Origin of the sequence: Flavobacterium anhuiense, from assembly GCF_004151235.1 — a bacterium.
GTDB lineage: Bacteria > Bacteroidota > Bacteroidia > Flavobacteriales > Flavobacteriaceae > Flavobacterium > Flavobacterium anhuiense_A.
In genome coordinates this window covers 57,672-115,342 of sequence record NZ_JUIV01000016.1, presented here as the reverse complement: position 1 = coordinate 115,342, position 57,671 = coordinate 57,672, and the positions used below count along the sequence as shown (strand labels likewise).

At 35.6% G+C, this 57,671-nt stretch carries 28 protein-coding genes (2 of these 28 cut by a window edge); 10 read left to right on the top strand and 18 right to left on the bottom strand.

Going from position 1 to position 57,671, the window contains the following annotated elements; all coding sequences use genetic code 11:
- The 4 genes from NU08_RS17280 to NU08_RS17265 all read right to left on the bottom strand — a co-directional run.
- A protein-coding gene (locus NU08_RS17280; protein ID WP_129748360.1) for a SusC/RagA family TonB-linked outer membrane protein crosses the window boundary here: on the bottom strand, window positions 1-2,574 show its 5' portion. The gene continues 516 nt to the left of window position 1, outside the view; the window shows 2,574 of its 3,090 coding nt (coding positions 1-2,574); the start codon lies at window positions 2,572-2,574; its stop codon lies off the left edge, out of view.
- A gap of 695 nt (window positions 2,575-3,269) precedes the next feature.
- On the bottom strand, window positions 3,270-3,980 hold the full coding sequence (locus NU08_RS17275) for an NUDIX hydrolase (protein WP_129748359.1): 711 nt from the start codon (window positions 3,978-3,980) through the stop codon (window positions 3,270-3,272).
- 24 nt (window positions 3,981-4,004) lie between these two features.
- A complete protein-coding gene (locus tag NU08_RS17270) occupies window positions 4,005-5,039 on the bottom strand; it encodes a glycoside hydrolase family 43 protein (RefSeq protein WP_129748358.1) in 1,035 nt (344 codons plus the stop codon).
- 479 nt (window positions 5,040-5,518) lie between these two features.
- A complete protein-coding gene (locus NU08_RS17265) occupies window positions 5,519-6,550 on the bottom strand; it encodes a LacI family DNA-binding transcriptional regulator (protein WP_129748357.1) in 1,032 nt (343 codons plus the stop codon).
- A 280-nt stretch (window positions 6,551-6,830) separates the two neighbouring features.
- On the opposite strand from NU08_RS17265, the gene NU08_RS17260 reads away from it, so the two are divergent.
- The 3 genes from NU08_RS17260 to NU08_RS17250 all read left to right on the top strand — a co-directional run bounded on the left by NU08_RS17260 (window position 6,831) and on the right by NU08_RS17250 (window position 14,297).
- Entirely contained in the window at window positions 6,831-9,458 is a 2,628-nt protein-coding gene (locus NU08_RS17260) for a glycoside hydrolase family 3 C-terminal domain-containing protein (protein ID WP_129748356.1), read from the top strand.
- A 13-nt stretch (window positions 9,459-9,471) separates the two neighbouring features.
- Window positions 9,472-11,502 (top strand): transketolase family protein, encoded by a 2,031-nt coding sequence (locus NU08_RS17255; protein ID WP_129748355.1) that lies wholly within the window; start codon window positions 9,472-9,474, stop codon window positions 11,500-11,502.
- 275 nt (window positions 11,503-11,777) lie between these two features.
- Window positions 11,778-14,297: a cation-translocating P-type ATPase gene (locus NU08_RS17250; protein WP_129748354.1), complete on the top strand. Its 2,520-nt coding sequence runs from the start codon at window positions 11,778-11,780 to the stop codon at window positions 14,295-14,297.
- A gap of 318 nt (window positions 14,298-14,615) precedes the next feature.
- On the opposite strand, the gene NU08_RS17245 is transcribed toward NU08_RS17250, so the two are convergent.
- Together NU08_RS17245 and NU08_RS22385 are read right to left on the bottom strand one after the other, a co-directional pair.
- The gene (locus NU08_RS17245; RefSeq protein WP_242502585.1) at window positions 14,616-14,951 is read right to left on the bottom strand and encodes a hypothetical protein; all 336 of its coding nucleotides are present in this window, start codon (window positions 14,949-14,951) and stop codon (window positions 14,616-14,618) included.
- A 159-nt stretch (window positions 14,952-15,110) separates the two neighbouring features.
- Entirely contained in the window at window positions 15,111-15,278 is a 168-nt protein-coding gene (locus tag NU08_RS22385; RefSeq protein ID WP_165352476.1) for a hypothetical protein, read from the bottom strand.
- A 433-nt stretch (window positions 15,279-15,711) separates the two neighbouring features.
- Between NU08_RS22385 and NU08_RS17240 the strand changes: the two genes are divergently transcribed.
- The 4 genes from NU08_RS17240 (at window position 15,712) to NU08_RS17225 (ending at window position 26,665) form a co-directional block, all read left to right on the top strand.
- Entirely contained in the window at window positions 15,712-16,998 is a 1,287-nt protein-coding gene (locus NU08_RS17240) for a hypothetical protein (protein ID WP_129748353.1), read from the top strand.
- Window positions 16,999-17,589: 591 nt separating this feature from the next.
- On the top strand, window positions 17,590-22,173 hold the full coding sequence (locus NU08_RS17235; protein WP_129748352.1) for a molybdopterin cofactor-binding domain-containing protein: 4,584 nt from the start codon (window positions 17,590-17,592) through the stop codon (window positions 22,171-22,173).
- 23 nt (window positions 22,174-22,196) lie between these two features.
- A complete protein-coding gene (locus NU08_RS17230; RefSeq protein ID WP_129748351.1) occupies window positions 22,197-23,627 on the top strand; it encodes a hypothetical protein in 1,431 nt (476 codons plus the stop codon).
- A 158-nt stretch (window positions 23,628-23,785) separates the two neighbouring features.
- Entirely contained in the window at window positions 23,786-26,665 is a 2,880-nt protein-coding gene (locus tag NU08_RS17225) for a hypothetical protein (RefSeq protein WP_129748350.1), read from the top strand.
- A gap of 235 nt (window positions 26,666-26,900) precedes the next feature.
- Here NU08_RS17225 and NU08_RS17220 read toward each other — a convergent pair whose 3' ends face one another.
- Window positions 26,901-28,832 (bottom strand): glycoside hydrolase family 97 protein, encoded by a 1,932-nt coding sequence (locus NU08_RS17220; RefSeq protein WP_129748349.1) that lies wholly within the window; start codon window positions 28,830-28,832, stop codon window positions 26,901-26,903.
- 33 nt (window positions 28,833-28,865) lie between these two features.
- Window positions 28,866-29,888, bottom strand: coding sequence for an aldose epimerase family protein (locus NU08_RS17215; RefSeq protein ID WP_129748348.1), 1,023 nt, complete (start codon window positions 29,886-29,888; stop codon window positions 28,866-28,868).
- Between the two features lie 137 nt (window positions 29,889-30,025).
- Between NU08_RS17215 and NU08_RS17210 the strand changes: the two genes are divergently transcribed.
- The 3 genes from NU08_RS17210 to NU08_RS17200 all read left to right on the top strand — a co-directional run bounded on the left by NU08_RS17210 (window position 30,026) and on the right by NU08_RS17200 (window position 35,802).
- Window positions 30,026-30,934, top strand: a complete 909-nt coding sequence (locus NU08_RS17210; RefSeq protein WP_129748347.1) for an AraC family transcriptional regulator — start codon at window positions 30,026-30,028, stop codon at window positions 30,932-30,934.
- Between the two features lie 128 nt (window positions 30,935-31,062).
- Complete coding sequence (locus NU08_RS17205; RefSeq protein WP_129748346.1) at window positions 31,063-32,469, top strand: sugar porter family MFS transporter; 1,407 nt, start codon at window positions 31,063-31,065, stop codon at window positions 32,467-32,469.
- 18 nt (window positions 32,470-32,487) lie between these two features.
- On the top strand, window positions 32,488-35,802 hold the full coding sequence (locus NU08_RS17200; RefSeq protein ID WP_129748345.1) for a DUF5107 domain-containing protein: 3,315 nt from the start codon (window positions 32,488-32,490) through the stop codon (window positions 35,800-35,802).
- Between the two features lie 381 nt (window positions 35,803-36,183).
- Here the strand turns inward: NU08_RS17200 and NU08_RS17195 are convergent, their stop codons facing one another.
- The 10 genes from NU08_RS17195 to NU08_RS17150 all read right to left on the bottom strand — a co-directional run.
- Entirely contained in the window at window positions 36,184-38,451 is a 2,268-nt protein-coding gene (locus NU08_RS17195; RefSeq protein ID WP_129748344.1) for a GH92 family glycosyl hydrolase, read from the bottom strand.
- Window positions 38,452-38,739: 288 nt separating this feature from the next.
- Entirely contained in the window at window positions 38,740-41,079 is a 2,340-nt protein-coding gene (locus NU08_RS17190) for a glycosyl hydrolase family 95 catalytic domain-containing protein (RefSeq protein ID WP_129748343.1), read from the bottom strand.
- Between the two features lie 137 nt (window positions 41,080-41,216).
- Window positions 41,217-44,162 carry a discoidin domain-containing protein gene (locus tag NU08_RS17185; protein ID WP_129748342.1) on the bottom strand — a complete coding sequence of 982 codons (2,946 nt, stop codon included), beginning with the start codon at window positions 44,160-44,162 and terminating at the stop codon, window positions 41,217-41,219.
- Between the two features lie 195 nt (window positions 44,163-44,357).
- Entirely contained in the window at window positions 44,358-45,890 is a 1,533-nt protein-coding gene (locus NU08_RS17180) for a RagB/SusD family nutrient uptake outer membrane protein (RefSeq protein WP_129748341.1), read from the bottom strand.
- A gap of 26 nt (window positions 45,891-45,916) precedes the next feature.
- On the bottom strand, window positions 45,917-48,943 hold the full coding sequence (locus tag NU08_RS17175) for a SusC/RagA family TonB-linked outer membrane protein (RefSeq protein WP_129748340.1): 3,027 nt from the start codon (window positions 48,941-48,943) through the stop codon (window positions 45,917-45,919).
- A gap of 541 nt (window positions 48,944-49,484) precedes the next feature.
- On the bottom strand, window positions 49,485-51,077 hold the full coding sequence (locus NU08_RS17170; RefSeq protein WP_129748339.1) for a solute:sodium symporter family transporter: 1,593 nt from the start codon (window positions 51,075-51,077) through the stop codon (window positions 49,485-49,487).
- Between the two features lie 3 nt (window positions 51,078-51,080).
- On the bottom strand, window positions 51,081-52,097 hold the full coding sequence (locus NU08_RS17165; RefSeq protein ID WP_008469304.1) for a GntR family transcriptional regulator: 1,017 nt from the start codon (window positions 52,095-52,097) through the stop codon (window positions 51,081-51,083).
- A 70-nt stretch (window positions 52,098-52,167) separates the two neighbouring features.
- Window positions 52,168-54,372, bottom strand: a complete 2,205-nt coding sequence (locus tag NU08_RS17160; RefSeq protein ID WP_129748338.1) for an alpha-galactosidase — start codon at window positions 54,370-54,372, stop codon at window positions 52,168-52,170.
- A 19-nt stretch (window positions 54,373-54,391) separates the two neighbouring features.
- Entirely contained in the window at window positions 54,392-56,362 is a 1,971-nt protein-coding gene (locus tag NU08_RS17155; protein ID WP_129748337.1) for a sialate O-acetylesterase, read from the bottom strand.
- Window positions 56,363-56,373: 11 nt separating this feature from the next.
- Window positions 56,374-57,671, bottom strand: the 3' portion of a protein-coding gene (locus tag NU08_RS17150) for an alpha-galactosidase (protein ID WP_242502583.1). Its footprint extends 658 nt past the window's final position; only the last 1,298 of its 1,956 coding nucleotides appear in the window; the start codon falls outside the window, past its right edge; the stop codon is at window positions 56,374-56,376.

Sequence of the window (57,671 nt, the reverse complement as noted above, 5' to 3'; positions counted from 1 at the left end):
ATTAAAACCTCCCTGAAAATCTGGATCTGTTTCAATAATCTGGCGATCGCTTGGATTAATAGCACGGGCTGGTGAACCATCTGGCTTATAATCTCCTGTGTATTTGACTTTAATAGATCCTACAACTGTTCCTTGATCATTAATTCCAGTTGGCCCTGGCTCATAAATTGACATATACGGATCGCCTTCCTGCCAAATTCCTACCTTTTGGTAATCATATATAGAATTGATATTATATCCAACAAACCAGTTATTGGTTTCATCGCGGCTAGCTCCAGATGCGAGAGATACCAGCTTGTTTTCATTTCTGTAGAAGTTAACCCCAACAGTCCAAGTCACACCTTTAGGATTATCTAAAATAACTCCGTTCAATGAGATTTCATAACCTTTATTCTGCGTTTCTCCCACATTAGCTACATAGCTATCTACGCCGGATGTTGATGGAAGTCTCACACGTTGCAATAGATTTTTTGTATTGGTTTTATAATATTCAATTGTACCTGATAAGCGATTGTTGAAGAATCCGAAATCTAACCCATAATTCCATGTCGTCGAAAACTCCCATCCTAAATTAGGATTTGGCAACTCTGTTACATACACACCAGTTGAATTAGTGCTTCCAAAATTATAAGGTCTTGTGCTTAAAGCTCCTAGAGTTTTATACGGATCCACTGATTGGTTAGACGTTTCCCCATATCCCGCTCTCAGTTTTAATAAATTAATATAATTTACATTTTTAAGGAAAGACTCATTTGAAAGCGTCCATCCTACTGAAACTGCTGGATAAGTGACCCATTTGTGACCAGGAGCAAGTCTTGATGAACCATCAGAACGCACTGTTCCCGAAATGAAATAACGATTATCGTAAGAATACATTAACCTAGCCATGTAAGAAGTTAATCCCCACTGTGTATAATCCTGTTCGTCAGGTCTAATTACCGCTTCTTCCTCGCTCTGTCCCAAATTATAAAATTGGAATGCATCAGAAGTAATACCATTTCTAATTACTCTTGAACTCTGTCCTGTATATTGTTCATTTGAATACAATCCAACAAAATTTATAGTGTGTTTTTGTGCAAAAGTTTTATCGTACGTTAATAAATTTTCTAAAAGCCATTGCGTAGACCAACCGTTTGTGATTGCTGCATTCGAAATTGTTCCCGGATTTACATCAAAAACTCCCTGCCCTTCATAATATCCTGTGTTAGAGGTACGGAAATTCAAACCTGTATTCAGTCTGTACTTTAAACCATCAACACCCGGAATTTTCACTTCCGCAAAAATATTATTATAAGAACTGAAACCTCTATTCAGATTAACATAAGCATCTCCTAAATTTTTAATGGATTGTCTAGTATAGACCCATTGATCATCTGCAGCCATCCTAACTGTTCTTTTTAAAGAACCATCTGCATTGTATGGATTAGCAAGCGGAGAAGTCGCTAGAACAGTTCCTGGTCCAATATTATCACCATTTGTGATCGTGTAATTGCTATTGGTATTAAATCCCATGCGTATAGATCTATTAATCTGCTGATCTAAACCTGCTCTTAGACTAAAACGCTCATAGCTTTGACCAGGAAGAACTGACTCTTCTTTGTAATATCCTAAACCTGCATTGTAAGCTCCTGTTTCGGTTCCTCCAAAAACGCCAACATCATGACTTATCATTTCTCCAGAACCGTACAATGAGTCCTGCCAATCTGTATTTACATTTCTTTTCTCATCAACACCATCCTCATATAAATCTGAATAATCACGTAGAGCAGCAAATTTAACAGCATCCATCATAGGATACTTTGAGAAAACCTGTTTAATTCCACTAAAACCATTATAAGTAAATGTAGCTTTCTGATTTTTCTTTCCTTTTAAAGTAGTCACTAAGATTACACCATTGGCTCCTCGAGAACCATAAATAGCTGTAGCAGAAGCATCTTTCAGGATGTCCACAGATTTAATATCGGCCGGATTAATATCTCCTATAGAGCCCGCAAATGGAACTCCATCCAATACCACCAAAGGATCGTTACCTCCTGTCAATGATCTAGTCCCGCGAATCCTTATCTGCATCGCGGCACCAGGTTTAGAAGAAGTTTGCGTCATCTCAACACCTGGAAGCCTTCCTTGTAAAGCTTGAGTAATATTAGCGGCCGGAACTTCATTTAATTCTTTTCCTCCTAATGATGCAACCGATCCTGTAACAGCTTCTTTAACCTGTGTACCGTAGCCGATTACCACAACTTCTTTTAAGTCATTGGCGTCTTCTTCAAGCGTTACATTAATATTTTTCTGCCCGTTTACAGCTACTTCTTTGCTTTTTAATCCAATAAAACTAAAAATAAGTACTCCGTTTGCCGGCACATTTATAGAATAAGTACCATCAAAACCAGTGCTCACACCGTTTTTGGTTCCTTTTAAATTAACATTAGCCCCCGGAATCGGTCCGCTAGCATCAGTTACCGTTCCCGTAACTGTTGTCTGTGCTTTAGATTGAAATGAAAACGCAAACATCAGCATAAAAAAACATAAACATTTTAAATGTCTGTGTTTACTTGCAGTAAAGTGGTTAGTCATAAAAAATTGATTTAATTATTAATTGGTTAGTTAGTTATTTTTTTTGCACTATAAAAGTTAAAATTAATAAGTGTATTTATTACAAATATAGAAAAATATCTCGCAAACACAATCGGTTGTGTAATTTTTTATTGATAAGTACAAAAAAAACATGCCTTAAAAAAATAGTTACTTCATATTTAAGCCCAAAAATATAAGAATATGACAAAACAAACTATAACGTTGTAGCTATCTTTAATGAAAATTATGTGTTCTTGGGATATTCTTAAAGAAAACATAAAAATGAAAAATTCTGCTTTCTTGTCTAAAAAAAATAAAATTATTGAGATTGAAGGGCGATAAACCAACAAAAAATACCAGTAAAATCGTACATTACACAGTAATAATCTGATCTACCAATCATTAAAATTCTAAAAAACCATCTTTAAAACAATCGATTGTTTGTTTTCATAAAAAAACCTTTCATTTTCATGAAAGGTTTTTAAAACAAATTCTAAGAAATAAACTTTTTGTCTTCTAAACAATCGCTACTAAAGTATTTCTATAAAAATGCACGATATAGTAACGCCAATCTTCGTAAGCTATTTACATCTATTATACATTTTAATAATAACACACTTATAACGTTCTTTGGCTATCACATAACTCAAATTAGAATTAATGATTTTAATCTTAACAAATCAAAATAAATTCCTTTAAAAATTAAAATTGAATTTTGCATTCCAAAATATTTCATGTTTTGGCACATTCAAACTATAAAATTCAGCAGCCCTGTTTGATACGCCCTCTTCTTTTTCAGCAAGACCGCGAACTAATCTTCTCTGCAAAATCTTTCTTCTAAAATTAGTCTTATTGATTTTAATACCTAATATTATTTCATATAAATGAATTACTTGAAGCAAAGTAAATTTTTCAGGCAAAAGATTGAAGCCTACTGCGCTACAGCAAATATTCTTTCGCAATTCCTTAATGCTGAAATCAATTACTGCCATATATTTTTCCTCAAAATCAGCTATATTGTGTACGTCAACCCAGATCACATTAGATTGCAATTCGTCATCATCTATTTTTTTTTCTTTGCTCACCATTGCATAATATCCGATTGAGATATTTTCGCGAAATGATGCTGATGAGTCATAGCCGAATGCCCGTAATTGTTCCAAAAAGAAGTCATCTTCTGAAATATACTTTTTCAAAATCTTTTGTGCCGTTTTTAATATAGTCTGCCCCTCTTCCAAACTGGCACTAGGCAATCTCCAGTTACCATTCGTTGCATCATTTTCATTTTTGACAAGCAAAACTTTTAGGCTTCTGTCTTCAAAACAGAATATTACACAGTCAATTTCTATCTTATTTTCTTGACTTAAATTAAAACCTACTCTCTCTTCTGAGTCTTCTTTTTTCATAGAAAATAAAATTAAAACCCTCTTCTAATCAAATAATCTTCTTATTCCGTAGGGATCAATCGTTACGATCGAACCATCTTCCAGATAGTCTATTTTGGTAACCTTCATGCTTCTCAAATGCGTCACCCCTTTTGAAAGGCTTGAATCGTGATAGAACAGATACCACTCGCCTTCCACTTCGCAGATCGAATGGTGCGATGTCCACCCGATTACTGGATTCAGAATTCTTCCCTGATACGTAAATGGTCCGTACGGACTGTCTCCGATAGCATAGCAGATGAAATGCGTGTCTCCCGTCGAATAGGAGAAATAATATTTTCCGTTGTATTTGTGCACCCACGAAGCTTCAAAAAAACGACGCCCATTATCCCCTGCCAGAAGCCCATTTCCGTTTTCGTCCAAAATCTGGATTTCTCTCGGCTCTTCAGCGAACTCGAGCATATCGTCTCTTAACAAAGCCACAATCGGCCCCAAGGCTTTTTCACCCGCAAGAGGCTCTTCATTGTTTTCATGATATTTATTCTTGCGGTATTTCTGAAGCTGTCCGCCCCAGATTCCTCCAAAATAGATGTAATGTTTCCCATCTTCATCTTCAAAAACCGCAGGATCGATGCTGTAGCTGCCTTTTATGGCATCTCTTTCAGGAACAAAAGGCCCTACGGGAGAATCTGAAACAGCAACGCCAATCTGGAAAATTCCGCTGGCGCGTTTGGCTGGAAAATACAAATAATACTTTCCGTCCTTATACGCGGCATCGGGCGCCCACATCTGCTTTTCGGCCCAAGCAACGTCATCCACGTGGAGCGCAACCCCATTGTCGACAGCTTCCGATGAGATGTCTTCCATCGAAAAAACATGATAGTCTTCCATTCCGAAATGGTCACCGTTATCGTTAAACGAAATTCCAGCATCAATATCATGCGAAGGATAAATATAAATCTTCCCGTTGAATACATGCGCCGAAGGATCGGCAGTGTAGATATGGGATACTAAAGGCTTCGAAATAGCCTGATTATTGATTTCTTCAAAATTAATGTGTTCAATGCTGTCTTCAGGCATAGGGATATTTTTCTTTATAATAATTAACTTCTTCTTTCTTTAAGCTCAGTTTCGATCTGCACTAGATGGTGATAGCTGTTTAATATCCAGGTCTTGTAAATATCACGAAATCAAATTCTCTGAGCTAAATTTATTCTTTGTTCGTAATGCAATTTGCTTCTCTTAATATTGTTGCAAGTGATGTCATTTTTTAGAATGGCAAAAATAATATTGGATTCAATAAAAAAACAATCGGTTGTGTAAAATTATATAAAAAAAACATATAATACAAATTTACTTTGCTTTAATTAGGTAATTTTCATTCAGCAACCGATTGCTAATTATTCTAAAAAAAACTCTTTTATTTTGGTTTTACCTAGTCTTTCTGTGCTTTTCAAATGGAAAAAGTCTAAGCAGCTATTCCATTAAAATTTAATCTGATACAACAAAAGAAACCGATTACATAAAATGCAATAGCGGTTTTTTAAAGGACAAAAATTTTAAATTTTCTTTGAAGATTCTCGGATCAGTACTTCAGTATTTAGAAATGTAATTTCTTTTGCTTCTTCTTCTTTATGAGATTCTATCGTATCAATGACAATATTGGCTGCCGCTTTTCCCATTTTTTCTGCGGGATGCGTGATAGTTGTGATATTCGGTTCGATTATTTCAGAAATGGGATCATTATTAAAACCAATTACAGCAAAATCCTGCGGAACTCTTATTCCTTTCTTTTTTGCAGTTTGCACGGCACTTACCGCAAGAATATCTCCTGGTGCAAAAAGACCGTCCGGCAGTGTCTTTAGTCCAAACAGCTTATTGCAGGCTTTAACACCAGCATCATAAGTCATGGCTTTCAAATTTATAATCAATTCATCTTTTAATGGAAGTCCATGATCTGTCAGTGCATCTATATAGCCTCTTTTTCTTTCATTATAAAGATTACCAAATTCTGCACCTGCAGTCATATGTGCAATTCTTTTACAACCTTGGTCAATAAGGTGTTTTGTTGCTTTATATCCAGCAGTGTAATTATCAATCACCACCCTAAATGTATTAAAGTCCTTAGGCACACGATCAACAAATACAAGAGGAATATTATTATTTGAAAATTGCTGAAAGTGAGAAGTGTCTTTTGTCTCCATCGCCAGTGAACAAACAACACCGCTAACTCTACTGCTATAAAGAGATTTGGTCATATTAACCTCTTCTTCATAAGAATCGTGTGATTGCATAATAATAACGGAGTAGCCAGATTTTCTGGCAGTGATTTCAATACCACTAATTAAAGATGATAAAAAGGGCTGTGTGATAGTTGGAATTAAAACGCCAATAGTTTTAGATTTGTTGCCTCTTAGCCCCGCTGCCAAAGTATTGGGAACAAATCCCATTTCTTCGGCTGTCTTTTTAACTTTCTTAATAGTCTTATCGCTTATGGTATGATGGTCTTTTAAAGCTCTTGAAATTGTCGATGTAGCCAGATTAAGTCTCTTTGCAATATCATAAATTGTTACATGTCTGTGTTCTTCCATTTACTATATGATTAGTCGTAAATTTTAAATATAATTTAAAAAATCGGTCAAGTATTTCAACACTACTATTCTTCACTTTACCAACGAATTTACTTAAAATCAATATAAAATGAAATTTTTATCATAAAAAATCATTAATACTACAGTAAAAAGGCATTATTTTTTAAATAATGATCTAAAGTTAAAATATTTTTCTTTTCTTTACACAATCGGTTGCAATTTATTTTTTAATAAAAATACAGCACTCCATCAGTTCGCAACATCAGTAAAAATTATTCATATGAAAACAAAAAAATTAAAGTATCAAATTCTGGTATTAATCTCGCTTTGGTGTACGGCACAAAACAAAGACCCTAAATTTCCATTTCAAAATACTGATCTTACTTTTGAAGAACGAGTAGAAAACTTAGTGAGCCAATTAACATTGGAAGAAAAAGTAGCGCAAATGTTAAATGCGGCACCTGCCATACCACGGCTGGGAATTCCTGCTTATGACTGGTGGAACGAAACGCTTCACGGCGTTGCAAGAACTCCCTTTAAAACAACAGTTTTTCCACAGGCTATTGCAATGGCCGCTACTTTTGATAAAAATTCACTTTTCAAAATGGCCGATTATTCTGCTCTAGAAGGCAGAGCCATTTACAATAAAGCTGTCGAGCTTAATAGAACCAACGAACGCTATTTAGGACTTACCTACTGGACGCCAAACATTAACATCTTTAGAGATCCAAGATGGGGACGCGGACAAGAAACTTACGGAGAAGACCCTTATCTGACGGCTGTTTTGGGCGATGCTTTTGTAAAAGGCCTTCAAGGAGACGATCCTAAATACCTAAAAGCTGCGGCCTGTGCAAAGCATTACGCGGTACACAGCGGACCAGAATCTCTACGCCACACTTTTGATGTGGATGTAACGCCATACGAACTTTGGGATACCTATCTGCCTGCTTTTAAAAAGTTAATTACAAGCTCCAAAGTTGCAGGGGTGATGTGTGCCTATAACGCATTTAGAACACAGCCTTGCTGTGCCAGCGATATTTTGATGAATGATATTCTAAGGAATCAATGGAATTTTACGGGTTATGTCACATCTGACTGCTGGGCCATCGATGACTTTTTCAAAAATCATAAAACACATCCTGATGCTGCATCAGCTTCAGCCGATGCAGTACTTCATGGAACAGATATTGATTGCGGAACAGATGCTTACAAATCGCTTGTTCAAGCTGTTAAAGATGGTCAAATCACTGAAAAACAAATTGATGTTTCCGTAAAACGTCTTTTTATGATCCGTTTCAGACTAGGCATGTTTGATCCTGTATCAATGGTTAAATATGCGCAAACTCCTAATTCAGTTCTAGAATCTGATGAACACAAGGATCACGCTTTAAAAATGGCTAGACAATCTATAGTATTGCTTAAAAATGATAAAAATACACTTCCATTAAGCAAAAAACTGAAGAAGATCGTTGTCCTAGGTCCAAATGCAGATAATTCAATCTCTATACTTGGCAATTACAACGGGACACCTTCCAAACTAACAACAGTTTTACAAGGCATTAAAGAAAAAGTTGGACCACAAACCGAAGTAGTTTATGAAAAAGCCATCAACTTTACAAATGATACTTTGCTAGTTTACAAAGATCTTAAAAATCAATATTCTTATGAAGGAAAACAAGGTTTTAAGGCAGACTATTTCAATAACAAAACCTTATCGGGCCAGCCAGAAACGACTAGAACAGAATCTGAAATAAATAATTTCTGGCAAGAAGGAGAAATGGTTACCAAAAATATCAAAGCAAATCATTTTTCAGCACGCTATACTACAAATTTTAAAGCTGATGAAGACGGCGCAATTACTTTTGAAATTCGCGCAGATGACGGCTACAGATTTATAATTGATGGAAAAGAAGCCATAAACGCTTGGGACAAAAACCGATGGGGAGAAAAAACATACAAACTCCAAACCAAGAAAAATACGGTATATAAGCTAGTATTAGAATACTGGCAAGGTGAAGGAAAAGGTGAAGTATCTCTACAGACAGGGAATTTTATAAAAACAGATTTCAATAATTTAATTGAACGCCATAAAAATGCAGATGCATTCATTTTTGCAGGAGGTATTTCACCTCAACTTGAAGGAGAAGAAATGCCTGTTGACGCGCCTGGATTTAATGGCGGAGACCGTACTTCTATCCTGCTTCCAGAAGTGCAGACAAGACTTCTAAAAATACTTCAATCTTCTGGAAAACCAGTAGTTTTCCTAATTATGACCGGCAGTGCAATTGCTGTGCCTTGGGAAGCAGAAAATATTCCAGCAATACTTAATATTTGGTACGGCGGACAAGCTGCTGGAACGGCTTCTGCCGACGTTATTTTTGGAGACTATAATCCAGCCGGAAGGCTTCCGGTAACCTTTTATAAAGACGATTCTGATTTACCTTCTTTTGTTGATTACAAAATGGATAATAAAACATATCGTTACTTTACAGGCACTCCATTATACGGCTTTGGTTATGGATTAAGTTATACAGAGTTCAAATACAGTGAATTAAAAACTTCAGCAAAAATAAAAAAAGGACAGCCAATTACTATTTCTGTCAAAGTAACAAATTCAGGAAAGATGGCAGGAGAAGAAGTCTCTCAGCTGTATATAATTAATCAAAACACCTCAATAAAAGCGCCTTTAAAAACTCTTAAAGGCTTTGAAAGATTTAATTTGAAACCTGGCGAAAGTACTATTGTCAAATTTAATCTTTCTCCAGAAGATCTTTCCTATGTGACAGAAGACGGAAGCTTAAAACAGTATGGAGGCAAAATTCAGATAGCAGTTGGAGGCTCTCAGCCAGATGAAAAAAATCAAACAAAAACCAATATAATAACTCAAACTCTAGAAATAGAAAAATAATTATTTAGTAGTAATGAACAAGACAATAGACCAATTATCAGCCGATAATATTAGAGCTTTAGCAATATCAATGGTTGAAAAAGCCAATTCTGGACATCCTGGAGGATCAATGGGAGGAGCAGATTTTATGCATATTTTATATTCTGAATATCTAAAATATGATCCAACTGAAATGAACTGGATTTACAGAGATCGTTTCTTTATGGATGCCGGGCATTTATCTGCTTTAATGTACGCTCAGTACTATCTTTTGGGTAATTATGAAAAAACAGATCTTGAAAACTTCAGACAATGGGAGTCTGTAACGCCAGGTCACCCAGAAATTGATGTAAAGAGAGGAATTGAAAACACATCTGGTCCGTTGGGACAAGGGCATGTTATGGGCGTTGGAGCTGCCATTGCTGCTAAATTTCTATCTGAAAAATTCGATAATTTATTTGATCATAAAATATACGGTTTTATAACAGATGGAGGTGTTCAGGAAGAAATTTCGCAGGGAGCTGGAAGGATTGCAGGACATTTAGGATTAAACAATTTTATAATGTTTTATGATTCTAATGATGTGCAATTATCTTCTATGACCGACGAAGTAACGAGTGAAAATACGGCCGCAAAATATGAATCTTGGGGATGGAAGGTCATTACTATTGATGCTCACAATCATACTCAGATACGCTCTGCACTAAACGCCGCAAATGCCGAATTAAAAAGGCCTACGCTTATTATTGGAAGAACAATAATGGGAAAAGGCTGTGTTACTTCTGACGGGACATTATACGAAGGACAATGCGAACTTCATGGCAAACCTATCGGAGCAACAAAAGCAGATTTTATAAAAACACTTGAAAACTTGGGCGCTGATCCAAAAGATTCTTTTGCCATTTACAGCAGCGTTGAAGACCATTATAAAAAAGTTTTAGAACAAAAAACTAAGGATGCTGAAGAAAGAAAATCAAAAATCTCGGTTTGGGAAAGTCAAAATCCTAAATCTGCTAAAAAGATCCAGCAGTTTTTCGGCGGAGAACTTCCTGAAATGGATTTTAGCTCTATATCTCAAAAGGCTAATGCCGCAACACGCGATGCTTCTGCGGAGGTTTTAGGTTATTTGGCTGAAAAAGTAGAAAACATGATTGTTTCTTCTGCCGATTTGTCTAACAGCGATAAAACAGATGGTTTCTTGAAAAAAACTTCAGTGATGCAAAAAGGCAATTTCAGCGGAGCATTTCTTCAAGCTGGTGTTGCCGAACTTACAATGGCAGCAATTGCAAACGGAATGGCTCTGCATGGCGGCGTAATTCCTGTAGTAGCTACCTTCTTTGTTTTTTCTGATTATATGAAACCAGCAATGCGCCTTGCTGCAATTCAAGAGCTTCCTGTAAAATATGTGTTGACGCACGATTCGTTTAGAGTTGGAGAAGATGGACCAACGCATCAGCCAATTGAACAAGAAGCTCAGATCAGGCTTTTAGAAAAAATTAAAAACCATTCGGGTCATCAAAGCTTTTTGGTACTGCGTCCAGCTGATGCAACTGAAACTTCGGTAGCTTGGCAAATGGCAGTTGAAAATAAAACAACTCCTACTGCATTAATCCTTTCAAGACAAAACATCAAAGATCTTCCGTACAAGGATCCAAAGTTCGAGACGGCATCACAAGCTAAAAAAGGCGGTTATCTAATTAAAGAAACCCAAAATCCAGATCTTACTTTAATTGCAAACGGATCTGAGGTTGCCACTCTTTTAGAAGCGGCTTCTGAATTGGAAAAAACAAAGCAATTAAAAATAAATGTTGCTTCTATAATTTCTGAGGGCATTTTCAGATCTCAACCAAAAGAATATCAAGAAAGTATAATTCCAAAAGACGGTCTGGTTTTCGGTTTAACTGCCGGACTTCCTATTAATCTTGAAGGTTTAGCAGGTTCTCAAGGAATTGTATACGGATTAGATCATTTTGGCTACTCCGCTCCTGCTTCAGTTTTAGATCAAAAATTCGGTTTTACAGCTGAAAATATTAGCACTAAAATATTGAAGTATTTAGAAATTTAACGATAAGCTAAATTAAAGTATTAAAAAGGTTTAAAATATATATCAATATTTTTTAAACCTTTTTCGTTTTATGTTGTATTTCTTTTTTCAGATTAAAAACAACTAAAAAACAAGAACTAATGAAGCTTTAGGAACATCCATCGTTTCTTTAACTTCCCAAAACACTGATTTCCAACATTATTCATTATATTTATACTATATTTTCTATTACATTAGGCATTAATCAACTAAATTTCAATCCCTTAAAAATCATTATCGGATTAACCTAATTATCTATGTCTTACAATATACCTGAACATCTCAAAGGACTTAGCGATAACGAAGTAACTGTTGCACAAAAAAAATACGGTTACAACCAGATAAACAGTGCTGATAAAAATACGTGGCAGGAGCTTCTTATGAATATAATTAAAGAGCCCATGCTTGTGCTGTTGTTTGCTATTTCAATTATTTATGTCATCGTAGGAGATTACGGTGAGGCTATTTTTATGTTATTGGCCATTGCAGCGGTTACCACCATTTCATTATATCAGGATAATCGCAGTAGAAAAGCTTTAGAAGCACTAGAGAAACTCAATGAACCTTTAAGCAAAGTTATCCGAAACTCATATGTTATTGAAATCCCCACTCATGAAATTACTATAGGAGATCTCTGTATTATTGAAGAAGGTAAGATGATTAATGCTGACGGTGAAATTATGCACAGCAATGATTTTTCTGTGAATGAGTCTTCTCTTACAGGTGAAAGCTTATCTGTTTTTAAAAGCAATGAAAGTGATGACAATAAGGTTTACAGTGGAACTTTAGCTGTTTCAGGACTAGCCGTAATCAAAGTCGAAAAAATAGGAAAAGAAACGCGGATAGGCAAAATAGGCGTTTCTATTTCAGAAATAAAAGAAGAAACATCGCCTTTACAACTACAGATAGCACTATTTGTAAAGGGAATGGCTATTATAGGGATTGCTATATTTGTAATGGTATGCATCATTAATTACTATCACACAGATAACCTTCTAGACAGTCTACTCAATGGGCTGACACTTGCCATGTCTGTTCTGCCAGAAGAAATTCCCGTAGCTTTTTCTACCTTCATGGCATTGGGTGCATGGAAGCTAATGCGTGAGGGAATTATTGTCAAACGTAGCAACATAGTGGAAACATTGGGCAGTACAACGGTTATATGTACTGATAAAACTGGAACTATCACAGAAAATACGATGCAGCTCAAACACATCTACAATTTTGCATCGGACAAAATTTTTGATGAAAACGATTTTAATAATCCTAACCTATCTACAATTATTGACTATGCCATGTGGAGTAGCGAGCCTGTGCCATTTGATCCAATGGAAAAAAACTTGCATCGTTTGTATGAGCTATCACAAAGAGACGATCGACGTCAAGATTTTCAAATGATACACGAATATCCGCTTGAAGGCAAACCTCCAATGATGACGCATCTTTTTGAAAACACAGAAAAGGAACGGATTATAGCAGCAAAAGGTGCGCCTGAAGCTATTCTTAATGTTTCGGCACTTAATGAAAATGAAAAAAATAAGATACGCAGTATCATTCAGAACCTTGGCAGTCAAGGATTTCGAATTTTAGGCGTGGCTAGATCAGATTTTTATGGTACTAATTATCCCGACAAGCAACAGGATTTCAAGTTTGACTTTCTTGGGCTAGTGATTTTTTATGATCCTCCGAAAAAGGGCATTAAGGATGTTTTTAGCCATATCTATAATGCAGGAATAAAAGTAAAAGTAATTACTGGAGACAATATAGATACAACTAGAAGCATAGCGCTACAGGCAGGAATAAAACAGACCTCTCAAGCCATAGAAGGAAAAGACATAATGGAATATTCGGAAGTACAGCTCCTAAAAGCAGCTGAAGAAAAAATACTTTTCACACGTATGTTTCCTGATGCCAAACTTGCTGTCGTAAATGCACTAAAAATGCAAGGGGAAGTTGTCGCTATGCTTGGAGATGGCGTAAACGATTCGCCAGCTCTCAAAGCAGCTCATATAGGTGTGGCAATGGGCAGTAAGGGAACTGAGATTGCTAAAGCTGCGGCGGCTTTAGTAATTACCAATGATGATCTGGATAAATTAATTGTAGGCATTGCTTCAGGCAGAAGAATTTATGCTAATATAAAAAAAGCCGTACAGTATATAATTTCTATTCATATCCCAATTATACTTACCGTTTCTCTTCCCCTGTTTCTAGGCTGGATATTTCCACAGATATTTACGCCAGTCCACGTTATCTTTTTAGAACTGGTAATGGGACCAACCTGCTCTATTGTATATGAAAATGAGCCTATGGAACGCAATACAATGCTAAATAAACCGAGAAAAATGACCGATACTTTTCTCAATTGGAAGGAACTCTCTATCAGTATTATTCAAGGATTATTAATAACAGGTGGCGTTCTCTTTATTTATCAACATACAGTTCAAAATGGCGGGAGTGAAGAAAAAACTAGAGCAATGGTTTTCAGTACATTAATTTTTGCCAATATTTTATTGAGTCTTACCAACCGTTCGTTTTATTACAGTCTTTATGAAAGCTTCAAAAATAAAAACATTCTTTTTCCTGTCTTCAGCTTTTCAACACTTATTATACTATTTGCCATTTTATATATAGATCCTTTATCTGAATTCTTCCATCTAACGGGACTCACTATAAGAGAATTAGGTTTAGCAGTTATTATTGCTTCAATATCTGTATTATGGTTCGAAGCATACAAACTCATTAAAAGGCTAAGATTAAAAAAAACAAACCATAAATGACTAAACCACTCTGAACTGAAAGTGTACAGGTTTGTTTGACGAGAGAATAAAAGTCTCTCAATTTTAAACTTTTTATCAAAACAAAAAAAAGTCAAAAGTTTATATTTTTTCGCATTAATAAAGTAATGCAATAAATTGCAGGGTTTTAAACCCGAATGTGAGACCAATAAAAAGACATGATATCCTCAGACATCTGATCTCAACTTTAACCTCTTAATAAAATCAATCTAATCAGAGTATTTAAACTAAAAATTGTATTTAACGCTCTCCAAACTCTTTTCGACTGTAAAAAGCATCATCACTGTCATAACCTAAACCTTAATCAATATCCGGATAGCACGATTTAAATACCGCCCTTTCATAATTTCGGTCAAATCGCTGCTGTGTATTGAAGCGACCAGTCCTTCTGAAGATATCATATCCAATACCTCTTGCCATTGCAATCTTAGTATCCTTATTAATATTCACCGAACCAATCGGTATAATAAGATGACTGTCACCATCAAGGTACATAAATTCTTTTTCATTTGCATCCGCTATATTTTCATGAACCTCTCGTTGACTATCCTCAATTAAAGTCTTATCGACTTTTACACCTAGATACACAACGCGCTGCATATCTTTGTTTACCCGGAGATTGTCAACGGTACCTATCGTTCGATTATCGGCATGTACGATTTTCCATCCTCTTACATCAGAATGTCCGAGGCTACTTTATAATCTGAAAGCTCATCGAGCATGTATAAATTCCTATCTTTATTTTCCATGTTCTCTGCTAATTTTATAAATTGTATTTTATAACTCAAATCAGAACTAATTTCCAATAGTATTCGTTGGAGTAAAATTTTCGATTTCTGTTCTATTTGTATCCTGCATCTGATCGTCTCTTAGAAAGATGTAGTATACAATTGCACCAATCAAAAGCAGGGCTAGAATCCATGACCAAAGAGGCTTCTTCTTTTCAATTTTAATTTCTGCCATAACTTTCTTTTTTATTATTGATAATTGATTTTTTAACCTAATCATAAAGTTACAAACCAAAAAAGTTCATAAAGCATTCAATATCAAGCAGATGTTATACAATTTCCAGTAGCATAGAAATGCAAGAAAATCTGTCTAAATCAATCCCTTTTAGAAAGAGAAAACAAACACCGACATGATTCTCGGCATTGTATTACAATTTCTTATAGAAAAATTTAGCTTATTTTTTGTCTGATAATCATTTCAACAAATGTTAAATATTAGTAAAGCCCCATAAAGTCTAATCTTTTGCGTATATTTGCTATAAGCTCTTCCAAAAATAAAAATCTGTGTTTCTTATTGCCATTACTATTTTCTGCTTTGGCAAAATTATAAACAGTAATACTAGATTCAGAAGCGCCAAAAAAATGTAATAACTAATAGCCCCAAGACTATGAAAAAAATTACTCTAATGATTTGTTTACTGTTAGCGACAGCGGCAAAAGCACAACAAGAAAAAGGAATTATCGGATATGCTAACTGGTTGGACAACTGGACAGAATTTAAACCTCAAAAATCCGAATCTAAAGATGCAAATCAGATTCTAGCTGGTAATATCACTCAGAATACTAAACTGATGAAAAAAAACGTATACATTCTTCAAGGTAATGTATATGTAACCAATAATGCCATTCTTACTATTGATCCTGGTACAGTTATTATTGGGGATGCAGCAAGCAAAGGAACTCTAATTATCACAAAAGGAGCTAAAATCATGGCAGAAGGCCAAGAAACAGATCCTATCATATTTACCTCAAATGCAAGCATGAAAAAAGCAGGCGACTGGGGTGGCGTAGTGGTTTTAGGTGATGCACCTGTAAATAAATTTGGTGGCGCGGGCTCTTATAGCATGGATCTTGATCCTGCCCTTACCGTATATGGAGGCAACAATACAGCTAGCAGCTCAGGAATCTTAAAATATATCCGAATTGAATTTGCTGGTAGAAAAGTAAAAGGAGGAGACACCTTTAACGGACTTACAGTTGCTGGAGCAGGAAATAAAACCGTTTTAGAAAACATTATGGTAAGTTTCTCAGGAGGCGATTCTTTTGCCTTTTACGGTGGAGATTTAAATGCGTCACAGTTAGTTTCTTACAAATCTATCAATGATGATTTTAAAATCACTCAAGGAGCGCAATGTCGTCTATTCAATTCACTTGCAGTGAGATCTTCTTACCTATCAAGTAACAAAGACGGTTCAAGATGTCTAGAGGTAAAAGCTTATGAAAAGAAAAGCGAAACAGATTTCACTAGAAAATCGACTTTCGTTTCTGCTTCTAACATTACTCTTATTAATGATAGCGAAAATATTAAAGCCGATATCCAAGCTGGTTTAGTAAAAGAAGCTGTTTATGTTGGCGAAAATACTGCTCTGGAATTGAAAAGAAGTGTTGTATCAGGCTTTAATCCTGCAGTATTGTTGGACAGCAAAACTGAAATGAATAATGATAATCTGAAAAAGATCAAATTTGAAGAGATGTTTTTCAACCAATGTACTGGCAACATCTTTACGGAGAACAGCTCTGACAATTCAGATTTGGAAAATTGGTATGGCAACAGCATTTTCTCTAATGTGTATTCTCAAACCGATAATAAAGAGACCTTTGTAGATATCTACAATGCAAGAAGACCAGACTACAGACTACAGCTAGGAAAAATAACTGCATCTAGTGGCAAATAAATAAAACCATCTTATAATCAAAAGGAAACAGTCTTTACTGTTTCCTTTTTTTTTTGATCCAAATCTACCAGACAGCTAAGAATCTTTTTCCATTAATTAAATAGATAGATAGATTACACCTTGAAGTTCATCATTCATAACAAAACTACTGAAAACTGCAGATTACTTTTCTTTACCCAATATAGTAATTCCCTATTGCAAGAACTATTTTATAGGGTTTATCTTAAAAAAACACGTATTACTACCTGATTGTAATTTGAAACGTCGTCTTACATTTGTTATGATTTAATAATCGAATATTTACAGATTAATGTATTTTACTGTCTGAAATGTTTCTAGACAAGCCAATGTTATATTCTTCTAAGATAAACCATTATTAAAATCCCCTATTTCTATACTCCTATACTGTTGAAATCCTGTTGTGAAAATGCATGACAGAAAAATTTCAATAGCAGTAAACAACTCTGCGCCAAAAAAAATCTGTATGCAATACGTCTAGCATTTCCTGTCTGGTTACTATTGAATTCCATATTGATTTATTCCATTTATTAAAAATAAAAAAATCAAAATACCAAATCAATTCTTGCTACTATGAAAAACACGGTAAATTTCTTTTTAAATGGGAAACCTACGGTTATAGAGAACCCTTCTCCTGATTTACTTTTAATTGATTATTTAAGATCTCCCGAAGTCGCTCTTTGCGGGCCAAAGAAACCATGCGGACAAGGGGGCTGCGGTGGATGCACAGTTATCTTATCAGAATGGGATAATAAAGAAAAGAAACCCAATCATCTGGCAATAAACTCGTGCCTAAGACCCGTATGTTCTATAGGAGGCCTTTCTATTACTACTATTGAAGGAACTGGAGCTGCCCGAAAACCCGATCCAGAACATTTTGTACAAAAAACCAGCTCAACCCGCATGCCTGCTCCTCCAGGTGAAGATTATTCTCCAGTATTAGAAGAGGCTGAAAAGCAAGCGGGAGTTAAACATCTTGCTGTCCTAAAACAAGTTGCCCGTGCCATTAAAGACGGAAACAGTACAGCCGATATAAAACTCATAAAAAATATTTCTGATTTTCCATCTGAAGAAACACATACAGGGATAAACCCAGTCGCCTATCAATTGGCGCTTAACAACGGAAGCCAATGCGGTTACTGCAGCGTAGGATTTGTCATGAATATGTCAGAATTCATAATCAATAATAAAAACGCCACCAAAAAAGAAATTGAACAAGCTTTTGACGGTAATTTATGCCGTTGTACAGGATATCGTTCTATTCTTACAGGAATGAAAACTTTTGCTTCTGACTGGAGTAAGGATGATGAGGAAAAGAGGATGCCCTGCATGCTCGATCCTGTGGGAAAAGCCCAATTACCGGGTAAATTAGAAATACCTTTCCCAAAAGAAGCACAAAATTCGGCTATAGGTGTTTCTACCAACCGATGGGCTGCTCCGACTACACTAGAGGAACTCGCAGAAATTCTAAAAGAAAACAAAGACGTTAGATTGGTACACGCAAACACCTCTTACGGAATTTATAAAAATGAGTATCTGCCAAATACTGTTTACGCTGACATTCGATTTATTCCAGAATTAAACGAGAATAAAAAAATAACCGAAGATCATATTCATCTATCAGCCAGTACTACTTATAGCAGCTTTATTGAAATACTTTCTGAATATATTGAAGTAAAAGAAGGTGCCAAAAGCAAATCCAAATCGGATGTTACTTCGCTACAAGCATTAGACTATATGGCACGCAGAACCGCTGGGCGAATTGTCCGTAACGCTGCCACAATTGGCGGAAACACGATGCTCGTTCTAAAACATATTCCAAAAGGCACAGGCGAGCCATTTCCATCAGATCTTTTTACTGTCTTATTTGCCTTAGATATAAAAATCAGTTATTTCCAATTAGAAAAAGATGGTCAATTTAAAGCTTATACAAAAACAACAGAAGAACTTCTAGAAGCGATAAAAAAAGATTCAAAACTTGCGGACAATATTGTTCTTAGCTCGTATGAGATTCCGTTGAAAAATTCGGATGCTATTGTATTTGCTCAAAAAGTGGCACTTCGTGAGGTAAATGCGCACAGTATTGTAAATGCTACTACTAATTTCAAAATTAATAATCAAAAGATTATGGAGTCGGCAATAATTGCTCTGGGCGGTATTGCTCCATATCCGTGGAGAGCAACAGAGACTGAAAAAGCGATGATAAATAAAAAGTTGGAACTCAAAGATGCTGCTACACTTTCGGCAATTCTGGCAAAAGAAGTACGAAAAGAACTCGATCTTCAGGAAGAGCGCATGAGAGAAGTTCCTAATGAGGATTTCACTAAAGAATACCGAACGCAGTTAGCTGTATCCTTTTTTTACAAATCTATTATTAACGCTCTACTTGCTAAAGGAGTCCAAATTCCAGAAAACCTAACTTCGGCGGCTGAAAATAAATGGAGCCAATGGCCTGCAAGCGATGGTGTCCAGCATTATAAAACACAAGATTACAAAGCGCCAGTTGCACAGCCTTATATCAAGGTTACGGCCATGTATCAGACTTCAGGACAGATTCATTACACACATGAGCTTCCAGTGCCTCCTCAAACTTTAAACGGAGCATTTGTGCAAAGCCGAAAAGCCCTGATGAATTATTCTTTCGCAGTAAATAATAAAAAAGTTGAGATTGAAGAATTGCGTCTACACCTTAAAAAAGAGTTTCCTGCTTTTAGTGATATCATAACTTATGAAAATGTTAAAAACGGAGGACGTAATTATCAAGGAATGGGAAATGACCAGCCACTTTTTGCAGAAGAACTAGTGAGTTATGTTGGTCAATCTATTGCTATGGTACTCGCTTCAAACGAACAGGAAGCAATCAGAATTGCTACGGAGGTTTCAGAAAAATATATTCAGTACACAAAACCAGGAACGCCTTGGATAGGAAAATGGAGTGAACCTATTTTCGATTTTCTTGATGCAATCAAAAAAGAAAGCATCTTTCCCGACGCGCCCACTACAACTCCATTTATATCTCATATCTGGAAAATAACTCGTCCAGGAAGCCAGTTTGATTGGACAAAAGAGCAGCCAACTAAACTTGAAACTTTAATGCGTGAGCAATCCATAACTGAAAGAAAAGAGAAAGTAGACAATATTCCATGCCTAGTGGTTAACTCTTCACAGCTTTGTGGCGGACAGGCTCATTTTTATATGGAACCGCAAGCTTGTATTGCAACTCCTATAGATGAAGGCCGAATAAAAGTGCAACCATCTGTTCAAAGTCCTGGAGGAATGCACGATACAGTTGCTTCGGCATTAGCAGTGTATCATCATCAAGTAGAAGTAAATGTACCGCCTGTTGGAGGTGGATTTGGAGGAAAAACAGAACAGACTCGTTTTGTGGCCGGACCTGCTGCTATTGCCGCGAAAGCTGTGAAAAAGCCTGTTAGAATAGCCATGCCGCGTGACGAAGATACTGCTATGATAGGAAAACGACATGCTTATTATGGTGAATACGAAATTGCTGTGGACACTGGTGAATATAAACCTGAAAACAAAGGAATACTTCATGGTTTCCAGCTCAAAATGTGGGGAGATGGCGGTGCTTTTTATGACTGTTCTTTTATTGTTTCCAATTGCATCCAGTTGCGTACAGACAATGCTTACAGAATTAAAAACTTTGAAAGCCAGATCGATGTATGCAGAACCAATACCGCACCTAGCACAGCGATGCGCGCCTTTGGGGATGTACAAGGAAAAAATATTGTAGAAAATGCCATTGATGATGCTGCTGTTTCTATCAATATGAGACCCGAAGATCTGCGTGAAAAAAATCTTTATGACCGTGGAGATGTAACTCCATTTGGTCAGGCACTTACTTACTGCTACATGAAACAGGTATGGGCTTACGCTAAAGAAGTTTCAAAATTTGAAAAAAAATATGCAGAAGTCCAAAAATTCAACAAAGAAAACAAATGGTTTAAGAGGGGGATTTCTATGATTCCTGTAAAATATGGGTCAGGATACAATTTACTTATGCTGGAACAATCAGCGGCTGTTGTGGCTATTAATCCAGCTGATGGAACCGTGGTAATTCATCAGGGTGGCGTTGAAATTGGGCAAGGTCTGGTTACACAAGCACAGCAGGTAGCTTCTTATGTGTTGGGAATTCCAATGGAAATGATATTCATTGACAATGTAAATACAAGCATCACTCCTAACCCAACAAGTACTGGAGGTTCTACAGGAACTCCTTATTCATGCGAAGCCGTAAAACAAACCTGCGAGGAAATGCGATCTAGGCTTATGGAATTTGGCTATCAGATGCTAAATGAAAATGGCGAAGAATGGTGCAAAAATAAAAATATAGATTTTTGGAATTACGGCGCAGGCGAAAATAAAGGTTGGGCTAAAAAAATTACCCCAAATCCAGGAAATAAAGCCATGATATGGCAAAATCTAATCAGTTTAGCCGCCTCTCAAAGGGTAAATCTTATCGCCACTTTTAATGCTAAAATAAAAGGCGGCGAAATACAGATTCCTGCCATGACATTTAAAACCGAAAAAGATCAGCCAAATATTCCAGGTGTAGAACGCATAAAAGATGCTTCACTTGGTGGCGGTGTTGATTCCTTTGTGGGTTTCACTTATTCAGTTGCATGTTCTGTAACTGAAGTAGATATCCTTACTGGTGAAGTAAAAATCATCAGCTCTGATATTATTTATGATATGGGATGGAGTATGAATCCTGCAATTGATATAGGACAGATTGAAGGCGCTTTCGTTCAAGGAATTGGATATCTATTAACTGAAAAGTTAGTATCGGAAACAGAAGGTCCGGATATCGGGCGTTTAAATTCAACTAACACTTGGCGATACAAAATTCCTGCTATAACCACAATTCCGTTAGAAATGAATACCTATCTTTTTCCAAGGGATGAAAAGTCTGTTCAGAGCATTCCTGAAGATCCTAACCAGATATTTTCAGCCAAAGAGGTAGGAGAACCGCCTTTAGTGCTTGCCAACAGTGTCTTTTTTGCTATAAAAGATGCCATAAGAGCCTCAAGAGTAGAGCGTGGCTTATCTCCTCTATTTCGATTAGATGCTCCTGCTACTGTACAGGAAGTACGCAGAGCTTGTGAGATTACTGAAAACAATTTAGCCAATAAATAAACTATTAACCCAATCTTCAATTTATGAAACACTTAAACCCGCTTATTATAGCAATTTTCATTTTGTTTGCTTCCTGCGACAAGAAACGCGAAGAACCTGTCGCAGAAAAAAAGAACCTTGCCCTAGCAGCATTGGAACAGAAAAATTATGAAGAGGATGGATTTCCTGACTTCGGTTACATGGTAAGTCCTCAGGAATACAGAGATAAATACTCTGATCAGCCGATCTTTCGTCTAAAAACAGATTTCCCAACTGAATTGCCAGAAGAAATGCCAAAATTTCTTGATATAGATTTCAAGAAAGAACCTTTAAAATATATCGAAGCTGTACGCGACTATGGTTTTGAAGGAAATACTGAGGAATGGGATCCATACAAAAACAAAGTTCGTAATTGGTACCACATTCCATGGCTACATCCAAGTGTTGAAGGCCCAAATGCTTATCCGCCAAACGGAGGTACGGAAGGCTTTCATGGTTTAATTAAAGAAGCGCCTCTTGGACCTCTTCAATTAGGCCCTGGCCTTAAAGGAATTGAAGGTGACTATTCTGTTTATGCCATCACCCTTATCAATGATAAAGCTGGTTATGCTATGGGTAAAATGTGGAAATCTCCACAAAATCCTAATATAAAAGTACTGGACAAACGTTATGATAATGGCGGATTCCCAACGGGTACTGTCTTCATAAAACTGCTTTTCACCGATGCGCCAAAAGGCACAGATTTCGTAGACTACCTAGTTAATCCATTGACTTGGAAAGCTTATATAACCGAAAATTTCTGGAAATCTGATAAGAGAGTAGTTTCTGATGTTCACCTTCTGCAGATGGATATCTCTGTGCGCGATCCTAGAGCAGACAGAAGTCCAAGCAATCCTCAGGGAACCGGATGGGTATTTGGAACTTTTTGCTACAATGGTAAGCTCAATAAGAAAAACAAATTGATGAATCTTGTGCCTGTTGGACTTACATGGGGAAATGATCCTGAAAACAAGATTAACAAAACATCACCTTATCCTCCAATTAAAACTGAAGTAAACAAAGATTTGAAAGAGACAGTAATTTTCGAAAGTCCAAATCTGCCTCCACAACATCTTGGATGGAATGGAAGATTAGACGGTCCTGCCGATCTTAATACGGTTTCTTGCATGTCTTGCCACAATGCAGCTCAATATCCTGCGGTGACATCACTTGTTCCGCCTAATGCCGCTCCAGATGGAGGCGTGAACCCACCTGCTGGAGGAGGAGGAAAAATATGGATGGAGTGGTTTCAGAATATAGAATGCGGAACTTCTATGGATCCGAATGTATATTCAACCGATTTCTCTTTCCAGGTCGCTATTGCTTTAGAGAATTTCTTTACTGCTAAAGCTGCTTCAGAAAACGGAAAATTTGCGTCGCAGTACAAAGCTGTCCATGTGCCTATTCGCCGTGGTGACATTGCCCCTAACAAATAATTTCATACTTAAAATTAAAATCTTGCCTGCCTTAACAAGACAGGCAAGATTAAAAACAACATAAATAACCGACTAATTTAAAAAAATGGAACACTAATAATTCAAAGTTGCCTTCCAAAAATACCTTTTCAAGAAAATAACTAACCAAAATTAGAGTCATGAAAATACCTTTACTTCCTTTTATGTTATGCCTTGCAGTAAATCTGGCATTTGGACAGACCGTGTCTAATACTCTTACTTCGACAAATGATGAACTACCAGTATATAATCTGTATTATTTGAGCAAATACATAACCTCGGAAAACTTAAGTTCTCCACAAATAAGTAAAGTTTACGCTTCGTTAATTTCTTCCATATCTGCAACTAAAGCTGATTCCTTAGTTTTAAATTATAGTCCCCCCCAGAAAACAGAGGAAACAAACTATATTGGTGCTTTTCTATATAATGATAGAATTCAGCGCGAACTAATAAAAAAAAATATCATTTCAAAATTTAGCGTTTATGACTTTTCTGATTATGATAAAATTGCTAGTTTGACTGATAGACTAATTTCTCTTGAAGAAAAAAGCAAAGAAATAAGGGCTGGGAAATCAGCAAATGATAGTATTAAAATTAAGATTTCTTTATTAAACACTTATAAAACTCATCTAGAAGCACAAGACACTAGCTCTTTAAGCATTTTGGATGCTGAAAATAAAATTTTCTTGGAGAAGGTACAAATCAACCAACTATCTAGTTCTAAAAAGATTGAACAAGAAATTGCTAGACTAAAAATACTAACCGATGAGTATAACACAAAACACCAGCAATTCAATAAAAACGTATATGAATACGCTGATATGTATGCTTTGAAATATGATAAAACATTTCATATTGAATTAAAAAATCTTACTAATCCTGACATTACAAATTCAGAAAAAGAAATTCATATTAATTCAATGATACAGACCGCTGAACAGCGGGCAGGCACTCCAACATATAGTCTACCCTCAGAATCTGACATGATTAACGCTATGGCTATCTTTTTAGCAAAAAGGGCACAGCAGGAAACTGCAATTTGGTTTATGGACAAAATCCGTGAAAACATGAAAAACCCACTTATTTATGAAGCCTTTCCAGAGACAATCAGATTGATCGAAAACTTAGAAGACTTTAAAACTCCTAACTTCAGTGTGGCTTGGCGTTATGCAATCGCCTCCGATTTTGTTAAAATGCCTATAAATCTAGCAAACAGCAGCTGGGTTAAAAATTTTATTCTTGAAAATAATTTCAAAAAGACAGAACTTCTTCTTACATCGACAACTTTCGGTTATGATATCAACCGCCTAGTGGCAGAAAAGTACAACTATAGAGATATCATCCGTTACTTTTACACCAACCCTTATTATGATTTTCTAGAAAGGGGTAATGAAAATCAAATGAAGGAATTGCTTAAAAACTCTATTTCTATTTTATACATTATTACAAATGAACTTTTTGCGATAGACTTAGTAAATGGAGAGAAAAACTACAGATTGTTATCTTATGAAGAAATTAGCGGAATGACTCAAATACAATGGCGCACGCTAGGACAGTTAATCCAACTTAAATACGGCAATGAAAAATTCGCAAGTTTTTTCAATGATGAATTTAATGAATGCAAAGAACCGTTGTCCAAATGGGTAGGTAATTTGTTATTATCTCTTAGTCAATTTGACAAAGTGAATAAAGACTACCAAAAAACACTAGAAAAAAAAGAAAATGGACAAAATGACAACTTTTATAATGTATGGCAAAATACACTTCAGATTATCGATAATTTAGATTATAGGCAATATCTAAGCACAGATATAAGCCCTAATAAAGATACTATTGAAATATTAAAACAGGGCATTTCTATTTATGAGAACATTCAAAACAAAAATTATTCAGAAGCCATTCATAAAACTTTGGAAATGATTGATAAAATAAAAATAACTGATAAAGTTAATACTCATTTACAAATGTATTATGATGCTACACAATTTAATTATAAAGATGGAGAATTTTATTTTGCAATTTCTGGCGTTAAATATTACTTGAAAAACAAACCTGAAAATCAAAATTTGTACATGGTCAGAAATCAAACGGATACTATCTGTGTATTGCAAAATTTTGCACGAATAAGAACCTTTCTCAAATTCATTGAACCAAACAAAAAAAACAGTAACGACGAACTTATCAAAACTATAGCTCCAGATTTTAACACAACCATTGCTCAATTGTCCGAATCCCTAAAAATTAAAAACTCAATCGTTCTTTTTATGCTGAAAGCCTTTGTTTTAATGGAAGATAATAAACAAAAAAATGGAGATCTAGACAGCCAAAAATTATTGAACTCACTGATTAGACAGCAATTCAGCTTTGTTCCAAACACCAAGATAAATAATGAACAGGAACGCATTAAACTTAAGTACCAAGATAAGCTTCTCAAACTTACTGCTTTTTTCGGAGATATCTTAGCTACTAAAAACGCGGATGATCTTGCAAATGTTATTGACTCCCACGCACTACCGCCTACCTCTTATAAACTTAAACGAAGAGTTTCAAGATCAATTGATCTAAATGGTTACGTAGGAATTCAAGGTTCCCGTATTTGGGCAAAAGCTTCAACTTCTTTAGAAACACAATATACTGTAGGCATTACTGCTCCAATTGGCTTTGCTTATACTTGGTCAAACTTAAAAAACAATAAACCAGACAATTGGGGTTTTACCATCGATATTATTGACTTAGGTAATATTGTAAACCATTATTTAGTGAATTCAAATGAATACTATTCCAAAGATGTCCATTTCTCTGAAGTATTTAGCCCGGCAGCTAGCTTTATGTATGCATTACGCAAAACACCATTTGTCGTTTTTGCCGGCTGTAAGCTCCTTCCTTTGAAAACTTCAAGCATTACAGAATCAGATGGTTCTGTCAAGCTTTTGAATGAAAGAGCTTTTGATGCTACTATTTTTAGCGTTGGTATTAAAATTGATATACCGCTTGTTAATTTGTGGTCAACAGTACTGTAGCTACATCCGGGGAGTGAACCAAATTCTCGGCTGATTTATTTCGATTGCTTTTTCATAAAAAAATAACTATCTGTGTAAAATTAGTGATACAAGCTTTTTTCATCCTAAAAAATTAATCAAATCATAAGCATGCATAGAATAAAAAAAAACTACTTTTTAAAAAATTCTATATTAGAACTTTAAACAAAAAAACATCCCCATCAAATTCATGATGGGGATCATTTTCTATTTTCTGCTATTTAATAAATTGGATAATAAATCCTCCTTTTGGAGCCAAGCTATATTTCCAGTTTGAAGTTACAGGATAAGTCTCTACTTTAAATTCCATTAACTTATCGTTTCCTTCAGAAATAATTCTGAATTTTGAAAAACCTTTTCCGTATTTTTTCAGATCAATTGTTATCGGCTGATTTGCATTAGTCCCATTAATACCAACAACATAAGAAAGATTATCTTTTTGGCGTGACAATACTAACGCCTTACCTGGCTCACCAATAATGCACTCTGTTTTATCCCAAGTTGCAGGCATTTCTTTTAGCAAATTCTTCAATGCATTCGGGAGTGAATTGAAAACTTCTTCCGAATCGGCAAAATGGATAATTCCCGAAGTATAAATCATTGCCATAGCCAATTCATGTGCAGCTGTATTTAAACGAGTATATTTTCTAAAAGTTAAAGCAAATGGTGTGTAATCAGCTGGCCCAGCAACGTTTCTTGTAAAAGGCAATACGGTATTTTGTTCTGCTGCTTTTTCTGGAAATCTTGGTTCATAAAAATAACTTTCTGTTCCTAAAATAGCTTCTGCGGTTACAAAATTCGGCCATGTTCTATGCCAGCCTCTTGGAACTGTCGTTCCGTGCAAGTTCACCAACAAATGTTCTTTTGCCGCATCTTCAAAAACCCCTTGTAAAGCAGCCATAACTTCTTGCCTATCTGAACACCAGAAGTCAATTTTTACACCTTTTATTCCCATTTTAGATAATTCCTGAAATCTCTTTTTTCTTTTTTCTGGATCAAAGTATTCCGCTGAAAATCCCCATACTAATGGCTGAACTCCTTTAGACAATGCATAATCGACAATTTTCCCTTCTTTGTTCGCTTTTTCCCATCCTGCATCGAAAAGTGTATATTTAAAACCGAATGAAGCCGAAACGTCAGTAAATTTGTTATACATTTCAGGAGTAAAATCTTCTGGATGTGACCACCACGACCAAGCCGCTTTTCCTGTTTCAATCCAAGAAGTATCTGTAATTTTAGAAGCTGGAGCCAAATCGGTAATCATAGTCGATAATAAAATATCTCCTGCTTTGTCGCCAATCATAATTACTCTCCAAGGCATTGTCCAAGGTAAGTTTGATTCAGGATATGCAATTCCTTTATCAGCTAAAGGCAGTGTGAATTTTTCATCATTTTTAGCAAAAGCTATTCTGTAAATTCCGTCTTTAGAATCTGGATCTAAATGACAGCCCGGAAACGAACCGTCTGTTCCTGATTCTGCAATTAAAACCCAATTTTTAGTTTCATTAACATTAAAAAGCGCGGGCATACACCAACCTACAGATTCACCTCTTGCACCGTTTATAGGATCTCCAGACTTGACATTAATATAAAAATCTTCATAACCTGGCGTATAATCTCCTGCTTTGTTATAAGGCTGTAACCATCCTTTTGCATTCTGAGCTATATGAAAGCCAGTCAATTCATTTTTAAGTATTCTAGTTTGTTTTTCCTGCTCCAGAAACTTATATCTAAAAGCAACACCTTCTTGACCTGCAATTAAATCTACTGTCATTAAAGCGCCTTTGCTATTTTTGAATGTAATACTTTTGCTTTTAAAAACATGATCTGCAACTTTGTTATTCGCAACTTTTAGTTCGTATTTTTCGCGCTTTTCTTCAATTGGCGAAACTTTTACAACAGATAGTCCTGCAGTAAAATCATTGTTCTCGAAATTTAATCCAAGAGGCGAATCTAAAATTATCGCTTGGTCTTTGCGAGTAACTTTATAAGACAATTTCCCGTCTTGGCTTAAAGACAGTTCAATCTTATTTTGATTGTCCTTAGACTTTAAAGAAAGCTCTTCATTTTGAGCGACACAACTTGTCAGTATAAAAAATACTGCGGGTATCAGCATACTTAAAGATCGGTTAAGAAACATTTTTTTCATTTATATAATTATTAGAGGTGATAGTTCTTTTTTTTATTGGATTACATCAAAAGCATAAATAATAGTTTCTTGATAAACTTGTCCAGATTGAAATATCGTATTCGGAAAATGTTCATGATTAGGGCTGTCAGGATAATACTGGCATTCTAAACAGAGCCCATCAAACGAACTGTATAATTTATTATGTTCTCCAACAATATTGCAGTTCAAATAATCTCCAGTATATAATTGCACTCCAGGATAAGAGGTGTAAACACACATCATTCTTCCTGATTTTTCTTCCAACAATTCGCAGACAGGTTTTTCATTAACACTATCTCTATCTAAAACATAATAGAGATTTAATCCTTTTTCTTGCATTATATCTGCTAGTCTATTATTCAAAAACAAATATCCATCAGCTGGTATAATCTTTCCTGTCGGGATATAATCGGCTGTACTTTCCAAAATTTTTGATGCCTTAACGCTTAATCTGTGATTGACTATTTTGTCTTGGCAAGCAGATAAATTAAAATAAGAATGGTTAGTAAAGTTTAATGGAGTTGATTCATCGGCTTCTGCCAAAAATTCAATTTTGAGCTCGTTTTGATCCGTCCATTTATAGGTCACTTTTGTTTTCAAATTTCCAGGAAAACCCCCTTCTCCATTTTTACTTTCAAGACAAAAAATTACGGCATCTTCTTCTACAATAAAATCAAATACTTTGTTATTAAATCCAGCTGAACCACTATGATTATTGTTTTTACCATCGTTTTTATCGAGATGATAGATTTTATTTTCGATAGGAAATGCCGCATTGCTAATTCTATTGGCAAAACGGCCAACAGTTGCTCCTATATAAGATTGATCTTTTACATAACCTTCTAAAGTTGGAAATCCTAAAACCACATTTTCTTTGTTCCCCACTTTATCTGGCACTACTATGGATTTTACTATGGCACCATAATTAATAAGTTCGACATAATTGCCGTGACTATTTGTGATCTGAAATTTGAAAATTTCTTTTTCACCATGCCAGCCAAAAGACTCACAAACAATATTATTTGTAGGATTCATATAGTTTTACAAAAAGGTTAAAATCTGAAGTGTTAGTATAGAATTTCAAATTTAGTTTTGATTATTGTTCTCAAAATGGACATTTTTTTTGAAAGCATGGATTAAATTATGATATTTGAAAAACTAGATCTGAAAAAATGAAAAACACATCTCAAAAGGAAAAAATAAAAGTTAAAGAAGGTTTTTTAGGACAGCGTATGATTGTGATTCCTAAAAATATCCTTTCCATAATCAAAAAAACACCTTTGATTTCAGGTTTATATTTTACTGATATTGGTGTTTTTCCTAACGCAAGTCACCACTCTATGAAGCGAAAGCATGGAAGCAAACAATACATTTTGATTTATTGCTACAAAGGAGAAGGCATCATTAGCAAAGAAAACAAAACTATTATGCTCAAAGCCAACACCTTTTACATTATTCCGCCAGAGGTTGCACATGATTATTATGCTTTAAAACAAAATCCGTGGAGCATTTACTGGATTCACTTCACTGGCGCTCAAGCATCTCACTTTTACGATAAATTCATTACCGAATATCCAGATACAGCTCCTCAGTTATCTCTTGAAGAAAGACGCATAGAGTTGTTTGACAATATATTGGATGTAATGGAAGATGGTTACAGTTCCAGTAATCTTGAATTTGCAAATCTTTCTTTATGGCAGCTTCTGAATACATTCTTGTATGAGAAATTTTTTATTCAAAAAAATAGAAAATTTTCAGAGGATAATACTATTGAATCGGCAATTGATTACATGAAAAAGCATCTGGAACTTTCGTTAAAAATAAACGATGTTGCAGCTTATTTTAGTTATTCATCATCACATTTTTTTACCTTATTTAAGAAACAGACAGGTTATTCTCCTATACATTATTTCAATTATCTAAAAATGCAGAAAGCCTGTCAATACCTAAGTTTTACGACTATGAGCATAAAAGAAATCAGTTTTAATTTAGGTTTTAATGACCCTTTATATTTCTCTCGTTTATTCAAGAAAATAATGAGCACTTCACCTATCCAATACCGTACAGAATACAAGCAGTAACGCAAATGTTTTCGTATTTTAAAACATAGTACCATAAAATCAGACTATAATCCATCTATTCAAAAAAAATATCCATAAATCAAAGGTTCCGATTCCGCTAATTTTACAAAAGCTATTAAAACCTTTTTATGAAAAATTACAATTATACCTTTTTACTATCGATTAGTCTGGTTGCAGCACTGGGGGGTTTACTCTTTGGCTATGACTGGGTTGTTATTGGCGGAGCAAAACCATTCTACGAAATTTACTTTGGCATTTCAGACTCTCCTGCTCTTCAGGGCTGGGCAATGAGCAGCGCCCTTGTTGGCTGTGTGGCTGGTGCCGCTGTTGCAGGAAAACTAGCCGATACTTACGGAAGACGTCCTCTACTGATTGCTGCCGCCGTATTATTCTCCTTATCTGCAATTGGAACAGGAGCTTCAGAAACCTTCAACATATTTATTGTCTGGCGTATTATTGGAGGAATCGGAATTGGAGTTGCTTCTACCATTTCGCCTTTATATATTGCAGAAATCGCACCTCAGGAAACCCGCGGACTTTTCGTGTCCATAAACCAACTTACCGTAGTTATCGGAATTCTTGCAGCGCAGATTACCAATATGCTAATCACAGAAGTGATTCCAACTGGTTATTCTCACGAACAAATTCTTGCGTCTTGGAACGGACAAACTGGATGGCGATGGATGTTTTGGGCAGGATTTTTTCCAGCTGTGCTTTTCTTCATTTTAATGTTTTTAATTCCAGAAAGTCCAAGATATTTGGCTAAAAAAGACAGCCAAAATTCGGCAGAAGATACTCTTGCTAAAATTGGTGGAGTTTCTTATGCAAAAGAAGAACTTTCAAAAATTAAAGAAAGCTTTACACATGAGAGCGAAAAAACCGATTTCAAAATATTATTCGACAAAAAAGCATTCTCGATCTTATTTATTGGAATTATACTGGCTGCCTTCCAGCAGTGGTGCGGTATTAATATTATATTCAATTATGCTCAAGAAATCTTTGTCTCAGCTGGTTACAGCATCAATGATCTCTTCATGAACATTGTGATAACAGGAAGCATTAATTTAGCTTTCACTTTAGTTGCGATGGGAACTGTAGACAAATTAGGCCGCAAAAAATTAATGTTATTTGGTTCTGGAGCACTTGCTGTTATTTATGCTTTACTAGGATATTTTTATTACACCAGCGTTACTGGATTCCCATTGCTTTTATTGGTATTATTAGCCATTGCTATCTATGCAATGTCCCTTGCTCCTATTACCTGGGTTATTTTATCTGAAATTTTCCCTAACCGAATCAGAGGTGTTGCAATGTCTGTTGCCACATTTGCACTCTGGATTGCCTCTGCGCTATTGGTTCAAACCTTTCCAATTTTCAACAATTATCTAGGTACGTCAGGCACTTTCTGGCTGTATGGAATTATCTGTGCCTTAGGATTTCTATTTGTTTTCAGAAAACTTCCTGAAACGAAAAACAAAAGTCTTGAAGAGATTGAGGAGCTTATGGCTTCTGATCAATCAAAACATATTCAATAATTTAAATTTCATTACATCATGCAAAAAGTAAATGTTTGGAAGGAAAAAATTATCCTGCCAACTTATGAGGTGGGCAAACCTGAAAAAAATCCTGTATTTATTGAGAAAAGAGTGTATCAGGGAAGTAACGGATCAGTATATCCTTATCCTGTTATTGAAAAAATAGCGGATGAAAAAACCGACAAAGAATATCAGGCTGTATATCTTGAAAATGAATTCATTAAAATAATGATTCTGCCTGAACTTGGCGGAAGAGTTCATATGGCTTATGACAAAACCAAAAATCGTCATTTTGTATATTATAATCAGGTTGTAAAACCTGCATTGGTTGGACTTACAGGCCCATGGATTTCTGGCGGAATCGAATTTAACTGGCCTCAGCATCACCGACCTACTACATTTGACCCCGTAGATTTTACTATTGAAGAACATGAAGATGGGAGCGCCACAGTTTGGTGCAGTGAAGTCGAGCGTATGTTTAGAACAAAAGGTATGGCTGGTTTTAGATTATATCCTGACAAAGCTTACTTGGAAATCAAAGCACAATTATACAACAGAACATCGTTCCCACAGACTTTTTTATGGTGGGCTAATCCTGCAGTTAAAGTAAACGACGATTATCAATCGGTTTTTCCGCCTGATGTAAACGCTGTTTTTGATCACGGTAAACGTGATGTTTCATCATTTCCAATTGCAAAAGGAACGTATTACAAAGTAGATTATTCGCCAGGAACTGATATTTCTCGTTATAAAAACATTCCGGTTCCTACCTCTTATATGGCAATTGCCTCTAAGTATAATTTTGTGGGCGGTTACGAAAATGATTCAAAAGGCGGATTACTTCATGTTGCCAATCATCACGTTTCGCCAGGAAAAAAACAATGGACTTGGGGACATGGCGATTTCGGACGTGCGTGGGATCGCAATCTTACCGATGAAGATGGCCCATATATCGAATTGATGTGCGGGGTTTACACCGACAATCAGCCTGATTTTACTTGGATCATGCCAGGCGAACAAAAAGAATTCACGCAATATTTTATGCCATATCGCGATTTGGGAGTTGTAAAAAATGCTACTAAAAACGCGATGGTTAATCTGGAGAGTGTTGACAATAAATTAGTCATTAAAGCGTACACAACAGGAGTTTATCCAAAAACAACCGTTACTTTAAAAAACAACGATACTGTTTTATTCCAAAAACAGTATGATGCGTCTCCATACAATTCATTTGAAGAAACTATTGACTTCAATGCCTCATCAGGTTTAGAAGGATTGTCAATTACTGTAACAGATGCTGATGAGAAAGTTTTAGTAGATTGGAATTATGAAGCTCAAAACGAAGATGAGATTCCAGAAGCCGCAAAATCTGCACTTGCTCCAGGAGATATCGAGAATAACGAACAATTATTCCTAACGGCACAGCATTTAGAGCAATACAGACACGCTACTTACAGTCCGATTCCGTATTACGAAGAAGCTTTAAAACGTGATTCTGGTGATGTTCGATGCAATAATGCAATGGGATTATGGCTGATGCGAAGAGCAAAATTTGCAGAAAGCGAGCCGTATTTCAGAGCAGCTATCAAAACGCTGACACAGCGAAATCCGAATCCGTATGACGGTGAGGCTTATTTTAATTTGGGACTTTGTCTTAAATATCAAAACAAAAATGAGCAAGCTTATGATGCTTTTTACAAATCAACTTGGAATGCGGCTTGGCAGAATCAAGGTTACTTTTATGTGGCACAACTTGACGCTTTAAAAGGCGATTATGAATTGGCTTTGGAACATATTAAAAAAGCCATTTCAAAAAACACCGAAGATCATAAAGCAGTGCATTTGCAAACAGCGTTTCTTAGAAAATTAAACCAGAAAGAAAAAGCGCTTGAATTAGCCAACAATTATTTAAAAAATGACGGCTTCAATTTTGGTTTATTGTATGAAAAATATCTTTTAAGCAATGATAAAAAGGATTTGGATTATCTAAATGCGCTTATTCGAAATAACATTCATACTTATATCGAATATGCTTTAGACTACAATGCAGCAGGTTTTTATACAGAAGCGGCTTCGTTGTTAAATGAAGGATTAAAAGATGAAAATACGTATCCGTTGGCTTGGTATTTTGCGGGTTCATTTTATGAAAAGTTAAATGATTTCGGTCAAGCCGAAAAATGTTTCAAAATGGCTTCTCAGGCAAAACCGGATTATTGTTTTCCAAATCAGATTGAAGCGGCTTTAGTTCTTTCTGAAGTGATTCAGAAACAGACTAATGATGCCAAAGCTTTGTATTATTTAGGAAACTTTTGGTATGCATCAAAATTTTATGATGATGCTATTTCTTGCTGGGAAAAATCGGTTGCTATCGACGACTCTTTCCCAACTGTTCATCGTAATTTGTCATTGGCTTATTACAACAAATTAAACGATGAACAAAAAGCGCTTTCAAGTTTAGAAAAAGCATTCTCATTAGATGTAGAAGATCCTAGAATTTTAATGGAATTGGATCAATTGTACAAACGCTTAAACAGAGATTTGGTATTCAGACTGGCTTTCTTAGAAAAACATTTAGAATTGGTTATCCAAAGAGATGATGTTTATTTAGAAAGAGCTGCTTTGTACAATCTTTTAGGCAAACATGACAAAGCGCTGACTTTATTGCAAAACCGAAAATTCCATCCGTGGGAAGGCGGTGAAGGAAAAGTGAGCGGACAGTATCTTATTTCTTTAATTGAAATTGCAAAACAACAGATTTCTGAGGGCAATTATGATAAAGCAATTGAACTTTTAGAACAAGCTCAAATTTATCCAGAAAATTTAGGCGAAGGAAAACTACCAGGCGCACAAGAAAATGATATTCACTATTGGCTTGGAGTAGCTTTTGAAAAGAAAAATAATTTAGAAGAAGCGAATAACTGGTGGCATAAAGCAACTCAAGGATTAGAAGAACCAACAGCAGCGATTTTCTATAATGACCAACAGCCAGATAAAATTTTCTATCAAGGTTTAGCTCATCTAAAATTAAACAATTCAGCCGAAGCCAATAAACGTTTCGAAAAGTTTGTTACTTACGCAGAAAAACATGTAAACGATCATGTTACGATTGATTATTTTGCTGTTTCATTACCCGATTTAATGATTTGGGAAGATGATTTAGACAAGCGAAACAAAATTCACTGTTTGTACATGAAAGGATTAGGTCTTTTAGGTCTTGACAAAAAGGCAACAGCTGAGGAAACTTTTAAAAGTGTGCTTTCTGAAGAGAAAAGCCATTCAGGAGTTACGATTCATTTGTCTTTATTGAAAAACGAGGAATCGGTTTCGATTTAAGATAGTTAGTTTTTTTTATAGCAAGGCCTAAAAATTAGCTTCGGAGAAGCGAAATATTTATAGAATTTGTATTTGTTATCGATGAAAAAGCTCCAGCGGAGCGACATCTTGTTTACAATGCCGAAATATTTCGCTCCGCCGGAGCTCTTTTTCATCCACACAATTGAATTTCTACAAATATTCTGCCCCGCTGGGGCTTATCTGTTGCTCTGACTAATCATAAAAAATAGTACACGGATGATACGGATTCGCTAACGCGAAAACGCAGATTACCGCGGATTTTTTAAATCTGTCTAAAATTTAAATAGAAAATCCGTGTTAATCCGCGTCTTTACGAAGTAAATCAGTTTCATCTGTGTACTTTATATTAGTTTACTTTTTCTAATTAATCGGTCTGTCTTCTAACTTACTTCCCCAGTTTTTATTTGGTTTTGGTCCCATAACAAATTCTAAAACGCCTCCAGCCTCAATATCTGTATGTTTTATAAAAGTCTTGGTGTAACTTTTACCATTCAATTTCGCGCTTTGAATATAGATGTTTTGATCTGAAACGTTTTTCGCTGTAACTTTAAAAATCTTTCGGTTTTTCAATTCTATAGAAGCTTCTTTCAACAGTGGCGAACCAATTACATAAACACCGTTTGCGGGATTTACAGGATAAAATCCTATTGCACTAAAAATATACCAAGCCGAAAGTTCACCGCAATCATCATTACCAGAATAGCCTGATGAAGTGGTATTATACATCTTCTTTAAAATCTCAGCAGTATATTTTTGCGTTTTCCACGGCTGACCTGCATAATTGTATAAATAAGCAATATGATGACTTGGCTCATTTCCGTGGGCATATTGTCCGATAAATCCTGAAGCATTATCGTTTACTTCTTCTGGTCTTTCGTCCAAAGTAAAAAACGCATCCAGTTTTTTGGTAAACAAATGATCTCCTCCAACTAAATTTACCAATCCTTTTACATCCTGCGGAACATACCAAAAGTATTGCCAGCCATTGCCTTCTGTAAAAGGATAACCGCCGTTTGCGCCATATTTCAGCGGATCAAAAGGTCCAATCCAATTGCCTTTATCGTCTTTTGCCTTGAAAAAACTTATTTCTTTATCGTATAAATTTTTATAAAACTGAGAACGTTTTGCAAACTGATTGTAGTCATCGATTTTAACCAATTTCTTCGCCAATTCCGCCACACACCAATCGTCATAAGCCATTTCTAAAGTCAAAGAAACCGACTGCGATTTCAGGTTTTCGGGAATATATCCGTACTTTTCCCATATTCCAAATGGCGATCCGGGATGTTCTCGCAACGATGAATTCTTTACCGCTTCAAAGGCTTCTTCGGCATCAATTCCAGGTATTTTTTTCAAAACAGCATCCACAATCACAGGAATGGCATGATTGCCTATCATACAATAATTTTCCTGTCCCCATAATTGCCAGATTGGCAAATAACCGAAAACTTTATAATACGCCAGCATACTGTTTACAAAATCAGCAGAACGTTCCGGCTGTAAAAGCGTGTACAATGGATGTGCGCCGCGATACGTATCCCACAAAGAGAAAGTAGAATAATATGGTTTGGATGAATTTCTAACCGTAAAATCAGCTGACGGATAATCGCCATTAACATCTGATAAAGTATTTGGCTGAATGAATGTATGGTACAAAGCCGTATAGAAAATCTGCTTTTGCTCGTCTGTGCCTTCTATTTTTATTTTGCTTAATTCTTTTTCCCAAACAGCATCTGCATTATTTACAATTGCTTGAAAATCCCAAGCAGGAATTTCAGTCTGGACATTCAAACGAGCATTTTCGATACTTGTGGCAGATATTCCAACTTTTACCAAAACCTCCTGTTGCTTTGAAATATCAAAATCTAAAATAGCGCGAATGGCATTTCCGTTTACTATTTTGGCATTCTCATACATGTTTCCTCCATCTGTTACATGATTATGAAGTATTGGCTGTGAAAATTCAGCATGAAAATATACTTTTCGCATTGGCGCCCAGCCTGTAATTATTCGATAACCTTCAATGGTATGATCGTTCGGAAAAGACAATTGAGAAGCAATAATACGCGTATTCCAATCTGATTTTTTCATCGAATGATCTAAATCAACAATGATGTGCGCTTCTTTATTTTTGGGAAAACTGTATTTATGAAAACCTGCATGTGTTGTTGCCGTTAATTCGGCTTTTATCTGATAATCTAAAAGTTCTACGCTGTAATAACCCGGTTTTGCCGATTCCTTGTCATGCGTAAATTTAGATTGATAGGCATTCTGTCCTGTTTCTTCTTTTACAATAGAACCGCTGAAAGGCATTAGCATAACGTCAAATAATTCGGCTACGCCAGTTCCGCTTAAGTGCGTATGGCTAAAACCCGCTATTGTGCTATCGTTATAATTGTAACCGCTGGCAACACTCCAATCAGGTATGTTTCTTGTATCTGGACTTAATTGCACCATTCCGAATGGCATTGTGGCTCCAGGATAATTATTTCCTGAAAGCGGTGAACCGTGTGCTGCTCCTGTTCCAATAAACGGATTTACATGAGACGCTGTTTTTTCTGCCGTTTGTGCTCCTAAACTTATTGAACTTATTATGGCACAAGAGTATAGTATTTGTTTGAATTTCATTTTAGGATAAAGATTTATGAAACATAATTTCATTATTTTTTGAATTGCCTACAGCTTTAGCTGTAGGTTCTTGAGATTAGATCCTATTAGGGCTTTAGCCAAAACATCGAGATTTTGGCTAAAGCCCTATGTGATAGACTTTTTAAACCTCCAGCTAAAGCTGGAGGCAATTCATATTACTGTTTGGCTCCTGCAAGGTTTTCAAGACCTTGTAAGTGTAGTTTTTAGCACAACTTAAAATATAAAACCTGCAAAGTTTTTGAAACCTTGCAGGATTACTACTCGAACTTATAATTTAGATGAAGTGATTTCTTTTAATTCGCCGTTCACTTTTACTTTCACTTTTGTTGGTACAGGAGATAAAATTTCATATTTCGTCACTTTACCTTTTTCCCATTTCATATTTATAGTAAAGTTCCCTTCAGCTTTTAATCCTTTTACTTCACCCTCTTTTAGCCAAACATCGGGCATTGCAGGCAATAATTCAATAAATCCTGCATGGCTCTGAATCAGCATTTCTCCAATTCCGGCTGTGGCTCCAAAATTACCGTCAATCTGAAATGGCGGTCCTGCTGAGAGTAAATTTGGATACACTCCACCTCCTGCTCCATAATTGATGTTTGTAGCTAAAGTAGGTCTCAAAATGGTTTTAAATAATTTATACGCACGGTTACCTTCTTTCAAACGCGACCAAAAAAGCATTTTGTAGGCAATTGACCAGCTTGGTCCGTCATCTCCTCTTACTTCCAGTGTTTTCTTAGCCGCTTCGGCAAGATCGGGTGTCCTCTCTGGCGTAATCAATGGTGCTGGATACAGTCCGTATAAATGAGAAACGTGACGATGCTGCGGGTCTGGTTCTTTATAAGGTTTTAACCATTCCTGAATTCTTCCGTCAGGCGAAATTATTCCTGATGGCGGTAATAGTTTTAATCGTTTTTCCAGTTCGGTTCTTAAATCATTATCCAATCCTAATTTCGCAGATGCATTAATTACATTATTGAACAATTCACGAACGATTTGATTGTCGATTGTTGGCCCCATACAAACATGTGCATCCTGACCGTTTTCCATGAAAAATGAATTCTCAGGCGACACAGATGGCGAAGTTACCAGCCAGCCTGTTTCCGGATCTTTTACCAGCATGCTGTTGTAAAACTGAGCAGCGCCTTTTATGATTGGATAAATTTCAGCTAAATAAGCCTGATCATTCGTGTACAAATAATGATTCCATAGATTGTTGCAAAGCCAGCCCGAACCTGCTTTTGCAATTCCCCAAGAGGCACTTTCGCCTGGTTCTGTAAATCCCCACACATTGGTAATTACGTGAGCTACCCAGCCATCAGCATTGTAATAGGCTTTGGCTGTTTTTTCGCCGTAAGGCACCATTTCTTTAACCAAATCTTTTAAAGGAAGATTTAATTCAGACAGATTTCCTGTTTCCAGAGCCCAATGATTCATCTGAACATTTACATCCAAATGATAATCTCCATTCCATGGTGTCTGTATCTGATGTGCCCACAATCCTTGCAAATTTGGAGGAAGCAATCCTACTCTTGTACTACTGATGCTTAAATAACGGCCATATTGGTAAAACAAAACTGGAAGTCCTGTATCTGAATCTGGATTTTTCATAAAAGCATCTAAACGCTCATTTGTTGGCAATGTATTTCTTGCTGTTTTGCCAAAATTTAAAGCTACTCGATTAAATAACTTTTGGTAGTTTTGAATATGCGTTTTCTTCTGTTCATCGTATTTTTTCTGCACAGCCGTTTCTAACATTTTATCTACAACAGTTTCAAAATTCTGATTTTTAAAATCTGTTCCTGCAGAAACATAAAGCACGACCTCTGTTGCGTTTTTTACTTCAATTGTATTGTTAGTATATAAAACACTTCCGTCTGCTGTTTTGGCTTTTACTTTGGCTTTATATTTCATTCCTTTTCCGTCAATTCCGTTGTTCAATTGACCTGTCATTACTAAGGAATTGTCACTGTCGTTGATTGTTTTGAAATGTTCCGGTCTGTCTAAGTGAACGGTAAAATTAAGTTTTCCTTTTTTACTTGAAGTCAATTTTACAAAAAGGACATCATCACCAAAACCAGCAAAATATTCACGTTTATACGTTACGCCTTCAATCATAAACTGTGTTGAGGCTAAAGCGGTTTGTAAATCCAGATTTCGTGTATAATTGGTCGCTTTTGATTTGGTTTTATAATCAAAATTCAATGTCATATTTCCTAAAACCTGATAACATCCAAATTGCACATTTGCACCATCTCCACTTCCTGAACCTGGCCCTGTACAGACGAAATTATCATTAATCAATTTTTCGGCATCGCTATTTTTATTAGCCAATAACAATTCTCTTATCTGAGGCAGAAAAGTATAGGCTTTATAATTGTTGGCATCCTGAGAAGAACCGCTCCAAAGTGTAATATCATTTAGAACTAACTTTTCGGTTTCAATTCCGCCGTCGGGCATAATTCCTAAACGGCCATTTCCTAAGGGTAGCGTTTCTTCCCATTGTGAAGCAGGTTTTGTATACCATAACGCTAAAGGATTATTTTGCGAATAACCCAAAAGTGGTATTAGTATAAAAAACAGGGCTTTGACTTTTTTGATATTCATGGTTTTATTGTTTTTGCCACAGATTACACGGATTTAAATGATTTTTTACTCTGTGATAAATTTTTATTGATTTTAATTAGAACATAATCTATTAAACCTAACAGGTTTTGGAAACCTGTTAGGATAGATCTCTCCATTTAGTTGTTGTATGGTATGGCTTTTATTACTGGTTTTTCTCCATTTTTTAATGCCGATTCTTCAAATTCTATTGTTACTTCTTTGCTTTCGCCTTTCAATAAAGTAAAATAACTGTCACTGATAATTGCTGGCAAAATCTGAGTTCCTGACTTATCATTTATTGGTTGCACATGAATTCCGAAAGCAATTCCAGACGGACTTGAAACTTTGGCTTTTATCACATATTTCCCATTTTGTTTTACCACTTTACTGGAAACATTTACGTTCACTTTTGGCAGTTTATTCAAATCTGTGAAATCTTTCATATTGGTTCCTCTCCAATAAAAATTCTCACTGATTAATTTATCTGAAGCATCTTTTAGTTTTAATCGGATGAAATGAACCGGACTTAAATCGGAAGTATCAACATTGGTTTCGGCTCCAAAAATTTTGAAATCGTATAATGAATATCCCCAGCCTGAACCGCGTTTTATTCCTAACATTCGAACGTAACGTCCTTTTGTTTCATCAAATGAAATATTTTGCAGTCCTTGTTTTCCGTCTTTAATCACGCTTACATCTGTCCAGTTTTTGGCGTCAGAACTAATTTGGATTTTGTACTCTTTTCCAAAGGCATTTTCCCAGTTTAAAACTACTCGATTGATAATGAATTCTTTTTCAAGATCTACATAAATCCATTCGTTATCTGTCGAATTACTTGCCCAGCGCGTATTTGAATCTCCGTCTGCAACATCTCTGGTATTTCCTCCATCGGTAGAAGATGCGGTAACATTTTTTTGAAAAGCCAAATCTTTCTGATTGGAATAAAACGGAATTACAAAACTTTCTGTTGCAGTATTCGAATAAGAATCTACAATTGTATTTTGTTTGAATTTTGCTATTTCTTTACCGTCTAAATTATATACAAAAGCTTCTGCTTTTAGGTTTTTAAAATCGGTTCCTGTTGTATTGATTACTTTTACCGAATTGTCTACAGGACTCCACTGAATGTGCATAGGCTCACAAGCCGATTTTACACCCCAATACGCTCCTGTCAAATCATAGTAATAATCGTAAGTCTGCCAAACCATACTTGGGTATGAAGATTGGCTCATCCAGATCATAATACCAGAGGCATCTTCCCACATATGATCCAGCCAGCCTTCATACATGGCTTTATTGGTTTCTATGTTTAACAGTTGAGCTTTTCTAGTATATTCTTCCAAATTATTTGGTTTACCGTAACGTTCTGTGATGCTTTTATCATAATTGTCTGGCGTGGCATTAAATGCTTTTTGTCCAAAGAAATGTTTGTCCCACATATCGTTTCTTGGCCACCAATCTTTTTCTGGAATAAACTTTTTAAAACTTTCGATATTAGGAAAAACGGCTGTACCAATTTCAGATCTTAATCCCCAACTTGGACCGTCGCCCGTTCCTGCATAAGGTTCTGGATATTTTGTAAAATAAAACCTCGGATCTTTATTGCCCCAAAGTCCGCTACCGCTTAAGTTTCCAGTATTCGAACATGGCTGATAATATCTGTCGTTGTTGTCAAACGTTTTAATATTTTCGGCAATCCAGCCATTTAATGGTGGCTGCGGAAGACCTTCATTATTACCGCACCAAATGGCAATACTGGCGTGATTTCTAACGCGTTTTATTTTTTCGATTACATTGCTATTAAAAACATGAATATCCAATGGCAGATTCGGATTGGCATTTAGCCAAAAATCATCCCAGACCATAATGCCGTATTTGTCACAAGCTTCGTAAAACTCTTCATCTGTTGTTGAACCCAACCAATTACGGATAATATTGTAATTCATTTCTTTGTGAAGTTTTACTTTAAGATCATATTCTTCACCTCTGCAACGAAGCATGTACTCGCTCATACCCCAGTTTCCTCCTTTTAAGAAAACTCGTTTCCCATTTATGGCAATATGCAAAACGCCACCTTCTGTATCGTAAGTATATTTTTTGATTCCAAAAGTTATCTTTTGACTATCCGAAACTACATTTCCAACTTTAAAAGTAAATTGGCAAGTATATAAATTAGGATTGCCATAACCATTTGGCCACCAAAGTTTCGGGTTTTGAATGGAAAGTTCCGGAAACTGTTCTTTTGTCAATTTTACATTCGTGATTCCATCAGCATCTAAACTGATTTTTTTAGAAAAAATAATATTTCCAGGCATAATTAACCCCGTAAGAACTCCTTCCTGATTTTGTCCAGATGTATTTTTTAAGTCTACTTTTATTTCCAGATCTGCGCGTGCATTTGTTGGCAGATTGGTATGAATCCATGGATCTTCAATTGTGACTTTATCGGTATTGGTTAAAAAGACATCGTCGGTAATTCCAGAATTTAATCCCGGAACATAAGGCATCCAATCCCATCCTGCGCTAGAAATGTAAGTTGGACTTCCGTAGTTATTTAATGGCTGTTTCGGAATGCTTACTAAAATGTTTAAGACATTTTTTGTTTTACGGTTTACAAGCTTTGTAATATCAAATTTACCGCGTTGCATCATACCGCTTAAAACTGCTATTTTTTTTCCGTTAAGGTAAATTTCTCCTTCACGATTGATGCCTTCAAAATTGAGCCAAATGATTTCTTTGGAAAAATTTTCTGGAATAGTAAATTCAGAACGATACCAAAAACTGCGATCGTATTTGGATTTATCAACCTTATAGATATTGTCGCCAAAATTGGGATCTTTCTCCAGACCGCTTTCAACATAAGAATTAAAAATGGTACCTGGAACTACTGCTTTTACCCAATCTGAATCGCTGAAATTTGAAGTAAACATTTTAAGGCTGTCTTTTCCTATTTCTGCTTGTGCTTTTACCTTCCAAACAATATCAGAAGAGTTTAGGCTTACTTTATTCTGAGCGTAAAAATTGAACGAAATGGCATTTAAAACAAATAAATAGAGATAAACCTGATAAGTATAAAATTTCATACTGTTATTTGAATGATTAAAAATTATTGAATTATAAGAAATAAGAATGCCATTTTGGAATAAGCTTTTTCGAACAGAAGAACTCAGTACTGTTACTACCTATACCCAAAATGGCATTACAAATCAAAACTGTGGCATTAACCGAACCACATGAACCAAAAAAATAAAAATTACTATTGATTTTTTTTTTAGATATTAATAGCCCGGATTTTGATCCTCTGGGCCAATCTCATCGTTAAGCTTAATCTCTCCAATTGGAATAGGATAACGGTTATGAAATGCTGCAATGGTACCGTTTTGTTTTGCCCATTTGTTGCGAGCGCCTACCAATTCTACCAATTTTCCTGTACGGATAAGATCCATTCTTCTCCATCCTTCAAAAGCCAATTCGCGCATACGTTCATCTAAAATTTGATCTCTAAACTGAGCTTGAGAAAGTCCGCTCCAAGCCATTCCTGCTGGCAATGTTCCTCCAAAAGCTCTTGTTCGAACCTGATTCACATAACTTTCAGCTTCTGTTGTGCTTCCTAATTCATTTAAACATTCTGCGTAGTTAAGCAATACATCCGAGTATCTGATATACGCTTTATTTTTACCTGAATTCCAAAATGATTGTTTTCCGTCTACACGAATATCTTCGTATTTTTTAATGTGTGGATCTAGCTCATCACCACCAAAACCCGCAGGAAGTGTTGGCGTAACTCCCTTATAAGTAAAATCATAACGAATACTGGCAGCTTTACGTGTGTCACCAGCTTCCCATATTCCTCCAGCTGATTTGTCTTTATAGCAATATTGAGTAGGAAGTATCAAATCGTAACCACCAAAATAGGCATATTGATCCATATTGGCCAAAACTCTTGAACCTGTCTGCCATTGTATCTGGTTGTTATCTGGCCAGTTGTTGTTATACTGCCATTCGTATAAAGATTCTGAAGAATTAGCGTGGTCTGGGCTAAAAACATCTGCGTAATTAGGCAATAAACTGTATTTTCCAGATTTAATAACTGCTTCAAACCATTGTTTTGCTTTATTATAATCACGGTATCCTGACGCTTCTGGCGCATATAGATATACTTTTCCTAAAAGCGCTTGAGCTACTCCTTTTGCAGGAAATGCAGGATTGCTTTGTGTTACAGGAAGTTTTTCAATTGCTCTTTCTAAATCGGCTACTATATAAGAATAAACTAATGGCAAAGGCTGACGTTTTAAACCATATTCTGTCGATTTTGCTTTATCATTAATTGGTATTTCTCCCCAGTATTGTGTAAGTTCAAACATTAATGTTGCTCTTAAAAAACTAGCTTCACCCATTAAAAGATCACGTTTTGCGCTATCATCTTCGGTATTAATTCCTAATGCTCTAATAGATTGCGCCGCTACTTCAATTACTGGCCATCTGTCATTCCACAATTGCCCAATTGCCTGATTCTCCTGACTTAAGAAACCATTGTATAAATCAAGTCCCGCTTGGTTTGCATCTCCTGTTACCTGCAAAGCACCTTGTTGCGCTTCGTCTGTACCTAGAGAAGTATAAAGTCCAGCACGGTCTTTTTGCATATTTCTCCAATTTGTTATCGCTCCTAAAAGAACAGGTTCTATTTTACCTAAACTACCATATGCTTGTGCAGCAGTAAGAGAACTTTTTGGTTCTTGATCTAAAAAATCTGAAGAACATGAAGCTGATAATATCGTTAGGGCCATAAAGGCTATAATTTTTGCTTTCATAAAAATAATTTTTAGAATTAATTTGATTAAAGAGATACATTTAATCCTAGAACTACCATTCTAGATAAAGGATAAGAATCTCCTCCCTCAGGATCATAACCTTTGTATTTAGTTATAATAAACAGATTCGATCCCGTTACATAAAACCTGCAATTTTTAAGAAAAACACTTTCTGCGACTTTGTCTTGTAATGTATACGATAGTGTAAGTGCATTTAATCTTAGGAATGAAGCGTCTTGTATTGCTTTATCTGTTTCTCCTAAAGTATATCTTCCTCCTCCATAATAAGCTCTTGGCACATCTGTATTGGTGTTTGTTGGAGTCCAACGATCCAAAAGATCTGTATGTGCTGCACTCATTCCTCCAGAGTTCATATAGCTTTCGTAAGTACCGCTAGGTCTCTTACCTCCTATTGAATACGCAAATACTGCATTTAATCCAAAACCTTTATAGTTAAGATCTGTAGAAAAACCACCATAATAATCAGGATTCAAATCGCCAACCACATATCTGTCTTGATCGTTTATTACACCATCTCCATTACGGTCTTTAATTTTAATATCTCCAGGCTGAACAGTTCGGCTTCCATAATTTACTTTAGTAAGATCTTCTCCTTGCTGTGCTATGCCATCATATTGAAATACATAAACTGTGTTTACTGATTTTCCTAAGAAAAAGTTCCCAGTACGTTGGATTTCATTGTTACTATAACCACCTAAGTTGTATATCTCTGTAGCATCTCCATAAAGTTTTGTAACCTTATTTTTTGCCGATGATATATTGGCAGAAACATTCCATTTAAAATCTTTGTTTTTAATAATGTCACCGCTAAGTTCTAATTCAAATCCTTCATTAGTTGTAGAACCGATATTATCTAACTTGTATTTATATCCTGATGAAACTGGCATATTACGCAACATCAAAAGATCATCATTATTGATGTGGAAATAGTTAGCACTTGCAGTCAATCTGTTTTGGAAGAAACCAGCATCTAATCCAATATTAAATTGCTTTTGTTTTTCCCATCTTAAATCGAAATTATCGATGTAATTATCAGACACGTAAGTTCCAGAATTATTGCTCACTTGTGCATTATATAATGCAAAGTATCTGTAAGCATCTACATTCTGATTTCCTACCATACCATAACCTACGCGAAATTTAAGTTGGCTTAATTTTTCAAATCCTGAAAGGAAATTTTCTTTACCAATATCCCAGCTTCCAGCTATAGAAGGGAAAGTTCCCCATTTGTTATTAGGTCCAAATTTAGAAGAACCGTCTCTTCTTATTGTTCCTGTAATATTATACTTCCCATCAAAAGTATAGTTAGCTCTTGCAAAATACGATTGGTTTGTATAATCTGTAAAATTCGATCCTAACTGCGCATTGTCTTTTTGATAAGCTCCTGATAATGCCATGTATGTCAAGTCATCACTAACAAATCCGCGAGCTCTTACATCTGTACTATTACCTGAATTACTCAGTACAGAAAATCCTCCCATTATACTTACGTCATGCTTTGCAGCAAAAACTTTACTATAACTTACGGTATTATCCCATTGATAATTTAATTGCGAATATCTATAATGGTGCGCCTCGCCATTCATAGAATTTCTAAGTGATTGCCCAGTATAACTTGGCACATAATCAAAATTTGCCTGATCTATAACATCCACAGAAAGATTCGTTCTGATATCAAGTCCTTTTACTGGTTTTGCGCTTAAAAAATTACTGCTTGTAAGTCTATTGCGCGTACTTGAATTTATGATGTCGAGACTTTTAATTGGATTGTAAAGATTTTGATCAAATACTTCACCATATCTCAGATAAGTAGCTTTTGGGTCTATAGGCAATAATGGATTTGCTCCTAATGCCACACCAAAGGCACTTCCTTCTTGGTAATTGCTCTGACTTCTTGAAAAGGTCGTATTTGTACCAAACTGCAACCAAGATTTTAAATCCTGTGTAAGGTTAATTTTTCCATTATACCTTTTAAAATCAGAATTTTTAAGAAGCCCTTCCTGATCAACATAATTAAAACTCACAAAATAAGTTCCTTTTTCTCCTCCTCCGCTAAAACTTAAATTATGATTGGTTTGAAAACCTGAACGCGTTACCTGATCTAGCCAATTGTAGCTTTTACCTGTTCTGTAAGATTCCAATTCATAAGGTGCAAATACAGTCGAACCATCTGACTTAATTTGATTAATATAAGCAGCTCGATCAGCTCCAGGATTCTCATCCATATAACGATTTGCATAAGCGTCAACTCTTAAATCAAATAACTGCTGGCCATTCATCAAAGGAATAGTTCTTGCAAATTCAGATACACCAGTCCATGTGTCATACTGTATTTTTGCTTCTCCTGATCTTGAACCTTTTTTTGTTGTGATTACAATTACTCCATTTGCGGCTCTTGAACCATACAATGCAGTAGCAGAAGCATCTTTAAGCACTTCCATACTCGCAATATCATCAGGATTTATGTTTTCAAAATTACTATCTGTAATCAAACCATCAATTACAAATATTGGGTTACCTCCAAAGTTTAGAGAATTATTCCCTCTTATTCTTATTGAACCTGTCTGACCAGGTACAGCACTTTGCTGTACGTATACCCCTGACGCGCGCCCTTGAAGCGCTTGCACTACGTTTGGAGTAGGAACCTCTCTAAGCTTATCTCCAGAAACGCTGCTTACGGCACCTGTTAGATCTCCCTTTTTTATAGCAGCTCCAACTATTACCACTTCTGTCAGTTCCTGAGTGCTTGGAGTCAAAGAGATATTAATTTCAGGCTTGTTTGCAATTGCAGTTTGCTTATCAAATCCAATAAAACTAAACTCAAGCGTGGAACCAGATTTTACGTTTAATAATTTGTAACTACCATCAATGTCTGTTACTGTTGAATTCTGAGTACCTTTAACCTGAATAGTTGCCCCTGGTAAAGGTAAATTTTGTTCATCCTTAACTTTACCAGTTATGGTTTGGGAGTAAAGTGTGCCGGCATACAACATAACTACTAAGAAGCATAAGTATCTTATTGCAATTCTCATAATAATTTGGTTTTTAGTTAATAAATTAGTTAGTTAGTTTTTTGTTCTTTATTGAGCATTTAAAATACGAGAAAACGAATTGACTTATACTATACTATACTACAACATTACAAACATACAAATATTTTCATTACATCCAAATTTATGTTTTAAGAATTTGCTATTTTTTTTATTGATTTATTTCGGCTTTGCCACAAATACGGCACCTAAAAAAGGAAAAAGAAAATAAAGGATATGATAATTTAAAGAAATGTCAGACAAAAAAGAAGAAAGGTTCAATTAAAACCAAGGAAAAAAGTGTACAAATTAAAGAACTCATTCTCAAGAAATTTATCCATTAAAAGACATGCAAAATGCGTTTTTTAATAAAAAACTTTTCAATATGTGTCTATTAATTAGACCTAACAGGTTTTAAAAAACTGTTAGCTTTAAACCTAAAACATAAAAAAAGACGCACTGAAGTGCGTCTCTACATAAATCTTTGAACCTCTGAACCTTTGCACCTAAACCTTAGAACCTCAGCATCTCAGCACCTTAAAACCTAAGCTATTCCCCATTTAGAGAATAAAATAAAAATGCTTATCATGCCAATAATCAATAAAGCAAAATACCAATAACGATTCTTCCAAGGCGATAATTCAACCGTTTCTAGTTTGATTTCGGTGTATTGATACGCAGGATAATACCTAGATACCAATAGCATACAGAATGAAGTCAGAATAAACAAAAGAGCCAGCATGTGCAGATAATGCAATTTAATGTCCAATACATAATTGAAAATAATATAGCTCAAAATGAAAAAAATCATACCTATTTTTGCTGCTTGAGGCGGTACTTTTTTAAATACAAAACCAATCAGTATAATAGTAAAAATAGGCACACAAAACATACCGCCTAATTGCTGCAAGTAAGTGTAAAAACCAGCTTTACTAAAAATGATAAATGGCGCCGAAAACATAGCCAGAGCTGAAACAATAATTTCAAATTTACGTCCTGTGTAAACCAGATGTTTCTCTGTCGCTTCTTTATTTCTTTTCTCTAACCAAGGTTTGTAAAGATTAAGAACAAATAAAGTACTGCTGCTGTTAAGTCCTGCATTAAAAGTGCTTATTGCTGCTCCTAAAACGACTGCTGCCGTTAGACCAATCATAATTCCCGGCATAGTATCCTTGATAACAAGAGGAAAAACTTCTGCTGTATTTTCTAAATTTTTATAAAGATGTGTTCCAACCAATCCAGGAATATTGATAATAAAAGGACATAAGAGCTTTCCTAAGCAAGCTAGCCCCATACCTTTCTGGCTATGGGATAAACTTTTTGCCGAAAGTGCCTGCTGTACAATAAATTGTTCCATTCCCCAATAATACAGATTCATGATAAACATACCTGTAAAAATGGTGCTGAGCGGAATTTCATCATGAGGACCACCAATTGCATTTAAATGCTCTTTATTTTCTGAAAGCAAAATATGAAGACCTTTGAACCAATCTCCGTTTCCTAAGAATTTAAATCCAAAATAAGGAAATGCAATACCAATAGTCAGCAGACCAACACTCAAAACAGTATCGCTGATCGATATGGCTCGCAAACCGCCCAAAACTGAATAAGCGCAACCTGTAAGACCTATTAGCCAGACCATTACCCAGATATTCTGCCAATAGGTTAATTCTAATGGATACAGAAAATTAAACATTCCTGTCAGTGCCACTGCACCACCATATAATACAGCTGGAAGTAAATTAACGATATAACTGCATAGAAATATGATGGACACCAATCTTTTGGTCGATTCATCATAACGTTTTCCTAAATAATCAGGAATTGTCATAGCGCCTGTACGAAAGTAAATTGGAAGAAAAAATTCCGCAACCAAAAGCATTGCCAGCACAGAACTTACGCCCCATGCTATCACGCTCATGTTATTGGTGTAAATAGATTCGTTTTCGCCTATAAACTGATTAGCACTTATATTACTGAGCAGTAAAGCACCTCCAACTATAAAAAAATTATTGTTATGGTCTGCAAAAAAAAGTCCGCTTGTTGTCTGTACCTTTTTTTTTCGCGTTTTTATTGCTGAAATAACGGCAACCAAACCCGTAATCAGTAGGAAACTAACAATCGATAAAACATTCATAAATTACAGCGAATTTCTATCGATAAGAACTGTTGGAATAATTTCCTGCGTTTTTTTTCTGTTCAGCACAAAATCGGCTGCTCTTCTTCCCATTTCAGAGAAATCTGTAGAAAATGTAGTTACCCCGTCAAAAATGATCTCTTTTACAATATCATCGTTATGCGAAATAAAACCAATGTCTTTACCAATCTTCAATCCTTTAATTTTAGAATCTTTCAGCATTTCCCAAAGTTCCAAATTGTGAATGGTAAAATATACTTTTCCTTTTTCCAGAGAGCCAGCTGTATATTCTTCTTTTATGACACCTTTGATATCATAATCTTTCATAAATCTTTTAAAAGAATTTAAGATTTCATTAGGTTCTGCAGACGATGGCTTGAAGAAAAATACCAATTCATCGTACTTTTTAATTTTATCTTTAAGCTGCACAAAAGCATTGTAAGACGAATCTCCAAACTCTTGTGCAACATAATTGTAATCTTCATCCGTTTCTATAAAACGGTCTACCAGCAATACTCTGTTTGTAGGCAATTGTTTTAAGACAGCAGGTGTTTTTTTATTCGGAATCGGAGCGATAACAAACATTCCGTATTTTCCTTTTATGCTCTGAACTATATTCTCGAACGTATCAAAATTGTTGTGATGAAAGAAAATATCCAATTGCACATTCTTGCCCAGTCCTTTTCTAAAATTCTCATAAAACATTTCCTGAAAAATATCAAAAGCAAATATCAGCAATGCCACTTTTAATTCTTGCTTTACATCATTGGTCGCAACAAAATATCCCAAACGGTTTTTCGATTCGATAATTCCTCTGTGTACCAATTCTTTATAAGCTTTTGCAATGGTTTCTCTCGCAAAACCTAGTTCGCTTATAAAAGTATTTACAGACGGAAGTAAATCGCCTTTTACGACTACCTTTTCATCAATGGCATTAATTATTCCTTGAACCAATTGCTCATGCTTAGATAAGGAATTTATAGATTCAAGATTTTTGATCTGCTGAATAATTTGCTTCATAAATCGTTTTAATAAGTATTTATTTAGAAAATATTGTATTACAAATATATACTAATGTTTGAAATTTAGTTTAGGCCTTAGTAATTTTTAAAACAACACTGCTGTTTGATGCTGTAACATTCGGATTAATCCCAACTTGCATTAAAAAATCGCCCGAATATACAGCGGTTTCTACCACTGGTTTTTTATCTGGATATACATTGATTTCTTCTACTTTATAGTTTTGTCCAGCCTGCAATCCTTTTAGTTTAATTGGAAGATGAGTTCCTGCTTCATATCTAGAGTTAACAGAATAGCTGAAAACCACAGCTTCATTACCATTTTTATTGACAAACATTACAGAAGCGGCATCATTATCCCACGGATTCTGCAGACGATATTGGTCTCCCTGCCAGATGGTATTACTTAATTCGTTATAGTTTTTTATTGCTTTTTGAGTGAAAACTAGATCTTTCTCATTTAAATCTTTTACTACAATATCAAAACCTAATTTTCCCATCATAGCAACATCTGTACGGTATTTTAGAGGTTGTTTTCCCCAGTCTGTAACGTGTGCCGCAATGGTAAGCGCTGGATAAAAATACGAGTATTCCCATTGCATGTAAACACGCTCTAAAGGATCTGTGTTGTCACTTGGCCAAAATTCTGTAAAGTATTTCAAAGCACCATAATCTACTCTTCCGCCACCGCCAGAGCAAAGCATCATTGGTACTTTTGGATATTTTACACGAATGCGTTCCAACACTTTGTACAATCCGTTTACATAATCGGTGTAGAAATTATTCTGTCTGTCTTTCAAATAATTAGAATAAGCATTATAAATCACAGCATTACAATCCCATTTAATATAAGCCAATTCTGGATTTTCAGTAAAAAGATTATCTACAACTCCATACACAAAATCCTGAACTTTTGGATTTGCCAAATCTAAAACCAACTGATTACGGAAATAATGTTCTGCTCTTCCTGGCTGTTTGATAACCCAATCAGGATGTTTTTTATACAAATCACTTGCAGGATTTACCATTTCAGGCTCAATCCAAATTCCGAATTTCACTTGATTGTCTTTGGCCGTTTTTACTAAAGTTCCAATTCCGTTTGGCAATTTCTTTTTATTGACATCCCAATCTCCCAAAGCTGCATCATCGTTGTTACGAGGATACGTGTTTCCAAACCAGCCATCGTCCAACAAGAACAGATCAACGCCTATTTTTTTACTATCGGCGATTAAAACTTTAAGTTTTTCTTCATCAAAATTAAAATAAGTTGCTTCCCAGTTGTTTAATAAGGTCAAACGATCTTCTTTTCCGTCTAAGATTTTATAAGTTCTTGACCAATCATGCAGATTACGGCTTGCAGTTCCTTTTCCTTTTGATGATAAAGTGTACCAAAATTTAGGAGTCGTAAAAACTTCGCTTTTTGCCAGTTTATAAGCTGCCGCTGCATTATTGATTCCAGAAATAACACGAAGATTGTTCAATGGATCTAACTCTAAATCGGTTCTAAAATTACCTGACCATTCTAAACCTGCAAACAAAACTTTTCCTTCGTCTTCAGTTGCTGGTTTATCCAAAGAAACCATAAATACTGAAGGCTGGAATAAATTGGTACGAGATCCTAATTTAGTATCTAAAGTTTTGATTCCGTGAGTAATTTTAGTTTCTTCTGGCTGCATTTCTTTTGCCCAGTCTCCATGATATTGATTCAAATAAAAGTTTTTGTATCCTTTCAAATATAAATTAGCCGATGCATACTTATTTAAAGTGATGCTTCCTTTTTCATTGTGCTGAATAGTTGTCCATTGCTCAATCACATCAGTATCATAATAAGATTGGATAAACAAATGAACCTCAACTGGATATACAGGATCTTTTAATGTAATTTCAGTTTGAGTAACTCCTGTACTAACCGTATTCGTTTTATGACTTACATATAGCAAATCCAAAGAAGTGTTTCCGTCAGCATGTGTTACTGTAATTGCAGGTTCTAATAAATTTTTTGATCCAGAAGCAGTGTAAGCCGCGTTATAAATTCCTGAATAATCCGTTCCTTGACGAAACTGACTTTGTATTTTAGCATAATCTGAATCGTTTGCCAGTTTTTCTCCTAAATAAATAGTGTTAACTTCTTTTCCTGGTGTTACTTGTAAAACTAATGCATTAGTTTTTGTTTTTACAGCAATAATCTGTTGTGCGGTTACTGTACTGCAATAACTCGTGAGAATAAAAAATGCTATCGCAAAAGACTGCCTTAAATTGATACTTTGTTTTTTCATTTTATTATATGTTATTTTTTTATTTTTTTCCTTCTGTAATTCCTTTCCAATTATCCGTTCTAAATGATGATGCTGGCAATCCTGATGCATTGGTTAAGTTTCCGTCTGGATTGTCTGCCCAATTGTATCTTACAGCCACAGGGTTTGGAACTTCCTGAGCATAAACAACTACTTTTCCATCCACTATTTTTGCTTCTGCCCAATAAAACTTCTGGTCTAATCCTGCTATAGAAAATCCTTTTAACGAACCTTCTTTGGCTTTAATTCCTACATTAAAATCAAAATCCAGAATAATGTTATTATGCTCTGTTTTATAGGATTTATAAAGCGGACCTGAATAATCAATTTTAGTATTGTAAACTTTTGCTAAAGCAATATCTGCCAAGCGTCCGCCAACGTCTTGTTTGTTTTTTGGGTGAATATCTTTTCCGTCTCCAATATCTGTCGTAACAGCCATTCCTGTATTAGGGACTTTTAGAGCCATAAATTGTGCTTCTCTTAATTCTGCCCAATCAGAATCTCCCGGCTGTATTTTCTTCTCTTTATAATTAGCCAATTGCACAAAGAAAAAAGGAAGATTTTTGTCTTTAAATTTATCTCGCCAGTCGTTTATCAAGAGTGGCATTAACTTTTGATATTGATGCGCTCTTTCCGCATTACTTTCACCCTGATACCAGATTACGCCTTTTATTTTATAATCTAACAAAGGCGCAATCATGGCATTGTATATGGCGCTTGGTCGGTTTTGGCCTTGAGCCATATAAGGTTTTGCAGGCAAATCTTTACTGTCTGCACCAATACTATACTTCCAATCTCCAGATAATGCAATGGTTTCTTTTTCTGATTTTAAAGCGATATTTTCATCTCCGTAAATCCCTCCATTTCCTGATCCGTCAAAAACTCTTATTGTTATTAGGTTTTCACCTTTCTTCAAATATTTTGCAGGAATTGTATACTGGCGTTCTACATTATAACCTTTGGTTTCACCAATATAATTTCCGTTTACCCAAAGTATATCATCGTCGTCGGCATAATAACTCAGCTTAAAATCTTTAGTATTATCCGAAATGTTGACTGTTTTCCTAAACCAGATTATTCCATCAAAATTTCCTAAACCGTTGCTGTCAAAAAAAGAAGGCACTTTCATTGTTTTCCAAGCTGAATCATCAATTTTAGACGTTGCCCAAACTGCTTTTTCGTTCTCATATCCTTTGTCAGCATTAGCAAGATGTTTTTCCCAAACTGCTAAATCAGCATTGTATTTTTTCTCTAAAGTTTCTCTACTTGATTCAGATTTCATGGCTTCAATTTCGGTATCAAAATCATGAATGGTACTTAACGCCCCCGAACTTGTCCAAGCTTCAATTAATGTTCCGCCCCAAGAAGAATGAATTAATCCAATAGGAATCTTTTTTTCTTTATAAATTTTTCTAGCAAAAAAATAAGCTGTCGCACTAAAATCCGCAATAGTTTTAGGGCTGCATATATTCCAGCCATCGTGTTGCACTTTTAGTGTATTTAGAGGTAAAGTGCTTTCGATATGCTCGGCTTGTAATAATCGTATTTGAGGATAATCGGCATTTGCAATTTCTTCTTTATAATTATTGATTTTCCCCCAGCCTTCTAACGGCATTTCCATATTACTTTGTCCTGAGCATAGCCAAACTTCTCCAATTAAAACATTTTGCAGTGTTTTTAAATCTCCGTCATTTATCGCAATTGTATAAGGACCACCATAAACGGGAGTTTTTAAAACTACATTCCATTTGCCATTTACCACATTGGCTTTATAAGTCTTTTTATCCCAAGAAGTTGTAACAGACACTGATTGTTTATCGCTTTCTCCCCAAAACGGAACAGTACTTTTTTGCTGCAAAACCATATTATCTGTAAAGAAAGATGGTAATAAAACCGTTGCATTAATTACATTTGAGGAAAGAATAAATAAGGTAAATACTAAAGCCGTTTTCTTAAAAAAATGTTTTCTCATAATTCTATCAATTAACGTTTTACTATCTTAAATAAACCCGCATCTTTAGCACCGAGATTTAAATCTATACTATTGTTTTTTATCTCAACAGTTTCGGCTGTAAAAAGATTTTGCAATTTATAATTACCGCTCTTAACACCAAGTCTTTCTAATGGCAAAGTAAAATTTTTAGCTGCTGAACCATAATTTAAAACTGCCACATACCAATCATTTCCTATTTTTTGTTCGAAAACTTCAGTTGTTAGTTTTCCCGTATTTCCTTCTACTGGGCGGAAAGCTACTCCATTGGCAACAATTTTAAGCAATTCATGATTCTGAAGCCACTCTTTTGCGCGCTTGCTCCAGATTCCATCTTTACTGTAATCATCTCCCGTAATTAATGTCCCCGTAATTACCGAAGATATTAATCTTGCACGATTCTCGCCTTCGGTAACATCTGCAAAAACCACATGATCAGCATCGATATAATCGTAGGAATAGGTTTGCCACCAGCCATAATTGACGCTATTTAATGTGTATTGTGTCTGCTCGATTGTTTTCCAAGCATCGCAAGCAATACGGCGAACGTGTGCGTAACGGGCTGTAGCCATATTAGGAGAAATTGCAGCATAAATTAGCATTTGCCCATCTAGTGCTTTTACTAAATGTTCCATTCCTACTTTATAAGCCTGCATTCCTGTGGTTACATTTTTATCATAAAATGAAGTCGATTCCGCTGCGGCGTGACCTAAAAAGTCAATTTTTATCATTTTAAAACCACATGCTTTTAGCTTATTAATAACATAATCAACGCGTTTAAGAGTTCCGGGATGTGTAGGGTCAATGGCACGTGCACCGTCGAAATCAAAATAAGTATTTCCGGTTTTAGTCCACAATTGTCCAAAAGTATAATCACTGCCTTCTGCTTTACGGTTTGGTCCATCTTTCCACCCCCAATCTGTAAAAGGCGCCCAGTAAGCTCCAGGTTCTAAACCTTTACTTTTGCAATAATCTGCAAATTCTTTTAATTTACTGAAATCTCCTGTAAATCCGCCTTTTACCATATTATCCCAAAATGAATCAAGATCAATATAAGCTGTATTGCCTACTCTAAATTGCGGAATTGAGTTAGCAAAAAAATCGGCAACTTTAGTCGTGTTTTCAAAATTAATTTTCTCCATCAAAACGCCCCAGCTATTCCAGCCAACTGGAGTTGGTTTATCCCAAGTAAAAACAAAAGGTTTCTCTACAATACGATTTGTTTTTGCATATTCTTCCATTCCCTCTCTCCAGTCAGAATAATATCCGACGAAGAATTTAGGCGATAAAA

What these genes read in the sequence shown, in the direction of transcription:
- NU08_RS17265 (WP_129748357.1), bottom strand. Translation starts at nt 6,550, where the DNA reads ATGGAAGAACACAGACATGTAACAATTTATGATATTGCAAAGAGACTT.
- NU08_RS17250 (WP_129748354.1), top strand. Translation starts at nt 11,778, where the DNA reads ATGTCTTACAATATACCTGAACATCTCAAAGGACTTAGCGATAACGAA.
- NU08_RS17205 (WP_129748346.1), top strand. Translation starts at nt 31,063, where the DNA reads ATGAAAAATTACAATTATACCTTTTTACTATCGATTAGTCTGGTTGCA.
- NU08_RS17240 (WP_129748353.1), top strand. Translation starts at nt 15,712, where the DNA reads ATGAAAAAAATTACTCTAATGATTTGTTTACTGTTAGCGACAGCGGCA.
- NU08_RS17215 (WP_129748348.1), bottom strand. Translation starts at nt 29,888, where the DNA reads ATGAATCCTACAAATAATATTGTTTGTGAGTCTTTTGGCTGGCATGGT.
- NU08_RS22385 (WP_165352476.1), bottom strand. Translation starts at nt 15,278, where the DNA reads ATGGCAGAAATTAAAATTGAAAAGAAGAAGCCTCTTTGGTCATGGATT.
- NU08_RS17225 (WP_129748350.1), top strand. Translation starts at nt 23,786, where the DNA reads ATGAAAATACCTTTACTTCCTTTTATGTTATGCCTTGCAGTAAATCTG.
- NU08_RS17255 (WP_129748355.1), top strand. Translation starts at nt 9,472, where the DNA reads ATGAACAAGACAATAGACCAATTATCAGCCGATAATATTAGAGCTTTA.
- NU08_RS17180 (WP_129748341.1), bottom strand. Translation starts at nt 45,890, where the DNA reads ATGAAAGCAAAAATTATAGCCTTTATGGCCCTAACGATATTATCAGCT.
- NU08_RS17260 (WP_129748356.1), top strand. Translation starts at nt 6,831, where the DNA reads ATGAAAACAAAAAAATTAAAGTATCAAATTCTGGTATTAATCTCGCTT.
- NU08_RS17275 (WP_129748359.1), bottom strand. Translation starts at nt 3,980, where the DNA reads ATGAAAAAAGAAGACTCAGAAGAGAGAGTAGGTTTTAATTTAAGTCAA.
- NU08_RS17210 (WP_129748347.1), top strand. Translation starts at nt 30,026, where the DNA reads ATGAAAAACACATCTCAAAAGGAAAAAATAAAAGTTAAAGAAGGTTTT.
- NU08_RS17220 (WP_129748349.1), bottom strand. Translation starts at nt 28,832, where the DNA reads ATGAAAAAAATGTTTCTTAACCGATCTTTAAGTATGCTGATACCCGCA.
- NU08_RS17270 (WP_129748358.1), bottom strand. Translation starts at nt 5,039, where the DNA reads ATGCCTGAAGACAGCATTGAACACATTAATTTTGAAGAAATCAATAAT.
- NU08_RS17155 (WP_129748337.1), bottom strand. Translation starts at nt 56,362, where the DNA reads ATGAGAAAACATTTTTTTAAGAAAACGGCTTTAGTATTTACCTTATTT.
- NU08_RS17190 (WP_129748343.1), bottom strand. Translation starts at nt 41,079, where the DNA reads ATGAATATCAAAAAAGTCAAAGCCCTGTTTTTTATACTAATACCACTT.
- NU08_RS17185 (WP_129748342.1), bottom strand. Translation starts at nt 44,162, where the DNA reads ATGAAATTTTATACTTATCAGGTTTATCTCTATTTATTTGTTTTAAAT.
- NU08_RS17175 (WP_129748340.1), bottom strand. Translation starts at nt 48,943, where the DNA reads ATGAGAATTGCAATAAGATACTTATGCTTCTTAGTAGTTATGTTGTAT.
- NU08_RS17235 (WP_129748352.1), top strand. Translation starts at nt 17,590, where the DNA reads ATGAAAAACACGGTAAATTTCTTTTTAAATGGGAAACCTACGGTTATA.
- NU08_RS17200 (WP_129748345.1), top strand. Translation starts at nt 32,488, where the DNA reads ATGCAAAAAGTAAATGTTTGGAAGGAAAAAATTATCCTGCCAACTTAT.
- NU08_RS17195 (WP_129748344.1), bottom strand. Translation starts at nt 38,451, where the DNA reads ATGAAATTCAAACAAATACTATACTCTTGTGCCATAATAAGTTCAATA.
- NU08_RS17165 (WP_008469304.1), bottom strand. Translation starts at nt 52,097, where the DNA reads ATGAAGCAAATTATTCAGCAGATCAAAAATCTTGAATCTATAAATTCC.
- NU08_RS17230 (WP_129748351.1), top strand. Translation starts at nt 22,197, where the DNA reads ATGAAACACTTAAACCCGCTTATTATAGCAATTTTCATTTTGTTTGCT.
- NU08_RS17170 (WP_129748339.1), bottom strand. Translation starts at nt 51,077, where the DNA reads ATGAATGTTTTATCGATTGTTAGTTTCCTACTGATTACGGGTTTGGTT.
- NU08_RS17160 (WP_129748338.1), bottom strand. Translation starts at nt 54,372, where the DNA reads ATGAAAAAACAAAGTATCAATTTAAGGCAGTCTTTTGCGATAGCATTT.